This window comes from Streptomyces sp. NPDC012827, from assembly GCF_042900905.1.
GTDB lineage: Bacteria > Actinomycetota > Actinomycetes > Streptomycetales > Streptomycetaceae > Streptomyces > Streptomyces gulbargensis.
This window is the reverse complement of sequence record NZ_JBIBBY010000006.1, coordinates 354,767-410,583: the sequence shown is the minus strand read 5'-3', so window position 1 is coordinate 410,583 and position 55,817 is coordinate 354,767. Positions and strand designations below refer to the sequence as shown.

At 74.6% G+C, this 55,817-nt stretch carries 55 protein-coding genes (1 of these 55 cut by a window edge); 27 read left to right on the top strand and 28 right to left on the bottom strand.

Annotated features, from left to right (window positions below; all coding sequences use genetic code 11):
• From ACFY60_RS16505 to ACFY60_RS16475, 7 genes are all read left to right on the top strand, one after another.
• On the top strand, window positions 1–617 hold the 3' portion of the coding sequence (locus tag ACFY60_RS16505) for a HipA family kinase (protein ID WP_388614578.1). 229 nt of this gene lie to the left of the window's left edge; only the last 617 of its 846 coding nucleotides appear in the window; its start codon lies off the left edge, out of view; it ends in the stop codon at window positions 615–617.
• On the top strand, window positions 614–997 hold the full coding sequence (locus ACFY60_RS16500) for a DUF3037 domain-containing protein (protein WP_388614575.1): 384 nt from the start codon (window positions 614–616) through the stop codon (window positions 995–997). The genes ACFY60_RS16505 and ACFY60_RS16500 overlap by 4 nt, the downstream gene beginning before the upstream one ends.
• Window positions 998–1,191: 194 nt before the next feature.
• Entirely contained in the window at window positions 1,192–1,953 is a 762-nt protein-coding gene (gene fabG, locus ACFY60_RS16495; RefSeq protein WP_388614572.1) for a 3-oxoacyl-ACP reductase FabG, read from the top strand.
• 28 nt (window positions 1,954–1,981) lie between these two features.
• The gene (locus ACFY60_RS16490; protein WP_388614569.1) at window positions 1,982–2,749 is read left to right on the top strand and encodes an SDR family oxidoreductase; all 768 of its coding nucleotides are present in this window, start codon (window positions 1,982–1,984) and stop codon (window positions 2,747–2,749) included.
• Window positions 2,750–2,897: 148 nt separating this feature from the next.
• Window positions 2,898–4,478 (top strand): ABC transporter substrate-binding protein, encoded by a 1,581-nt coding sequence (locus ACFY60_RS16485; protein WP_388614566.1) that lies wholly within the window; start codon window positions 2,898–2,900, stop codon window positions 4,476–4,478.
• A 92-nt stretch (window positions 4,479–4,570) separates the two neighbouring features.
• Window positions 4,571–5,254, top strand: a complete 684-nt coding sequence (ung, locus tag ACFY60_RS16480; protein WP_388614563.1) for a uracil-DNA glycosylase — start codon at window positions 4,571–4,573, stop codon at window positions 5,252–5,254.
• A gap of 107 nt (window positions 5,255–5,361) precedes the next feature.
• Window positions 5,362–5,799, top strand: a complete 438-nt coding sequence (locus ACFY60_RS16475) for a hypothetical protein (protein ID WP_388614738.1) — start codon at window positions 5,362–5,364, stop codon at window positions 5,797–5,799.
• Between the two features lie 16 nt (window positions 5,800–5,815).
• Here ACFY60_RS16475 and ACFY60_RS16470 read toward each other — a convergent pair whose 3' ends face one another.
• From ACFY60_RS16470 to ACFY60_RS16460, 3 genes are all read right to left on the bottom strand, one after another.
• Entirely contained in the window at window positions 5,816–6,322 is a 507-nt protein-coding gene (locus ACFY60_RS16470) for a hypothetical protein (RefSeq protein ID WP_388614562.1), read from the bottom strand.
• 147 nt (window positions 6,323–6,469) lie between these two features.
• Window positions 6,470–7,006 (bottom strand): DinB family protein, encoded by a 537-nt coding sequence (locus tag ACFY60_RS16465; protein WP_388614559.1) that lies wholly within the window; start codon window positions 7,004–7,006, stop codon window positions 6,470–6,472.
• Window positions 6,994–7,638, bottom strand: a complete 645-nt coding sequence (locus ACFY60_RS16460; protein WP_388614557.1) for a TetR/AcrR family transcriptional regulator — start codon at window positions 7,636–7,638, stop codon at window positions 6,994–6,996. The genes ACFY60_RS16465 and ACFY60_RS16460 overlap by 13 nt, the downstream gene beginning before the upstream one ends.
• A gap of 89 nt (window positions 7,639–7,727) precedes the next feature.
• Between ACFY60_RS16460 and ACFY60_RS16455 the strand changes: the two genes are divergently transcribed.
• Window positions 7,728–8,936: an FAD-dependent monooxygenase gene (locus ACFY60_RS16455; protein WP_388614554.1), complete on the top strand. Its 1,209-nt coding sequence runs from the start codon at window positions 7,728–7,730 to the stop codon at window positions 8,934–8,936.
• A gap of 65 nt (window positions 8,937–9,001) precedes the next feature.
• Window positions 9,002–9,907: a Gfo/Idh/MocA family protein gene (locus tag ACFY60_RS16450; protein WP_388614551.1), complete on the top strand. Its 906-nt coding sequence runs from the start codon at window positions 9,002–9,004 to the stop codon at window positions 9,905–9,907.
• A 33-nt stretch (window positions 9,908–9,940) separates the two neighbouring features.
• On the opposite strand, the gene ACFY60_RS16445 is transcribed toward ACFY60_RS16450, so the two are convergent.
• Both ACFY60_RS16445 and ACFY60_RS16440 read right to left on the bottom strand, forming a co-directional pair.
• Window positions 9,941–10,813, bottom strand: a complete 873-nt coding sequence (locus ACFY60_RS16445; protein WP_345286450.1) for an undecaprenyl-diphosphate phosphatase — start codon at window positions 10,811–10,813, stop codon at window positions 9,941–9,943.
• Window positions 10,814–10,894: 81 nt separating this feature from the next.
• On the bottom strand, window positions 10,895–11,365 hold the full coding sequence (locus ACFY60_RS16440; protein ID WP_388614548.1) for a winged helix-turn-helix transcriptional regulator: 471 nt from the start codon (window positions 11,363–11,365) through the stop codon (window positions 10,895–10,897).
• 116 nt (window positions 11,366–11,481) lie between these two features.
• Between ACFY60_RS16440 and ACFY60_RS16435 the strand changes: the two genes are divergently transcribed.
• Window positions 11,482–12,651 (top strand): thiolase family protein, encoded by a 1,170-nt coding sequence (locus ACFY60_RS16435; RefSeq protein WP_388614545.1) that lies wholly within the window; start codon window positions 11,482–11,484, stop codon window positions 12,649–12,651.
• 223 nt (window positions 12,652–12,874) lie between these two features.
• On the opposite strand, the gene ACFY60_RS16430 is transcribed toward ACFY60_RS16435, so the two are convergent.
• Entirely contained in the window at window positions 12,875–13,687 is an 813-nt protein-coding gene (locus ACFY60_RS16430; protein ID WP_388614542.1) for a TVP38/TMEM64 family protein, read from the bottom strand.
• A gap of 100 nt (window positions 13,688–13,787) precedes the next feature.
• Here ACFY60_RS16430 and ACFY60_RS16425 point away from each other — a divergent pair, with 100 nt between their 5' ends.
• The 3 genes from ACFY60_RS16425 (at window position 13,788) to ACFY60_RS16415 (ending at window position 15,934) form a co-directional block, all read left to right on the top strand.
• Window positions 13,788–14,549 (top strand): DNA alkylation repair protein, encoded by a 762-nt coding sequence (locus tag ACFY60_RS16425; protein ID WP_388614539.1) that lies wholly within the window; start codon window positions 13,788–13,790, stop codon window positions 14,547–14,549.
• Entirely contained in the window at window positions 14,546–14,971 is a 426-nt protein-coding gene (locus ACFY60_RS16420; protein WP_388614536.1) for a hypothetical protein, read from the top strand. Before ACFY60_RS16425 ends, ACFY60_RS16420 begins: the two co-directional genes overlap by 4 nt.
• 117 nt (window positions 14,972–15,088) lie before the next feature.
• Window positions 15,089–15,934, top strand: coding sequence for a spermidine synthase (locus ACFY60_RS16415; protein WP_388614533.1), 846 nt, complete (start codon window positions 15,089–15,091; stop codon window positions 15,932–15,934).
• Here the strand turns inward: ACFY60_RS16415 and ACFY60_RS16410 are convergent.
• Window positions 15,896–17,218, bottom strand: coding sequence for an MFS transporter (locus tag ACFY60_RS16410; RefSeq protein WP_388614530.1), 1,323 nt, complete (start codon window positions 17,216–17,218; stop codon window positions 15,896–15,898). The genes ACFY60_RS16415 and ACFY60_RS16410 overlap by 39 nt on opposite strands.
• Window positions 17,219–17,315: 97 nt before the next feature.
• Window positions 17,316–18,449 (bottom strand): hypothetical protein, encoded by a 1,134-nt coding sequence (locus tag ACFY60_RS16405; protein WP_388614527.1) that lies wholly within the window; start codon window positions 18,447–18,449, stop codon window positions 17,316–17,318.
• A 118-nt stretch (window positions 18,450–18,567) separates the two neighbouring features.
• Here ACFY60_RS16405 and ACFY60_RS16400 point away from each other — a divergent pair, with 118 nt between their 5' ends.
• The 3 genes from ACFY60_RS16400 to ACFY60_RS16390 all read left to right on the top strand — a co-directional run bounded on the left by ACFY60_RS16400 (window position 18,568) and on the right by ACFY60_RS16390 (window position 20,418).
• Complete coding sequence (locus ACFY60_RS16400; RefSeq protein WP_309053023.1) at window positions 18,568–19,020, top strand: DUF4442 domain-containing protein; 453 nt, start codon at window positions 18,568–18,570, stop codon at window positions 19,018–19,020.
• Window positions 19,021–19,130: 110 nt separating this feature from the next.
• Window positions 19,131–19,550: a helix-turn-helix transcriptional regulator gene (locus ACFY60_RS16395; protein WP_388614524.1), complete on the top strand. Its 420-nt coding sequence runs from the start codon at window positions 19,131–19,133 to the stop codon at window positions 19,548–19,550.
• Window positions 19,551–19,755: 205 nt separating this feature from the next.
• Window positions 19,756–20,418 carry a DedA family protein gene (locus ACFY60_RS16390; RefSeq protein WP_309053021.1) on the top strand — a complete coding sequence of 221 codons (663 nt, stop codon included), beginning with the start codon at window positions 19,756–19,758 and terminating at the stop codon, window positions 20,416–20,418.
• 152 nt (window positions 20,419–20,570) lie between these two features.
• On the opposite strand, the gene ACFY60_RS16385 is transcribed toward ACFY60_RS16390, so the two are convergent.
• The gene (locus tag ACFY60_RS16385; protein ID WP_388614521.1) at window positions 20,571–21,098 is read right to left on the bottom strand and encodes a gamma carbonic anhydrase family protein; all 528 of its coding nucleotides are present in this window, start codon (window positions 21,096–21,098) and stop codon (window positions 20,571–20,573) included.
• A 119-nt stretch (window positions 21,099–21,217) separates the two neighbouring features.
• Between ACFY60_RS16385 and ACFY60_RS16380 the strand changes: the two genes are divergently transcribed.
• The 3 genes from ACFY60_RS16380 to ACFY60_RS16370 all read left to right on the top strand — a co-directional run bounded on the left by ACFY60_RS16380 (window position 21,218) and on the right by ACFY60_RS16370 (window position 23,316).
• Window positions 21,218–21,976, top strand: a complete 759-nt coding sequence (locus tag ACFY60_RS16380) for an acyltransferase (RefSeq protein WP_352058486.1) — start codon at window positions 21,218–21,220, stop codon at window positions 21,974–21,976.
• Between the two features lie 139 nt (window positions 21,977–22,115).
• On the top strand, window positions 22,116–22,709 hold the full coding sequence (locus ACFY60_RS16375) for a helix-turn-helix domain-containing protein (protein ID WP_388614736.1): 594 nt from the start codon (window positions 22,116–22,118) through the stop codon (window positions 22,707–22,709).
• Window positions 22,710–22,752: 43 nt separating this feature from the next.
• Window positions 22,753–23,316: a YbaK/EbsC family protein gene (locus tag ACFY60_RS16370; protein WP_388614518.1), complete on the top strand. Its 564-nt coding sequence runs from the start codon at window positions 22,753–22,755 to the stop codon at window positions 23,314–23,316.
• A gap of 63 nt (window positions 23,317–23,379) precedes the next feature.
• Here ACFY60_RS16370 and ACFY60_RS16365 read toward each other — a convergent pair whose 3' ends face one another.
• The gene (locus ACFY60_RS16365) at window positions 23,380–23,802 is read right to left on the bottom strand and encodes a CoA-binding protein (RefSeq protein ID WP_345286420.1); all 423 of its coding nucleotides are present in this window, start codon (window positions 23,800–23,802) and stop codon (window positions 23,380–23,382) included.
• 188 nt (window positions 23,803–23,990) lie between these two features.
• Between ACFY60_RS16365 and ACFY60_RS16360 the strand changes: the two genes are divergently transcribed.
• From ACFY60_RS16360 to ACFY60_RS16350, 3 genes are all read left to right on the top strand, one after another.
• Window positions 23,991–24,617, top strand: coding sequence for a YigZ family protein (locus ACFY60_RS16360; RefSeq protein WP_388614515.1), 627 nt, complete (start codon window positions 23,991–23,993; stop codon window positions 24,615–24,617).
• 127 nt (window positions 24,618–24,744) lie between these two features.
• Entirely contained in the window at window positions 24,745–25,914 is a 1,170-nt protein-coding gene (locus ACFY60_RS16355; protein WP_388614512.1) for an exonuclease SbcCD subunit D, read from the top strand.
• Window positions 25,911–28,970: an AAA family ATPase gene (locus ACFY60_RS16350; RefSeq protein WP_388614509.1), complete on the top strand. Its 3,060-nt coding sequence runs from the start codon at window positions 25,911–25,913 to the stop codon at window positions 28,968–28,970. Before ACFY60_RS16355 ends, ACFY60_RS16350 begins: the two co-directional genes overlap by 4 nt.
• A 30-nt stretch (window positions 28,971–29,000) precedes the next feature.
• On the opposite strand, the gene ACFY60_RS16345 is transcribed toward ACFY60_RS16350, so the two are convergent.
• The 3 genes from ACFY60_RS16345 to ACFY60_RS16335 form a co-directional block, all read right to left on the bottom strand.
• Window positions 29,001–29,447 (bottom strand): Lrp/AsnC family transcriptional regulator, encoded by a 447-nt coding sequence (locus tag ACFY60_RS16345; protein ID WP_388614508.1) that lies wholly within the window; start codon window positions 29,445–29,447, stop codon window positions 29,001–29,003.
• A gap of 84 nt (window positions 29,448–29,531) precedes the next feature.
• On the bottom strand, window positions 29,532–31,241 hold the full coding sequence (locus ACFY60_RS16340; RefSeq protein WP_388614506.1) for a DUF885 domain-containing protein: 1,710 nt from the start codon (window positions 31,239–31,241) through the stop codon (window positions 29,532–29,534).
• 40 nt (window positions 31,242–31,281) lie between these two features.
• Window positions 31,282–31,779 carry an Lrp/AsnC family transcriptional regulator gene (locus ACFY60_RS16335; RefSeq protein ID WP_388614503.1) on the bottom strand — a complete coding sequence of 166 codons (498 nt, stop codon included), beginning with the start codon at window positions 31,777–31,779 and terminating at the stop codon, window positions 31,282–31,284.
• A 59-nt stretch (window positions 31,780–31,838) separates the two neighbouring features.
• Between ACFY60_RS16335 and ACFY60_RS16330 the strand changes: the two genes are divergently transcribed.
• Entirely contained in the window at window positions 31,839–33,050 is a 1,212-nt protein-coding gene (locus tag ACFY60_RS16330; protein WP_388614501.1) for a trans-sulfuration enzyme family protein, read from the top strand.
• On the opposite strand, the gene ACFY60_RS16325 is transcribed toward ACFY60_RS16330, so the two are convergent.
• The 5 genes from ACFY60_RS16325 to ACFY60_RS16305 form a co-directional block, all read right to left on the bottom strand.
• On the bottom strand, window positions 32,977–34,380 hold the full coding sequence (locus tag ACFY60_RS16325) for a GNAT family N-acetyltransferase (RefSeq protein WP_388614499.1): 1,404 nt from the start codon (window positions 34,378–34,380) through the stop codon (window positions 32,977–32,979). The genes ACFY60_RS16330 and ACFY60_RS16325 overlap by 74 nt on opposite strands.
• Before the next feature lie 88 nt (window positions 34,381–34,468).
• On the bottom strand, window positions 34,469–37,123 hold the full coding sequence (locus ACFY60_RS16320) for a DUF6493 family protein (RefSeq protein ID WP_388614496.1): 2,655 nt from the start codon (window positions 37,121–37,123) through the stop codon (window positions 34,469–34,471).
• 50 nt (window positions 37,124–37,173) lie between these two features.
• Window positions 37,174–38,544, bottom strand: coding sequence for an SWIM zinc finger family protein (locus ACFY60_RS16315; RefSeq protein WP_388614493.1), 1,371 nt, complete (start codon window positions 38,542–38,544; stop codon window positions 37,174–37,176).
• 122 nt (window positions 38,545–38,666) lie between these two features.
• Window positions 38,667–40,247 carry an alkaline phosphatase D family protein gene (locus tag ACFY60_RS16310; protein ID WP_388614491.1) on the bottom strand — a complete coding sequence of 527 codons (1,581 nt, stop codon included), beginning with the start codon at window positions 40,245–40,247 and terminating at the stop codon, window positions 38,667–38,669.
• A 258-nt stretch (window positions 40,248–40,505) separates the two neighbouring features.
• A complete protein-coding gene (locus tag ACFY60_RS16305) occupies window positions 40,506–41,960 on the bottom strand; it encodes a PLP-dependent aminotransferase family protein (RefSeq protein ID WP_388614489.1) in 1,455 nt (484 codons plus the stop codon).
• A gap of 155 nt (window positions 41,961–42,115) precedes the next feature.
• Between ACFY60_RS16305 and ACFY60_RS16300 the strand changes: the two genes are divergently transcribed.
• From ACFY60_RS16300 to ACFY60_RS16290, 3 genes are all read left to right on the top strand, one after another.
• The gene (locus ACFY60_RS16300; protein ID WP_388614486.1) at window positions 42,116–43,252 is read left to right on the top strand and encodes an EamA family transporter; all 1,137 of its coding nucleotides are present in this window, start codon (window positions 42,116–42,118) and stop codon (window positions 43,250–43,252) included.
• Window positions 43,253–43,592: 340 nt separating this feature from the next.
• A complete protein-coding gene (locus ACFY60_RS16295) occupies window positions 43,593–44,498 on the top strand; it encodes an RNA polymerase sigma-70 factor (RefSeq protein WP_388614734.1) in 906 nt (301 codons plus the stop codon).
• A 255-nt stretch (window positions 44,499–44,753) separates the two neighbouring features.
• Window positions 44,754–45,491, top strand: coding sequence for a GntR family transcriptional regulator (locus tag ACFY60_RS16290; protein ID WP_388614485.1), 738 nt, complete (start codon window positions 44,754–44,756; stop codon window positions 45,489–45,491).
• Between the two features lie 71 nt (window positions 45,492–45,562).
• Here ACFY60_RS16290 and ACFY60_RS16285 read toward each other — a convergent pair whose 3' ends face one another.
• Window positions 45,563–46,720, bottom strand: a complete 1,158-nt coding sequence (locus ACFY60_RS16285; RefSeq protein ID WP_388614482.1) for an ROK family transcriptional regulator — start codon at window positions 46,718–46,720, stop codon at window positions 45,563–45,565.
• Between the two features lie 151 nt (window positions 46,721–46,871).
• Here ACFY60_RS16285 and ACFY60_RS16280 point away from each other — a divergent pair, with 151 nt between their 5' ends.
• Window positions 46,872–47,309 carry a hypothetical protein gene (locus tag ACFY60_RS16280; RefSeq protein ID WP_388614480.1) on the top strand — a complete coding sequence of 146 codons (438 nt, stop codon included), beginning with the start codon at window positions 46,872–46,874 and terminating at the stop codon, window positions 47,307–47,309.
• A gap of 38 nt (window positions 47,310–47,347) precedes the next feature.
• Here the strand turns inward: ACFY60_RS16280 and mug are convergent, their stop codons facing one another.
• The 9 genes from mug to bioD form a co-directional block, all read right to left on the bottom strand.
• Complete coding sequence (mug, locus tag ACFY60_RS16275; RefSeq protein WP_388614477.1) at window positions 47,348–47,845, bottom strand: G/U mismatch-specific DNA glycosylase; 498 nt, start codon at window positions 47,843–47,845, stop codon at window positions 47,348–47,350.
• A gap of 62 nt (window positions 47,846–47,907) precedes the next feature.
• Complete coding sequence (gene purB / locus ACFY60_RS16270) at window positions 47,908–49,350, bottom strand: adenylosuccinate lyase (RefSeq protein WP_388614474.1); 1,443 nt, start codon at window positions 49,348–49,350, stop codon at window positions 47,908–47,910.
• A 73-nt stretch (window positions 49,351–49,423) separates the two neighbouring features.
• Complete coding sequence (locus ACFY60_RS16265; protein WP_388614471.1) at window positions 49,424–50,233, bottom strand: SGNH/GDSL hydrolase family protein; 810 nt, start codon at window positions 50,231–50,233, stop codon at window positions 49,424–49,426.
• Between the two features lie 137 nt (window positions 50,234–50,370).
• Window positions 50,371–51,390 (bottom strand): hemolysin family protein, encoded by a 1,020-nt coding sequence (locus tag ACFY60_RS16260; protein WP_388614468.1) that lies wholly within the window; start codon window positions 51,388–51,390, stop codon window positions 50,371–50,373.
• Window positions 51,387–52,727: a hemolysin family protein gene (locus ACFY60_RS16255; protein WP_388614465.1), complete on the bottom strand. Its 1,341-nt coding sequence runs from the start codon at window positions 52,725–52,727 to the stop codon at window positions 51,387–51,389. The genes ACFY60_RS16260 and ACFY60_RS16255 overlap by 4 nt, the downstream gene beginning before the upstream one ends.
• A gap of 219 nt (window positions 52,728–52,946) precedes the next feature.
• Window positions 52,947–53,438 carry a GNAT family N-acetyltransferase gene (locus ACFY60_RS16250; protein WP_388614463.1) on the bottom strand — a complete coding sequence of 164 codons (492 nt, stop codon included), beginning with the start codon at window positions 53,436–53,438 and terminating at the stop codon, window positions 52,947–52,949.
• Window positions 53,439–53,516: 78 nt separating this feature from the next.
• On the bottom strand, window positions 53,517–54,386 hold the full coding sequence (locus ACFY60_RS16245) for a TIGR03621 family F420-dependent LLM class oxidoreductase (RefSeq protein WP_388614460.1): 870 nt from the start codon (window positions 54,384–54,386) through the stop codon (window positions 53,517–53,519).
• A gap of 62 nt (window positions 54,387–54,448) precedes the next feature.
• Window positions 54,449–54,793: a VOC family protein gene (locus tag ACFY60_RS16240; RefSeq protein WP_309055593.1), complete on the bottom strand. Its 345-nt coding sequence runs from the start codon at window positions 54,791–54,793 to the stop codon at window positions 54,449–54,451.
• Between the two features lie 4 nt (window positions 54,794–54,797).
• Complete coding sequence (gene bioD / locus ACFY60_RS16235; protein ID WP_388614457.1) at window positions 54,798–55,535, bottom strand: dethiobiotin synthase; 738 nt, start codon at window positions 55,533–55,535, stop codon at window positions 54,798–54,800.
• Window positions 55,536–55,817 lie beyond the last annotated feature (282 nt).

Below are 55,817 nucleotides of genomic sequence, written 5' to 3'. Positions count from 1 at the left end.
TCTCCGAGCCCGACCAGGAGGTGCAGGAGCTCCTGAAGGCGAGCGGGGGGCTCAACCTCGGCATGGACTACCTGCCGGGCTCCCTGGGCTTCGACCCGCTGGCCTATGAGGTGGACCCCCGCGAGGCCGGGAGGATCGTCTGGTTCGACGCGGTGATCAACAACGTCGACCGGTCCTGGCGCAACCCGAACATGCTCGTCTGGCACGGCGACCTGTGGCTGATCGACCACGGCGCCACCATGATCTGGCACCACAACTGGCCCGGTGCCCAGGCCTCCGCCGCCAAGCCGTACGACGCCTCCGACCACGCGCTCGCGCCCTTCGCGCCGGACATCGCCGCCGCGGCGGCCGAGCTGGCGCCGCTCGTCACCGAGGAGCTGCTCACCGAGGTCGCCGCCGACGTGCCCGACGAGTGGCTGGCCGGCGAGCCCGGCTTCGACAGCACCGACGCCCTGCGCCGCGCGTACGTCGAGGCCCTGCTGCCGCGCGCGGCCACCATCCACGAGCGGATCACGCTCGGCCCCCGGACCGAGCGGAGGCCCCAGCAGCCCCCCGGCTGGCTCGCCGAACGCCTCGTACCCCGACCGCACGCCACGGAGAAGGACAGCACCACGTGACCGACCGCGACGTCTTCGAGTACGCGCTGCTGCGCGTCGTCCCCCGCGTCGAGCGGGGGGAGTGCTTCAACGCCGGGGTGGTCGTCTACTGCCGCGCCCGGTCCTTCGTGGCGGCCCGCACCCACCTCGACGAGGCCAAGCTGACCGCGCTCGACCCGGCGGCCGACGTGACCGGCGTACGGGCGGCGCTGCACGCCGTCGAAGGGGTCTGCCTGGGCGGGAACGCCGCCGGGCAGGCGGCGGGCGACGACGCGGGGCGGCGCTTCCGCTGGCTGATCGCGCCCCGCTCGACCGTGGTCCAGCCGGGGCCCGTGCACACCGGTCTCACCGCGGACCCGGAGGCCGAGGTGGAACGGCTGCTCGACCTCCTCGTGCGCTGAGGCGCCCCGGGGATCACCCGCGTGACCGAGGAGTGACGGTGTGCACCCGGTGGGCCGTTGACACCGGGTGCCAGGGCTTCTAGCGTCTCGTCTGCGGACGATACTAAGCGGTCGCTCATGTGCGGGACGCAGGAGCGGGCCGAGAGCGTGCCGGCCGTATCCACGGATGATCCAAGGGCGAGGAGAAACCAAGCATGTCCACCACCGAGCAGCGCGTAGCCGTCGTCACCGGTGCCGCACGGGGCATCGGCGCAGCCACCGCGATCCGCCTCGCGGCCGAGGGCCGCGCCGTCGCCGTTCTCGACCTCGACGAGGCGGCCTGCAAGGACACCGTCGAGAAGATCACCGCCGCCGGCGGCACCGCCCTCGCCGTCGGCTGCGACGTCTCGGACGGCGCCCAGGTGGAGGCCGCCGTCGCGCGCGTGGCCGCCGAGCTCGGCGCGCCCACCATCCTCGTGAACAACGCGGGCGTGCTGCGCGACAACCTCCTCTTCAAGATGTCCGAGGACGACTGGGACCTCGTCATGAACGTGCACCTCAAGGGCGCGTTCCTGATGGCGAAGGCCTGTCAGAAGCACATGGTGGACGCCGGCTTCGGCCGGATCGTCTCCCTCTCCTCCTCCTCGGCGCTCGGCAACCGCGGCCAGGCCAACTACTCGGCCGTCAAGGCCGGTCTCCAGGGCTTGACCAAGACCCTCGCCAAGGAGCTCGGCAAGTTCGGCGTCACCGCCAACGCGGTCGCCCCCGGCTTCATCGTCACCGAGATGACCGCCCAGACCGCCGAGCGCGTCGGCATGGGCTTCGAGGAGTTCCAGGCCGCCGCCGCCTCCGCGATCCCGGTGCAGCGCGTCGGGCGCCCCGAGGACGTCGCCAACGCCATCGCCTTCTTCACCGGCGACGACGCCGGCTTCGTCTCCGGCCAGGTCATGTACGTGGCCGGCGGCCCGCTCAACTGACCCACCCGAACCAGAGGAGGAGGCGGGCATGACCGCACAGGACAGGCCGGAACCGTCCGGCAGGGTCGCTCTCGTCACCGGCGCCAGCCGGGGCATCGGCTACGGCATCGCCGAGGCGCTCGTCGCCCGCGGCGACCGGGTCGTCATCACCGGACGGGGTGAGGAGGCCCTCAAGGAGGCCGTGGAGCGCCTCGGGGCCGACCGGGCGATCGGAGTGCCCGGCAAGGCCCACGACGAGGCCCACCAGGCCGCCGCCGTCGACGCGGCGATGGACGCCTTCGGCCGGGTGGACTTCCTGGTGAACAACGCCGGGACGAATCCGGTCTTCGGGCCCATCGCGGACCTCGACCTCGGTGTCGCGCGGAAGGTCTTCGAGACGAATGTGATCTCCGCCCTGGGCTTCGCACAGCGGACCTGGCACGCCTGGCAGAAGGAGAACGGCGGGGCGATCGTGAACATCGCCTCCATCGCCGGTGTCTCCGCCTCGCCGTTCATCGGCGCGTACGGAATGAGCAAGGCCGCGATGGTCAATCTGACCCTCCAGCTGGCGCACGAATTCGCGCCGGTCGTCCGGGTCAACGCCATCGCCCCGGCCGTCGTGAAGACGAAGTTCGCGCAGGCGCTGTACGAGGGGCGGGAGGCCGAGGCGGCCGCCGCCTATCCGATGGGCCGGCTGGGCGTCCCCGAGGACATCGGGGGCGCCGCCGCCTTCCTGACCTCGGAACAGTCCGCGTGGATCACCGGTCAGACCCTCGTGGTCGACGGCGGCATTTTCCTGAACGCCGGTGTCGGCTGACCGATAATCGGACACTCTCCGGAATTCCTGTCCGGATTGGCCCCGATTACGGAGCGAATGCCTCGTGTGCCCCGCCAGGCTCGGCGATTGACCTGGCGGGGTGCTGCGGTATCGTCGGCCGACCCCAGGCTGAACGAGGAGCGTGCACGTGTTCAACCGGACGAGTCTGCAGGCCGCTGCAGCCCTTGCGTCCATATCCCTGCTGTCCGGATGCGGTGTGTTTTCGGACAGTGAATCCGCCGGGGAGAAGAGAATTGTCGTAGGGACGACGAGTTCGCCCTCCACGCTTGATCCCGCGGCGTCGTGGGACAACTCGTGGGAGCTTTTCCGGAATGTCTTCCAGACGCTCGTGAGTTTCCCGACCGGCAGTACGACCCCGCAGGCCGACGCCGCCGACTGCAAATTCACGGACACGTCCAGCCGGGTCTTCGAGTGCACGCTCCGCGAAGGACTGACCTTCTCCAACGGGCACAAGCTGGACGCCAAGGCGGTGCAGCACTCCATCGAGCGCATCCGCACCATCGACCACGAGGGCGGCCCCAACGGCATGCTGGGCTCCCTCCAGGCGATCGAGACGGTCGGCGAGCGCCGTGTCGTCTTCCGCCTCAACCGGCCGGACGCGACCTTCCCCTTCGTCCTCGCCACCCCCGCCATGTCGCTGGTGGACCCGGCCGAGTACCCGGCCGACAAGCTCCGCACGGACGGGAAGATCACCGGTTCCGGCCCGTACGTCCTCGACTCGTACGAGGAGCGCAAGTCGGCCGTGCTCACCAAGAACCCGGCCTACAAGGGGTTCGCCGAGCACAAGAACGGCGCGGTGACCATCCGCTACTTCGACGAGTCCGAGGCGATGGTCGCCGCCCTGAAGAAGAAGGAGATCGACGCCACCTACCGCGGTCTCACCGCCGCCGAGGTCGTCGAGCTCCAGGACGGCAACAACCCGGACAACGAGTCCCTCCAGATCATCGAGTCCACCGGCGCCGACATCCGCTACCTGGTCTTCAACGCCACGGACCCCACCGTCGCCAAGCCGGCCGTCCGCAAGGCCATCGCCCAGGTCGTCGACCGCGAGGCGCTCGTCAGCACCGTCTACCAGGGCACCGCCGAGCCGCTGTACTCGATGGTCCCCAAGGGCATCGCCGCCCACACCACCAAGTTCTACGACCGCTTCGGCTCCCCGAGCGTCCCCAAGGCCAAGGCGCTGCTGCGCGAGGCGGGCATCACCGAGCCGGTCCAGCTGACCTTCGGGTACGCCACCGACCGGTACGGCTCCGCCACGGCGGCCGAGTTCGCCGAGCTCAAGCGGCAGCTGGAGGCCTCGGGCCTGTTCAAGGTCACCCTCGTCGGCAAGCCGTGGAAGGAGTTCCAGTCCGGTTACCAGAAGGGCCAGTACCCCGTCTTCGGCCGCGGCTGGTTCCCCGACTTCCCGGACCCGGACAACTTCGTCGCCCCCTTCATGGGGAAGAAGAACGTCCTCGGCACGCCCTACGAGAGCCGTCGCATCACCGACGAACTGCTCCCGCAGTCGCGCCGCGAGAGCGACCGCGCGGCCGTCACGGACGAGTTCGTGGAGGCCCAGGAGATCATGGTCCGCGACGTCCGCCTGCTGCCCCTGTGGCAGGGCAAGCTGTACATCGCGGCCGGTGAGGACATCGGCGGCGGCGAGCGCGCCCTCGACCCGCAGACCGTCATGCAGCTGTGGGAGCTGAGCCGTCTGGCCAGCTGGTAGGAGGCCCGGGGACCGGCCCGCGGGACCGGTTGTCAGTGGCCCCCGGTAGGTTCCGTACGAGAAACAGGGACGTCCACCGGAGGTTGTTGACCGTGACCGACACCAGCATGCTGCCCGAGTCCTGGCGGGACGTGCTCGGCGAGGAGCTGCGCAAGCCGTACTTCGCGCAGCTCACCGAGTTCGTCGAGGAGGAGCGGGCCAAGGGGCCGGTCTACCCGCCGAAGGACGAGGTCTTCGCGGCGCTGGAGGCCACCCCGTACGACCGGGTGAAGGTCCTGATCCTCGGTCAGGACCCCTACCACGGCGAGGGGCAGGGGCACGGGCTCTGCTTCTCGGTGCGGCCGGGGGTGAAGACCCCGCCCTCCCTGCGGAACATCTACAAGGAGATGCAGGCCGAGCTCGGCCACCCCGTCCCGGACAACGGCTATCTGATGCCGTGGGCGCGGCAGGGCGTCCTGCTGCTCAACGCGGTGCTGACCGTCCGCTCCGGCGAGGCGAACTCGCACAAGGGCAAGGGCTGGGAGAAGTTCACGGACGCGGTGATCCGCGCGGTGGCCTCGCGGCCCGACCCGGCCGTCTTCGTCCTGTGGGGCAACTACGCGCAGAAGAAGCTGCCGCTCATCGACGAGGAGCGGCACGTCGTCGTCAAGGGTGCCCACCCCTCCCCGCTCTCGGCGAAGAAGTTCTTCGGTTCGCGCCCCTTCACGCAGATCAACGAGGCCGTCGCCGCCCAGGGCCACGAGCCGATCGACTGGCGGATCCCGGACCTCGGCTGAGCCTCGGCCCGATCGGGCCCGGCTGCGGTTAGCGTCATGTCTTCCGGGAGTGCGAGCGCGTGGAGGTCGCGGTGACCGAGCAGCGGCAGGTGGCGGACGACGGTGTCATGACCAGGATCGGGCAGGCCACGATGCTGCTCCACGGCGGTGACCGGGAGGAGGCCCGCAACCGCTTCGGGCTGCTGTGGGAGCAGATCGGTCCCGACGGGGACCCGCTGCACCGCTGCACCCTCGCCCACTACATGGCCGACGCCCAGGACGACCCCGGCGACGAGCTGGCCTGGGACCTCCGGGCGCTCAACGCGGCCGGTGAACTGGGGGAGGAGCGGCTCGCCGCCCACGACTCGGCGGTGGCGCTGCGGGCGCTGTACCCCTCCCTCCACCTCAATCTCGCCGCCGACTACCTGAAGCTCCAGCGGCCCGAGGCGGCCCGGCTCCATCTGGACCGAGCCCGCGCCGCCTCGGACGCGCTCGACGACGACGGCTACGGCAACGGGGTGCGGGCCGCCATCGACCGCCTGGAACGGCGGCTCCGGGGCGCCTGAGGACCGGCCGGACGGGTCAGGAGCCGTACGCCCCCCGGCAGATCCGCGCCTGGTCGCTGCCGGGCGCCCACCCCCCGTACCGCTCGCCCAGCGCGCAGACGTCCGCCCGCGAGAGCGGCGGCGCGGCCGGCAGCCGGGTCTCGGGCAGTTTCGGCAGATCGGGGAGGGCGGGCCGGTCGGGTACGGGCCGCGCGGGGAGGGGCCGTGCGGGGCGCTCGGGCCGCGGCGGTACGGGGGCGGGGCGCGGCGCCTCGGTGCGCGGCGGGCGCGCCGACCGGGGCACGGGCCGTACGGACGGGATGGCGCCGGGCGCGGGCGCCGGGAGCGCGGCTTCGAGGGCCTCGCGGGCCGGCCCTTCGACGATCTGCGGCGCCCCGCCCTGCGCGGGGCGGACGGAATTCGCCGAGGCGGCGGGCGTGGGCGCCGGGGCCGGCGCGGGCGGCGGTGTGTCGACCGCGACGCACCCCGCCAGGGCGGCCATCGCCGCTCCGGCCAGGATCTTCGCTGTGGTTCGGGTGTGCACCGCGCCACTCTGCTGGCAGAGGGGCGGTCTTCGCGCCCCTACCGGCCGGGAATGCCCCGCACGGGTGAGCGGCCGGTGGCCGCCCCTTGACCGGGCCACGGCCTCCGCGCCCGGGGCCGTATCGCCCGCGGGCAGGGCCCGGGGGCGTCAGTCTCCGGTGGCGCCGTCGATCCGCTCGCGAAGGAGGTCCGCGTGGCCGTTGTGGCGGGCGTACTCCTCGATCATGTGGAGGTAGATCCAGCGGAGGTTGTAGGTCCGGCCGTCGCGGCGCTTGCCCTTGCCGAAGTCGTCGAGGTCGTGCGCGGCCGCCAGCGTACGGGCGTGGTCGATCTCGGCCTGCCAGGTCGCGTACGCCTCCTCGTAGGTGTCCTCCTCGGTGGCGTGGATGTCCCGGTCGTAGTCCTCCTCCGTCGCGTAGATCCACCCGGCCTCCTCGCCGGCGAGGACATGACGGAACCAGCCGCGCTCGACCTCGGCCATGTGCCGGACGAGGCCGAGGAGGTTGAGGTCGGAGGGCGGGACGGAGGTGGTGCGCAGCTGGGCGTCGTCGAGCCCCTCGCACTTCATCGCGAGGGTCGCGCGGTGGAAGTCGAGCCACTGCTCCAGCGCCTCGCGCTCACCCGAGGTGGTGGACGGGTCGACGCGCGGGGTCGTTGCGGTGCGTTCGGTGGTCATGCGGGGCATCGTCCCCCATGATCGCGGGCCGTGCCACCGGTTTCCGGGCCGGCGAGCATGCCCCGCAGCAACTCCCCGAAGCCGGTGCGCAGTTCGTCGTGGCCGGGCACGGCGGCGTGGAAGGAGCCGGCGGCGCAGGAGAACATCAGCCCCTCGCACCAGGCGATGAGGGAGAGCGCGTGCCGTTCCGGCGCGGGCGAGCCGGCCGCCGTCATCATCGCGATCACCGGATCGCGGAAGGCCGATCCCGCCCGGTCGTAGAAGCCGCGCAGTTCGGGGCGGCGGGTGGCCTCCAGGGCGAGTTCGTACCGGGAGACCAGCAGGGGGCGGTGGTGGGTGAGATAGCGGTGGAGGGCGAGGGCGAGCGCCTCCGCGAGGGCCTCGGCGTCCGCGCCGGGCGGCGGCAGTTCGTGCGGGGCGATGATCCGCGCCTCCAGCTCCGCCTGGCGGCGGACGGCGGTCTCCAGCAGGGCCTGCCGGGTCCGGGCGTGGTTGGACGTGGAGCCCGGGGGCAGTCCGGCCCGCTCGTCCACGGCGCGGTGGGTGAGGCCGCGCATGCCGCGCTCCACGAGGAGGTCGAGGGCGGCGTCGCCGATCCGTTCGGCGCGGGAGGGGGTCTCGCCGGAGGTGCGCGTACTCATGCCGGAAACCCTACTCACCCCCACCGAACTACACCTGTAGTACGGTGGGGGTGCCCGGCTTTACTACATCTGTAGTCCGAGGAGCAGTCATGGACCAGCACCCCGCCGCCACCCTCAGGGCCCTCGTCGTCGGAGCCGGCGTCGGCGGACTCACCGCCGCCGTCGCCCTCCACCGCGCCGGCTGGCGGGTCACCGTCCTCGAACGCGCCGCGAGCCTCGCCCCCGTCGGCGCCGGCATCGGACTCGCCCCCAACGCCCAGCGCGCCCTCGACGTCCTCGGCCTCGGCGACCACGTCCGCGACCTGTCCGCCTGGCAGGGCGACGGAGGACTGCGCCGCCCCGACGGCCGCTGGCTCGCCCGCACCGACGCGCACGCCGCCGCCGCCCGCTTCGGCGGCCCCCTCGTCCTGCTCCACCGCGCCACGCTCGTCGAGATCCTCACCTCGGCGCTCCCCGACGGCACCGTCCGCACCGGGACCGCCGCGACGCTGACCGACCCCGGCGACGACCACCGGCCCGCCCGCCTCACCACCCCGGACGGTGAGCGTGAGGCCGAACTCGTCGTCGCCGCCGACGGCATCCACTCCGCCACCCGGCACACCCTCTTCCCCCACCACCCCGGCCCCCGCTACTCCGGCCGCACCACCTGGCGGCTCGTCATCCCCGCCCCCGGCCGGCCCTTCTCGCCCCACGAGACCTGGGGCGCGGGACGCCTCTGGGGCACCCAGCCCCTCAAGGACGGCCGGATCTACGCCTACGCCATGGCCACCGCCCCCGCCGGGGCCCACGCGCCCGACGACGAGAGGGCCGAACTCCTGCGTCTCTTCGGTGACTGGCACCAGCCCGTGCCCGAGATCCTCGCCGCCGTCGACCCCGGCCGGGTCCTCCGCCACGACGTCCACCACCTGCCGGACCCGCTGCCCGCGTTCCACCGAGGCCGGGTCGCGCTCCTCGGCGACGCCGCCCACGCGATGATGCCCAGCCTCGGCCAGGGCGGGAACCAGGCCGTCGAGGACGCCGTCGTGCTCGCCCACCACGCCCGCCCCACGGCCGGCTTCACCCCCGGCCGCGACCTCGCCGCCTACACCGCCGACCGGCTCCCGCGCACCACCGCCCTCGTCCGCAGGGCCGCCCGCGCGGGAGCCCTCACCACGCTCTCCGCCCGCCCCGCCGTCACCCTGCGCGACACGCTCGTCCGAGCCGTCTCCCGCTTCGGCCCCGGGCTCGTCCTGCGCGGCTTCGACGGCATCGCCGACTGGCACCCGCCCGTCACCCCCGGGCCGGCGCGCGTAAGCTGACCGGCGCGAACGGCCCGTACCGGCACGGGCCCGCGCACCACGCACACAGCGACGAGGGAGACCCCGTGAAGGTTGGCTGCATCGGACTCGGCGACATCGCGCAGAAGGCCTACCTCCCGGTGCTCGCCACCCTCCCCGGGGTCGAACTCCACCTCCAGACCCGCACCGCGGCCACCCTGGAGCGGGTGGCCGACAGCCTCCACCTGCCCGCCACCCGGCGCCACCGCGATCTCGACTCGCTGCTCTCCGCCGGGCTCGACGCCGCCTTCGTGCACGCCCCCACCGCCGTCCACGCCGAGATCGCCGGCCGCCTCCTCGAAGCCGGCGTCCCCACGTACGTGGACAAGCCCCTCGCCTACGACTACGCCGACTCCGAGCGGATCGTGGACCTCGCCGCGAAGCGGTCCGTCAGCCTCGCCGTCGGCTTCAACCGGCGCCTCGCCCCGGCCTACGCCCAGTGCCTCGACCACCCGCGCGATCTGATCCTCCTGCAGAAGAACCGGATCGGACTCCCCGAGGACCCCCGCACCCTCGTCCTGGACGACTTCATCCACGTCGTGGACACCCTGCGCTTCCTCCTCCCCGGCGAGGTCGAGCACACCGACGTCCGCGCCCGGGTCCGCGACGGCCTCATGCACCACGTCGTGCTCCAGCTCTCCGGCGACGGCTTCACCGCCATCGGCGTGATGAACCGGATGAACGGCTCCACCGAGGAGATCCTGGAGGTCTCCGGCCAGGACACCAAGCGCCAGGTCGTCAACCTCGCCGACGTCATCGACCACAAGGGCCAGCCGACCGTGCGGCGCCGCGGCGACTGGGTGCCCGTCGCCCGCCAGCGGGGCATCGAACAGGCCGTCCTCGCCTTCCTCGACGCCGTCCGCGAGGACCGGCTCCTCGACGCCCGCGACGCCCTGCTCACCCACGAACTGTGCGAGCGGGTCGTCCGCGAGTCCCTGCTTCAGGCCTCCTGAACCGGGGCCGCGCCCCGCGCGGCCGGACTCCCGTCAGCCGGCGGACTCGCCCGCGTGCGGGCTCAGGACTCCCATGCCGACCAGGACGAACAGCAGGATGCCGAGCAGGATCCGGTAGATCACGAACGGCATGAAGGACTTCGTGGTGATGAACTTCATGAACCAGGCGATCACCGCGTAGCCGACCACGAAGGCGACGACCGTGGCGAAGATCGTCGGTCCCCAGGAGACGTGCCCCTCGCCCGCGTCCTTCAGCTCGTACGCACCCGAGGCGAGCACCGCGGGGATCGCGAGGAGGAAGGAGTAACGGGCCGCGGCCTCGCGGGTGTAGCCCATCAGCAGGCCGCCGGAGATCGTGGCGCCGGACCGGGACACGCCCGGGATCAGGGCCATCGCCTGGCAGACGCCGTAGATCAGTCCGTCCCGCACCCCGAGGTCCTTGAGCGTCTTGCGCTCACGGATGGCCCGGTGCCGGCCGCCGGCCTCGTCGCGGGCGGCGAGCCGGTCCGCGACGCCGAGGACGACGCCCATGACGATGAGGGTCGTGGCGATCAGCCGCAGGTCGCGGAAGGGGCCCTCGATCTGGTCCTTGAGCGTGATGCCGAGGACGCCGATCGGGATCGAACCGACGATGACCAGCCAGCCCATCTGGGCGTCGTGGTCGGAGCGCATCGCCTTGTCGGTGAGCGAGCGGAACCAGGCCGAGACGATCCGCGCGATGTCCTTGCGGAAGTAGATCAGGACCGCGGTCTCCGTACCGATCTGGGTGATCGCCGTGAAGGCCGCGCCCGGGTCGTGCCAGCCCGCGAAGGCCGCCGTCAGGCGGAGGTGCGCGCTGGAGGAGATGGGAAGGAACTCCGTCAGCCCCTGGACGAGTCCGAGGATGAACGATTCGAACCAACTCATGGGGCTAGGGCCGTCCCGTATGTACGTGTGCGGTCAGAAGGTCGAGCGCAGCGTACCGTCCCGAGGTGAACGCCCCGGTGATCAGGACGCGTCGGGCTCCACCGGTCCCGCCGTCGTCCAGCCGGGCGCCCGGACGTGGTGGCGCAGGCTGTCGCGGTCGGCCTCCCCGCCGCAGTGCGCGCAGACGAGACGGGGACTGAGGACCTCGCCGCAGTCGTGTTCGAGGACCACCGGGCGGTCGTCGGCGTTGAGGTGGCGGTCACCCCAGGCCATGAGGGTGACCAGGACCGGCTGGAGCTCCTCGCCGGCCGCCGTTGCCCGGTACTCGAAGCGCGGCGGGCGGTCGCTGTACGGCACCTTCTCCAGGATCCCGGCCTCGACGAGCCGCTTGAGGCGGGCCGTCAGGATGTCGCGCGGGGCGCCGGTGTTGCGGGCGATCCGGTCGAAGCGGCGGACGCCGAGCGAGACCTCGCGCAGGACGAGCAGGGCGTACTTCTCGCCGACGAGCGCGAGGGTGTCGGCGATCGAGCAGGGGCGAGGGGCGGCCTTCATGGCCCCAGCGTAGGGGGTGTCCCGCTGAGGGTTTGAAAATCCAACGCGCCGGGATATGTTACCGGTGCGTCTACATCCAGTTTTCCAACTCAGTCTCTCCGAGTCAGGAGCGCCCCATGCGTGACGCCGTCGTCGTCGAAGCCGTCCGGACCCCCATCGGGAAGGGCAAGCCGGGAGGTGCCCTCTCCCACGTCCACCCCGTCGCCCTGCTCTCGCACACGCTGCGCGCCCTCATGGACCGCACCGGGCTCGATCCCGCCCTCGTCGACGACGTCATCGGCGGCACCGTCGACCAGGTCGGCGAACAGGCCATGAACACCACCCGCTACGCCTGGCTCGGAGCCGGACTCCCCGAGTCCGTGCCCGCCACCACCGTCGACCGGCAGTGCGGCTCCTCCCAGCAGGCCGTCCACTTCGCTGCGCAGGGCGTGCTCTCCGGCGCGTACGACATCGCCGTCGCCTGCGGCGTCGAGTCGATGAGCCGGGTCCCCATGTGGTCCAACGTGCCGCCGGGCGCCGACCCCTTCGGGCCCGGGGTCGCCGAGCGCTACCCCGAAGGACTCGTCCCGCAGGGCATCAGCGCCGAACTCATCGCCACCCGGTGGTCCCTCGGCCGCGAGGCCATGGACGACTTCGCCGCCGGCTCCCACGCCAAGGCGGCGCGGGCCTGGGAGGCCGGCCTCTTCGACGGCGAGGTCGTCCCGTACGAGGACGTCCGCCGCGACGAGTCCGTCCGGCCCGCCACCACCCCGGAGGTCCTCGCGAAGCTCCGCCCCGCCTTCGAGGACCCCGGTTTCGCCGCGCGTTTTCCCGCGATCGACTGGAGCGTCACCGCCGGCAACAGCAGCCCCGTCAACGACGGCGCCTCCGCCGTCCTCGTCATGGAGGCCGACACGGCCCGCGCCCTGGGCCTGCGCCCCCTCGCCCGCCTCCACAGCTTCGCCGTCACCGGCTCCGACCCGCTCCTCATGCTCACCGGCGTCGTCCCCGCCACCGAGAAGGTCCTGCGGCGCGCCGGACTCACCCTCGACGACATCGACCTCTTCGAGGTCAACGAAGCCTTCGCGAGCGTCGTCCTCGCCTGGCAGCGGGAGACCGGGGCCGACCTCGCCAAGGTGAACGTCCACGGCGGCGCCATCGCCCTCGGCCACCCTCTCGGCGCCAGCGGTACCCGTCTCACCACCACCCTCGTCCACGCCCTGCGGGCGCGGGGCGCCCGCTACGGCCTCCAGACCATGTGCGAGGCGGGCGGCCTCGCCAACGCGATGATCGTCGAGGCGCTCTGACGCGGGGAACGGGCCGGGACGGACGCGGGCCGGCGCCGCGGAACCGGGGCCCGGGGGAGCGCCCCCGGTACGACGCCGTACTCGGGCCCCCGCGGCCGGGCGCGGCAGTAGGGGCCCCGCCGCGCGCCTGGGCACGTTCAACCGTCGACCCGCTCACCGGCGCGGGCCGGTGCGCGCCCGTGAGGGGCGCGCCGATCGCGCGGCAGGGGCGCCCCCCCGCCTTCTACCCTCGCGTCCGCGCACCCGTACCCGCGAGCGGTGCCGGCGGTACGGAGACGGCCGGCAGGTCCGGGGCCGCCGGGGCGGCGCCGCGTCGGCGCAGGCCGCGGCGGAGACCGGCGCCCAGATGGTGCCGCTTGCGCCAGGCGACGACCGCCGCGGCCAGGCCCGACAGGCCGATGAACCCGGCGGAGACGAGGAAGGCGGGCGAGTCCGGCGAGCCGGCCTGCGCGCCGGCCACCACGTAGGCCGCCGTGTTCGGCACCGTGCCGAGCGCCGTCGCCAGCAGGAACGGCACGTACCCCATCCGGGAGACCGCCGCGGCGTAGTTGGCGGCGGCGAACGGCACCCCGGGGAAGAGACGGATCGCCAGCATCGACCGGAATCCGTGCCGGCTCAACTGGCCGTCCGCCGCCGTCAGCAGCCGGCCCCGCAGCAGCGGCCGCAGCGCGCCCTGTCCCAGGACCCGGCCGAGCGTGAAGGAGAGGCCCGCGCCGAGGACCGTCCCCGCCACGGCCGCCGTCAGCCCGGCGGCCGAGCCGAACAGGGCCCCGGCGGCCAGGTTCAGCACCGGACGCGGGACGAAGGCCGCCGTGCACGCCCCGTACGCGAGGGCGAAGAGGAGAACCGCGCCCGCACCGGTGGCCTGCGGCGGCGGCCCCGAGGCCAGCAGCCGCTGCGGCTCGTACAGCACCACCAGGGTCGCCGCGCCGAGCAGCATCAGCGCCAGCAGCGAGAGCCGGGACCGGGGCGAGAGGAGGACGCGGGAGCAGCGGACGGCGAGGGAGCCCGGCGGCCGGGGGGCGGGAGCGAGCATCCGGGGAGCGTAACGGACACGCCCGTATGATCGCCGTAACGTGCGTCATGTCCGACCGGGCCCGAAGCCCGGAGCACACCCGCGCCGAGAGGGGCCCACGATGACCCGCCCACCGACCGCCGCCGGTCCGGGGCAGGCGGTTCCCGGCGCCCCGGACAGCGCGCTCGCCGACACACTCCTGGACCGGCTCACCACCGTCTACCCGGCGGCCGGCGACCCCTTCCGGGCGCAGGAGATGGTCGCGTACATGAGGGGCGTCGTGCCCTTCCTCGGCATCCGGACCCCCGAGCGCCGCGCCCTGTCCCGCACCGTCCTCGACGGCACCCCGCCGCCCGGCGAGAACGACTGCGCCGCCGTCGCGCTGCGCTGCTTCGCCCTGCCGGAGCGCGAGTACCACTACTTCGCCGTCGACTACCTCCGCCGCCACGTCCGCCGCTGCTCCCCGGCCTTCCTGCCGGTCGCGCGCCGGCTCGTCACCACCGACTCCTGGTGGGACACGGTCGACCACCTGGCCGCCCACGTCGTCGGCGCCCTCGTCGCTGCCGATCCCGCGTCGGCGGGCGAGATGGACCGGTGGATCGAGGACGACGACCTGTGGGTCGCCCGTACCGCCCTCCTCCACCAGCTCCGCTTCAAGGACGCCACCGACGCCGACCGCCTCTTCGCCCACTGCCTGCGCCGGGCCGCCGACACCGACTTCTTCCTCCGCAAGGCGATCGGCTGGAGCCTGCGCGAGTACGCGAAGACGGCCCCGGCCGAAGTCCGTGCCTTCCTCGACGCCCACGGCTCCCGCCTCTCCCCGCTCTCGGTCCGCGAGGCGCGGAGGAACCTGCCGCCGCTGCCGGGGGAGGGCCGGGAGTGATCAGGCAGGGGACGCGTCTCACCGGCGTGTGCGCCGCCTGCGGCGGCACGCTCGTCCGTGACATCGGCCAGTTCTTCGACCGTGGTCCGCTCCGCTGGGGTGTCGAGGCGGGCTGCGCGGACTGCGGGGACGGGTGGTGCGAGCAGGGGGCCGGGTCCAAGTCCCCGGAGGACATCCGGCAGGCGCTGCTGCGTGCGCACGGTGCCGAGCGCCTCCGCCTCGTCCCCGACGGCGCGCCGCGGCGCGTGCGCGTGCTCCTGGCCCTGCGTGAGGGGAGCGAGCTCACCCTCGCCGGCGCCCGGCTGACGGCCGAGCGCCTCATGGGCGGCGGACTCGTCGGGACGTACGTGGAGATGGAGGTACTGGCGGCCCGCCTGCGCCGGCGGGGCCTGGAGGCCGTCGTCCGGCCGGACGTCCCGTGAGGCCACCCCGCCCGCCCACGGCCCCGACGCGCCGCCCGGGCCGGGGCCACGCCGGGCGGATCGCCGCCCTCTGGGCCGGCTGACGGCCCGTGCGGTGCCCGGCGGCACAATGGGACGGTGAACGAGCAGATCCCCGTCATCCGCGAGGTCGACCAGGGCACCGCGCGCCTCATGCCCGACGTGGACCGGGAGCGGGCCTGGCTCCTGACGGTCGACGGCGCGCCCCAGTCGTACGTCGACCTCGACGCCCCCGGGCACCTGGAGTTCGAGTACGCCCGCCGGCTCGGCCACGTCGTGGACACCCTGGCCGGTGAGGGCGCGCCGCTCGACGTCCTGCATCTGGGCGGCGGCGGGCTGACCCTGCCCCGGTACGTGGCGGTGACCCGGCCCGGCTCCCGTCAGGACGTCGTGGAGGCCGACCGGGGCCTGCTCGACCTGGTCGCCGAGCACCTGCCGCTGCCTGCCGGCTCCGGGATCACCGTGCACGCGGCGGACGCCCGCGCCTGGCTGGAGTCGGCGCCCGCCGCCTCCGCCGATCTCGTCGTGGGCGATGTCTTCGGCGGCTCGCGCGTCCCCGCGCACCTCACCTCCGTCGAGTACGCGCACCACGTCCGGCGCGTCCTGCGGCCCGGCGGCGTCTACGCCGCCAACCTGGCCGACGGGTCGCCCTTCGCCTTCCTGCGCTCGCAGCTCGCCACCTTCGCCCGGGTCTTCCCCGAGCTGGCCCTGATCGCCGAACCGGGGGTGCTCCGTGGCCGCCGCTTCGGCAACGCCGTGCTCGTCGCCTCCGACCGGGCGGTCGACACCGCCCGGCTCACCCGGCGCACGGCGGCCGACGCCTTCCCCGCCCGGGTGGAGCACGGCCCCGCCCTGGAGCGGTTCACCGGCGACGCGGCGCCGGTCACGGACGCGGGGGCCGTCCCGTCACCCGTTCCCCCGGACGGGGCCTTCGGCATCGGCTGACACCGGTACGGCGCCGCCGCCCGCGACCTCCTTGGTGTGCGAACGGCGCGTCAGGTTCCGTACGTCGGGCACGAGCAGCACCAGCGCGGTGACCAGCGTCATCAGCGCCACCGCGCCCCACAGGGCCTCCCGCCGGCCGAAGGCCTCCTCCGCCGGTCCGGCCAGCGCCGTGGACAGCGGCAGCAGGGCGGTCGAGCCGAACCAGTCGTAGGCGGAGACCCGGGAGAGCTTCTCCTCCGGGATCTCCTGGTGCATCGCCGTCATCCACGAGACGCCGAACACCTCGATCGCCACCCCGCTGACGAACATGGCGAGGGTGAGGCCCGCCGCGTCCAGCGGCACGGCGAGCGCCGCCGAGGGCAGCGCGATCGGGAAGACGCACAGGGTGCCGACGAACAGCAGCCGGCGCGGTTTCCAGCGGGTCATCAGGACCGCGCCCGCCAGGGTTCCCACACCGTAAGCGGCGAGCGCGATGCCCCAGGGGCGCGCGCCGCCGAGTTCGTCGCGCGCCACCATCGGCCCGTACACCGCCTCGACGGCGCCGATCAGCGCCACCACGACCGAGAACTGGGCGACGATCGACCAGAGCCAGGGCCGGCCGACGAACTCGTGCCAGCCCTCGCGGAGGTCGGAGAGCAGTCCGCCGCCGGGCGCCCGCTCGGGGATGCCGCTCACGTCGAGGAAGGCGCGCAGGGCGCCGGCGACGGCGAAGGCGAGGGCGTCGACGGCGAGGACCCAGCCGGGCCCGACGAAGGCGACGAGCGCGCCGCCGAGCGCCGCGCCGCCGATGCCGGCGCCGTGCATGGCCATTCGGTAGACGGCGAAGGCCCGCCCGGCCTGCTCCCCGCTCACGCTCGCCATGAGCATGCCCTCGGCCGCCGGGTTGAAGAAGGCCTGCCCGGCCCCGCAGAGGGCGGTGAGCACCATCATCTGCCAGATGCGGGCCTCGCCGGTGATCACGAGGACGGCGAAGAGGGCCTGCGAGACGCAGTTGAGGGCGTTGGCGGCGACCATCACCCGGTGCCGGGGGAACCGGTCGGCCACCGCCCCGCCGATGAGCAGGAAGAGGACGAGCGGCAGGAAGCGCGCCATGGCCACCATGCCGACCTCGCCCGTGCTGCCCCCGGAGTCGAAGACGGCCCAGGTGGTGGCGATCAGGGCGCCGTGGGCGCCGAGGTTCGTCGCGATGGTCGCGGCGGTCAGCAGCACGTAGTTGCGGCCTGCCCACGCGGGGCGCCGGGAGCGCGCCGGGGGGTGGCCGGGGGAGGCGGCGGGAGTGGTCACCCGGGGACTATCCCTGGCGGCCGCCCCTCCTGCCAAACCGATATCCGGACGGGGGGCCGCCGCCGTCCGGGCGGGGCCCCGCCGCCGGAGGACGGGGTCAGGACTCCGGCGCGAGCCGGACCGTGGACAGGATCTTCTTGATCGTCTCGTCCGGCACCTCGTCCTTCACGCCGTCGGCCCCGTAGAGGACCCACGTCGAGAAGTCGCCCTTCGCGTTCTTGAAGGTGAAGGCGATCGACTTGCCGTCCGTCTCGCACTTGTTGCGCTTCTTCACACCCGGCGCGAGCGCCGTGGACATGCTGCCCTTGAGCCCGGAGGCCGTCGTGTACGGCACGGCCTTCGTGATCTTGATGGTCTTCTGCGGCATGTGCTGCGCGTAACCGCCCCACACCCACGTGCCGGCCTCGCTGAACGCCGCCTCGGAGGTGCTCTTGGCGCCCTGCCCGCCCTTCGTGCCGGCGGTGGCCAGACCCCAGGTCTCCTCGGTGCCGTTCTTGTCGACGTCGTAGGCGCACCACTTGGTCTTCAGGTGGGTCGGCCCCGACATCGTGACCAGCGGGCTGCCGTCGTTCTTCTTCTCGTCCTCGAAGTAGGTGATCGAACCCGGCTTGCTGACCTCCCACTCCGGCGGAACGTCGAAGAGGGTGCCGTACTTGGGGTTGTGCACGACCTTCCAGCCCGGGACCGTCGGCTGGTGCCCGGCCCCGTCACGCGGGTTGTCGACGGTCGGCGGGGTGGAGCTGGGCGTCTCCTCGCCGGGCCCCATGGTGGCGCTGGCGGGCGGCTTGGAGTCCTGCGCGGCCGGCTGCTTCTCGTCCTCGCCGCCGAGCACCAGATAGCCCGTCACACCGGCGGCCACGACGACGGCGGTGGCGGCGGCGATCGCGACCAGGGTGGTCTGCTTCCTCTTCCCGTCACCGGGCCCGGCGGGCTGCGCCGGCCCGGGCATCGCGTACTGCGGCACGGTCGGCTGCTGGTACGGGTTCGGCTGGGCGTACCCCGGCTGCTGGGGGTATCCCTGCGGAGGGCCGGGCTGCGCGGGCGGTCCCGGCGGGGCCGGCGGCTGCGCGTAACCGGGCGGGCCCGGCTGCTGGGGCTGCTGCGGGTAGCCGGGCTGGGCCGGCGGCTGCTGATACGGGTTCGGCTGCTGGTATCCCGGCTGCTGGTACGGATTCTGACTCTGGTCCTGCGGGTTCTGCTCGCCCCCGGGCGGCTGCTGTCCTGGCCACATGGCCAGTAACCATAGAGGTGCGGAGGCGGCCCGGCCACGCCCGCCCCCGTACGCCCCGCGCGGGGGGACCGCGCGAAGGGATGGCCAAGGCTCCTACTGGTGGGTAACATCGCGGTCCATGAGCGCAGACCAGATGTCCGTCGGCGAGATGCTCGCCGCCACGGTCCCCATGGCAGGAACCCTCAACCTGGAGTTCCTGGAGACCACCGCCGAACGCGCCGTCGTGCGCCTCCCGGACCAGCCCGCCTACCACAACCACGTCGGCGGCCCGCACGCCGGAGCCATGTTCACGCTGGCCGAGTCCGCGAGCGGCGCCATCGTGCTCGCCGCCTTCGGCGACCAGCTCCAGCGTGCCGTGCCCCTCGCCGTCAAGGCCGAGATCGGCTACAAGAAGCTCGCCATGGGCGTCGTCACCGCCACCGCCACCCTGGGCCGCCCGGCGGCCGAGGTCGTCGCCGAGCTCGACGCGGGCGAGCGTCCCGAGTTCCCGGTCCACATCGCGATCACGCGCGCGGACGGCGCCGTGACCGGCGAGATGACGGTCGTCTGGACGCTCCGGCCGAACAGCTGATCCCGACGGACGTCGCCGCGCGTCCGGTCCGTACGCGGGGACCCGGGTGAGGAGGCGGTCGGGGCACGGAAGCCGTGCCCCGACCGCCTCCGCCGTGCCAAGGTGGACCCGTGAACCTGGAAGACCTCGTCCGGCTGCGCCGGGCCCGCGACCGGATGGACCGTGCGTACGCGGAGCCGCTCGACGTCACCGCCCTCGCGCGGGGCGCGCACATGTCGCCCGGGCACTTCTCCCGCAGCTTCCGCGCCGCCTTCGGCGAGACGCCGTACAGCTACCTGATGACGCGCCGCGTCGAGCGGGCCAAGGCGCTGCTGCGCCGGGGCGACCTGTCCGTGACGGAGGTCTGCTTCGCGGTCGGCTGCACCTCGCTCGGTTCGTTCAGCACGCGCTTCACCGAGCTGGTCGGCGAGAGCCCCAGCGCGTACCGTGCCCGCGACCACGGGGACGCCGCCGCGCTCCCGGCCTGCGTCTCGAAGATCCACAGCCGCCCCGTGAAGAACGGCGGGACGCGGACGCCGCCGCTGACCTGACGGACGAGGGCGCCGCCGCGCGACCGTGCCCGCCGCCCTTCCCCCGACCGGGTAGGCTGCCCCGGCGCGCCCCGGGCGGCGCGCGCCGGCGCCCGCCCGTGACCACGGCCGGCGCCGGATCGGTGCCGCGGCGCCCCGGAGAACACCGGGGGCGGGTCACCGGGCGCCGATAGGCGGCAGGCAGTCGAAACGGGAGGAAAGCGCGTTGCACGTCCAGGAATGGCTGGAGACGATCCCCCCGATCGCCGTCTACGTCCTCGTCGGTGTGGTGATCGGCCTGGAGAGCCTGGGCATCCCGCTCCCGGGCGAGATCGTGCTCGTCAGCTCGGCGCTGCTCGCCTCGCAGCACGGCGACATCAACCCGTACGTGCTCGGCGGCTGCGCCACCGCGGGCGCCATCATCGGCGACTCGATCGGCTACGCCATCGGCCGCAGGGGCGGCCGGCCGCTCCTCGCCTGGCTCGGGAAGAAGTTCCCCAAGCACTTCAGCGAGGCGAACATCGGCCTCGCGGAGCGGTCCTTCCAGAAGTGGGGCATGTGGGCGGTCTTCTTCGGCCGCTTCGTCGCCCTCCTGCGCATCTTCGCCGGACCGCTCGCGGGCGTCCTGCACATGCCGTACTGGAAGTTCCTCGTCGCCAACGTCTTCGGCGGCATCCTCTGGGCCGGCGGCACCACCGCCGTCATCTACTCGGTCGGCATCGTCGCCGAGGCCTGGCTCAAGCGCTTCTCCTGGCTCGGCCTCGTCCTCGCCGTGCTCGTCGGCCTGACCTCGATGCTCATCATCAGGAACCGGGCGAGGAAGGCGGCGGCGGAGCAGTCGGCCACCGCCCCCGAACAGCGGCCCGAGCCGGTGGCGGTCGGCGACTGACTGGCGTCCGTACGGCACGCGGAGGGCGGCACCCGGCACCGGGTGCCGCCCTCCGCGGCGTACGGACACGAAGTCGTACGGGTACGCGTACGGCTACGGCGCGGGCGGCGCCTCGCGCGTCCGGCGCGGCCCCTTGGAGAGCCCCCTGCCGCTCAGCCCCCGAACGCCTCGGCGTGGCCCTTGGCCAGGTCCAGGTACATCTCGGCGTTGAGCCGGATGCCCGCCCGCTCCTCCTCCGTCAACGGGCGGCGGACCTTCGCAGGAACGCCCGCGACCAGCGAACCGGGCGGTACCTCCATCCCCTGGGGAACGAGCGCCTGCGCCGCCACCAGCGACCCGGCGCCGATCCGCGCCCCGTTGAGCACCGTCGCGCCCATGCCGACGAGCACGTCGTCCTCGATGACGCAGCCGTGGACGGTGGCGTTGTGGCCGACGGTCACGCGGTCGCCGATGGTGACGGGGAAGCCGGGGTCGACGTGGACGGTGCAGTTGTCCTGGATGTTGGAGTCCTCGCCGACCACGATCGGGCCGCAGTCCGCGCGCAGCACCGCGTGGTACCAGACGCTGGCCCGGGCGCCGAGCGTGACCTCGCCCAGGACCACGGAGGTGGGGGCGGTGAACGCGCTCGGGTCGACGCGCGGTTCCCTGCCGCCCACTGCCTTGATCAACGCCTCTGCCATGGTTCGCTCCTGATCGTCCGTGAGGGTGTCGCGCCAGGCGGCAGCCTATGCCGTGCCCATGACGGACATCACAGCGCACCGCACTGATCAGGCACGACGGTGAGGACTACCGTGGCCGGGTGCCCAGGAACAGAAACACGTTCTCCTCCCTCGCCGCCTGGCGGCGCCGGGTCGTCGCCCACGCGCTCCAGGGCGGCTGGCGCTGGGCGCAGCAGGCCGGGGCCGTCACGGCGGAGCACCCGGGACGGCTGCGGTTCCGGCGCCTCGGCGCGGGCACCCGGCTCGCCTTCCCGCAGGGCACGGTCTTCGGGGAGCGGTGGATCGAGATCGGCGAGTGCTGCATCATCGCCGAGCAGGTCACGCTGACGGCGGGCATGATGCCCGGCCTCGACCTGGGCACGGAGACGGTACTGACCCTCGGGAACGGCGTCGTGCTCGGCCGGGGCAGCCACGTCATCGCGGACACCACCGTGACCATCGGTTCGGACACCTACTGCGGGCCGTACGTCTACATCACCTCCACCAACCACAGCTACGACGATCCCGACGAGCCCATCGGCCGCCAGTGGCCCCGTTCCGAGCCCGTCTCCATCGGCCCCGGCTGCTGGCTCGGCACCGGCGCGGTGATCCTGCCGGGCGCCCGGATCGGGCGGAACGTCGTCGTCGCGGCGGGCGCGGTGGTACGCGGCGAGGTCCCCGACCATGCCGTGGTCGCGGGCGCCCCGGCGAAGGTGGTGCGCCGCTGGGACGCCGAGAACGGCTGGCAGCCGCCGCTGCGGACTCCCGCCCCGGTGCCGCTGCCGGCGGACGTCACACCCGAACAGCTCGCCGCCCTGGCGGCCTGGGAGGTCGAGCAGGCGGCCGGCGCCTCCTCGTAGCCGCCGGACGGGTCCGGGGGCCGGCGCGGGCGCGTGGAGGTACGGCCCGGAGCAGGGCAGTACAGTGCAGTGAACGATCGGATGCACCCCACCGCAGTTCATCCTGTTGAACTCTGTCATCCAAAATATGGGACGGAACGTGTCGGACCTCGACCAGCTCACGCAGTCGCTCGCCCGGAACCTGAAGCGCTGGCGCAACGAGCGGGGCTTCACGCTCGACGCCCTCGCCGCCCGGGCCGGCGTCAGCCGGGGCATGATCATCCAGATCGAGCAGGCCCGGACGAACCCCAGCGTCGGTACCACCGTGAAGCTCGCCGACGCCCTCGGCGTCTCGATCACGACCCTCCTCGACCACGAGCAGGGCCCCCAGGTCCGGATCGTCCCGCCGGACCAGGCCGTCCGCATGTGGTCGACCCCGGCCGGCAGCAGCACCACCCTCCTCGTCGGCGCCGAGGCCCGCGGCCCCCTGGAGCTGTGGTCCTGGACCCTCATGCCCGGCGACGCCAGCGCCTCCGACCCGCACCCCGAGGGCACGACCGAGCTGCTGCACGTCACGGCCGGGACGCTCACCCTCGTCGTGGACGGCCAGGAACACCGCATCCCCGCCGGCAGCTCCGCCGTCTTCGAGGCCGGCGCGCCCCACGCGTACCGCAACGACGGTGCCGAGCCGGCCACCCTGACCATGGCCGTCTCCATCCCGCCGGTGCGCCGGGCCGCCCCGCCCACCCGCTGAGACACCCGGGCGCGCGGCCCGCGGGCCTTGTTAGCGTGCCCGCATGCGCGCACCCATCGGAGACTTCGACCGGGCCCGGCCCGCCCCCGAGTGCCTGGAGCTCCTCACCGAGCCCGTCGCGGCCGCCGTCCGCGCCTGGACGGGCACCGTCCCCGCCGACCAGCTGCTGTACGTGGACACCGACCCGGACATCGCGGACACCGCCGTCTTCGTCGAGCACCACGGGGCCGGACTGCTCGACGCCTCGGCCAACTGCGTGGTCCTCGCGGGGAAGCGCGGCGAGACCACGACCCTGGCCGCCTGTGTGGTGAAGTCGGCAACCCGCGTCGACGTGAACGGCGTCGCCCGCAAGCACCTCGGCGCCCGCAAGGCCAGCTTCGCGCCGATGGACACCGCGACCGGCGAGTCAGGGATGGAGTACGGCGGGATCACCCCGATCGGCCTGCCGGCGGCCTGGCCGGTCCTCGTGGACGCGACCGTCGTGGACACCCCGTGGGTGCTCATCGGCAGCGGCCGGCGCCGCGGCAAGCTCATCGTGCCGGGCAAGGCCCTCGCGGACCTGCCCGGCGCCGTCGTCCTCGAAGGCCTCGGCGTCCCCGCCGCCTGACCGCCGGGCCCGGCCCGCGCGGACAGCCGCCCGACCGCCCGCCCCGCCCGGTACGGTACGGCCTCAGCCCAGCCGGGGGATCTCGATGGCGGGGCAGCGGTCCATCACCATGTCCAGCCCGGCCGCCCGGGTCCGGGCGTACGCCTCCTCGTCGACGACGTCCAGCTGGAACCAGACGGCCTTCGCGCCCACCGCCACGGCCTCGTCCGCGATGCCGCCGGCCAGCTCGCTGTTGACGAACACGTCGACCACGTCCACCGGGAACGGGACGTCCGCGAGGGACGCGTACCCCTGCTCGCCGTGGACCGTCTCCGCCTTCGGGTGCACCGGCACGATCCGCTTCCCGAACCGCTGGAGCACGGCCGCCACCTGGTAGGCGGCCCGGGAGCGGTTCGAGGAGAGGCCCACGATCGCCCAGGTGTCCCCGGACTCGGTGAGGATCCTGCGTACGGTGTCCGACTCGGTGGTCGTGGTCTCGACGCTCATCGCCGTGCCTACTCTCGCTCGCTCGGAAGTGCTGTCATCCGCGTCAACGAGCCGCCACGGCGCGTGATTCCCGCCGGCCGCACCCGCCACCGCGGCCCCCCACGGTGCCATCCGCCCCGTCACCGCCGGGTCACCCTCCGCTCCGGCCGCCGGGACCGGCCGGAGCGGAGGGAACGTAGGCTGGCCGGATGCAGGAGCAGTACCGCACCCTCGCCCGTGAAGGCGTCCACGAGACCGAGATCAACCGCTCGCGCTTCCTCTGCGCGCTCGCGCCCGTCGCCGACGAGCGGGAGGCGCAGGAGTTCGTGGCGCGGATCCGCAGGGAGCACCCGACCGCCACCCACAACTGCTTCGCCTACGTCCTCGGCGCCGACGCCTCCGTCCAGAAGGCCAGCGACGACGGCGAACCGGGCGGCACCGCCGGCGTCCCCATGCTCCAGATGCTGCTGCGCCGCGAGATGCGGTACGTCGCCGCCGTCGTCACCCGCTACTACGGCGGCGTGAAGCTCGGCGCCGGCGGGCTCATCCGCGCGTACGGCGGCGTCGTCGGCGAGGCCCTCGACGCGCTCGGCACGATCACCCGGCAGCGCTTCCGGCTCGCCACCGTCACCGTCGACCACCAGCGCGCCGGGAAACTGGAGAACGACCTGCGGGCCACCGGCCGCGCCGTCCGCGACGTCCGGTACGCCGACGCCGTCACCCTGGAGATCGGCCTCCCCGACGCCGACGTCCCCGCCTTCCGCGCCTGGCTCGCCGACGCCACCGCCGGCACGGCCGGCTTCGCGCTCGGCGGCGAGGCGTACGGGGACGCCTGAGCGGAGGCCGGGGCCGGGGGAACACCGGACCCGGCACGGCCACGCCTCCCGCCGGGTTAGCGTGGAGGCCGCACACGACGGGAATCAGGGGCGAGGAGCACGGGCACATGCGGGGTGGGACGGCATCGTGAGGTTCCTGCACACCTCGGACTGGCACCTCGGCCGGTCCTTCCACCGCGTCGGCCTGCTCGACGCCCAGGCCGCCTTCCTCGACCACCTCGTGGACACGGTCCACGCGCGCGAGGTCGACGCCGTCCTCGTCGCCGGGGACGTCTACGACCGGGCCGTCCCCCCGCTGCCCGCCGTCGCCCTCTTCGACAGCGCCCTGCACCGCCTCGCCGAGGCCGGGGTGCCCACCGTCATGATCTCCGGCAACCACGACTCGGCCCGCCGCCTCGGCGTCGGCGCCCGGCTCATCGAACGCGCCGGCATCCACCTCCGTACCGACCCCGCCGGCATCGGCAGCCCCGTCGTCCTCCGCGACGGCCACGGCGACGTGGCCCTCTACGGCCTGCCCTACCTCGAACCGGCGCTCGTCCGGGCCGAGCTGGGCGCCGAGCGGACCGGCCACGAGGCCGTGCTCACCGCCGCCATGGACCGGGTCCGCGCCGACCTCGCCGGCCGGCCCCCCGGCACCCGCTCGATCGTCCTCGCCCACGCCTTCGTCGCCGGCGGCGCCGCCAGCGACAGCGAACGCGACATCACCGTCGGCGGCGTCTGTGCCGTGCCCGCCACCGTCTTCGACGGGGTCGACTACGTCGCCCTCGGCCACCTCCACGGCAGCCAGACCCTCACCCCCCGGGTGCGCTACTCCGGCTCCCCGCTCGCCTACTCCTTCTCCGAGGCCGACCACCGCAAGACCATGTGGCTGATCGACCTCGGCGCCGACGGCGCCGTCGAGGCGGCCGAACGCGTCGACTGCCCCGTCCCCCGCCCCCTCGCCCGCCTCCGGGGCCGCCTGGAGGACCTCCTCGCCGACCCCGCCCACGCCCGCCACGAGGACTCCTGGGTCGAGGCCACCCTCACCGACCCCGTACGGCCCGCCGAACCCATGGCCCGCCTCACCGCACGCTTCCCGCACACCCTGAACCTGGTCTTCGACCCCGAGCGGACCGCGGGCGACCCGCACGCCTCCTACGCCCGCCGACTGCGCGACCGCACCGACCAGCAGATCGCGGAGGACTTCGTGGCCCACGTGCGCGGCGGAGCCGGACTCGACGGGGCGGAACGCGCGATCCTCCACGGGGCCTTCGACGACGTACGCGTCGACACCGCCGAACGCGAGGTGGGACGGTGAGACTGCACCGCCTGGAGATCACCGCGTTCGGCCCCTTCGCCACCACCCAGACAGTCGACTTCGACGCCCTGTCCTCGGCCGGCCTCTTCCTCCTCCACGGACCCACCGGCGCCGGCAAGACCTCCGTCCTCGACGCGGTCTGCTTCGCCCTGTACGGCAGCGTCCCCGGCGCCCGCCAGACGCCCGGCGGCTCCCTGCGCAGCGACCACGCGCCCGTCGGCACGTCCACCGAGGTCCTCCTCGAACTGACCGTGGGGGAGCGGCGCCTGGAGATCACCCGCCGCCCCGCCCAGCAGCGGCCCAAGAAGCGCGGCGGCGGCCTCACCACCGAGAAGGCGCAGACCTGGCTGCGCGAACGCGACCCCGCCACCGGCGTGTGGACCGGACTCAGCAGGTCCCACCAGGAGATCGGCGAGGAGATCACCCAGCTCCTCGGCATGAGCCGCGACCAGTTCTGCCAGGTCGTCCTCCTCCCGCAGGGGGACTTCGCCCGCTTCCTGCGCGCCGACGCCGAGGCCCGCGGCAAGCTCCTCGGACGCCTCTTCGACACCCGCCGCTTCGCCGCCGTCGAGGACCGCCTCGCCGAACTGCGCCTCGCCGCCCAGCGGCAGGTGGAGGAGGGCGACCGGCGGCTCCTCGCCCTCGCCGAGCGCATGGCGCAGGCCGCCGGGGGCCTCGGAGCCGCCCGCAGCCCCGTGGAGGGCAGGCCCGGCGACCCCGGCCTCACCGACGCCGTCCTCACCTGGGCGGCCGTCGCCCGCACCGAGGCCCGGGAGGCCGTCGACCGCGCCTCCGTACGCCTCGCCGCTGCCGAGGACCGGCAGGCCGCCGCCCGTGCCGCCCTCGACGCCGAACGGGACCTCGCCGAGCGCCAGGCCCGGCACGCCGAGGCGCTCCTGCGGCGCGAGCGGCTCACCGCCCGGGCCCCCGAACGGGACCGCGACCAGGAAACCCTCGACCGGTCCCTCAAGGCCGACCGGGTGGCGCCCGCGCTGGGCCTGCGGCGCGACGCCGAACGCGCCCACACCGCCGCCGTCCGGGCCCGTGAGGGCGCTCTCGCCGTCCTGCCCGAGCGGCTCGCCGACGCGAGCGCCGAACAGCTCTCCGCGCTCGAACACCGGCTGCGGGGAGAGCTCGGGGCGCTCGACTCCGCCCGGCGCGCGGAGCGGCGCGCCGCCCTGCTCGCCGAGGAACGGTCCGTACTGGACCGGGAGGCGCGCGCCGACGAGGACGCCCTGGAGGACGCGGCCGGCTGGCTCGCGGACTGGGAGCCGCGCCGGGCCGCGCTCGCCGCCCGGGTGGAGGCGGCGCAGGAGGCCGCGGCCCGCGCCGAGCACCTCGCGGGCCGCCTGGAACCCGCCCGCCGGCGGCTCGCCGCGGCCCGCCGCCGGGACGCGCTCGCCGGGGACGTCCGGGCGGCCGAGGAGCGGCTCGCCGCGGCCCGCGAGCGTCGCAACACCGCCCACGAGGAGTGGCTCGACGTCAAGTCCCGCCGGCTGCGGGGCATCGCCGCCGAACTCGCGGCCTCCCTCGCCCCGGGCGCCCCCTGCCAGGTCTGCGGCTCCGCCGACCATCCGGCCCCCGCCCGCGCGACCGCCGACCACGTCGACCGGGCCACCGAGGAGGCCGCCTACGCGGCCTACACCCGCGCCGAGGAGACCCGGACCGCCGCCGAACGCGACCTCGCCGTCACCCGCGAGTCCTGGTCCGCGGCCCGCACCGAGGTCCTGTCCCCGGCACCGGCCACCGCGGCCACCGAGGAGGACCCGGCCGCCGAACCGGCCGTCACCGTGCTCGCCGACGCCGTGGCCGGACTGGAGCGGGAGCACGCCGGGGCGCACGCGCTCGCCGCGCAGGCGCACCCCGCCCGCGAGGCGCTCGCGCGCGCCGGGCGGGAGTACGAGGAACGGGTCGCCGCGCAGCGGGAGGCGGAGCGTCGGGTGGCCGCCCGGACCTCACGGCGCGAGGCCCTGGACCGCGAGCGGGCCGCGCTCGACGAGGAACTCGCCCGGGGTCGCGGCGAGTTCGCCACCGTGGCCGAACACGCCACCCGTCTGGAGCGGCGCATCGCCACCCTCGTCGGCGCCGCCGGAGCCGTACGGGAGGCCGAACTCGCCGCCCAGCGGCTCAAGGAGGCCGACGACCGGCTCGCCGACGCCGCCTACCGCGCCGGCTTCGCCACCCCCGACGAGGCCGCCGCCGCGCTCCTCGACGACACCGAACGGCGCGCGCTCCAGCACCGCGTCGACGCCTGGCAGGCCGAGGCCGCCGCCGTCGCCGACCGGCTCGCCGAGCCCGCCACCCGGGCCGCCGCCGCGTGCCCGCCCGCCGACCCGGAGACCGCGGCCGCCGCCCACAGCACGGCCGAACGCGCCCTGCGCGACGCGGCGTCGGCGCTGGCCGCCGCCCGCGAGCGGGCCCGGGACCTCGCCACGCTCTCCCGGCAGGCCGAGACCGAGGTCCGCCGCCTCGGGCCGCTCCGCGCGGAACACGACCGGGTGGCCCGGCTCGCCGCCCTCACCGCCGGCACCTCCGCCGAGAACGAGCGCCGGATGCGCCTGGAGTCGTACGTGCTCGCCGCCCGGCTCGAGCAGGTCGCCGCCGCCGCGACCGCCCGGCTCCTGCGCATGTCCTCCGGGCGCTACACCCTGGTCCACTCCGACGCCCGCTCCGGCGGCAGACGGGCCGGCCTCGGCCTGCACGTCGTGGACGCCTGGACCGGCAACGAACGTGACACCGCCACCCTCTCCGGCGGGGAGACCTTCTTCGCCTCCCTCGCGCTCGCCCTCGGCCTCGCGGACGTGGTGACCGAGGAGGCCGGCGGCGTCCGGCTCGACACGCTCTTCATCGACGAGGGCTTCGGCAGCCTCGACGACCAGACGCTCGACGAGGTGCTCGACGTCCTGGACTCCCTGCGCGAGCGGGACCGCAGCGTCGGCATCGTCAGCCACGTCGCCGACCTGAGGCGGCGCGTCCCCGCCCAGCTGGAGGTCGTCAAGGGCCGCCGCGGCTCCTCGGTGCGCCTGCGCACGGACGGCGAGGCCCTCGGGGGCTGAGGACGTCCCCGCCCCGCCCGGGGCAGCCCGTCAGCGGCCGATCGGGCGCCGGGGGAGGGGCGAGGAGTACACCACGCTCGTGGTCACCGAACCGAGCCCGGCGATCTTTCCGGTGATCTCCTCCAGGTGCCGCATGGAGCGGGCGGCGACCTTCAGGACGAAGCAGTCGTCGCCGGTCACGTGGTGTGCCTCCAGGACCTCGGGCGTGGCCTCGATCAGGTCGTGGAAGGGCTTGTAGTTGCCGTGCGGATAGCGCAGCCGGGCGAAGGCGAGGATCGGCAGGCCGAGCCGTTCCTGGTCCACCACCGCCGTGTAGCCGGCGATCACGCCGGCCTCCTCCAGGCGCCGCACCCGCTCGGTCACGGCGGACGGCGACATGGAGACGGCGCGGGCGAGCTCGGCGAAGCTGGCCCGGCCCTGGGACTGGAGGGCCTCGAGGATGCGCCAGTCGGTGGCGTCGGGAACGTACTGGGTCACGGACGAAGACAACAGGGCGATCCCCGGCGGATCAAGGGACCGGCCGGGGATTCTCACCTGGGGAGACGGGGACGACGCCGGGGGTCAGAGCCGGGAGATCTCCTCGACCAGGTCGTCCAGGCCGAGGGGCCCCTGCGAGAGGGCCGCCATGTGCCAGGCCTTGGCGTCGAAGGCGTCGCCGTGCGCCGCCCGCGCGTTCTCGCGGCCGAGGAGCCAGGCCCGCTCGCCCAGCTTGTAGCCGATCGCCTGCCCCGGAACCGACAGATAGCGGGTCATCTCGCTCTCCACGAAGGCCGGCGGCCGGCTGCTGTGCCGCTGGAAGAACTCCTGCGCCAGCTCCGGCGTCCACCGCTCGCCGGGGTGGAACGGGGAGTCCGCCGGGATCTCCAGCTCCAGGTGCATGCCGATGTCCACGATGACCCGGCAGGCCCGCATCATCTGCGCGTCGAGATAACCGAGGCGCCGCTCGGCGTCCGGCAGGAAACCGAGCTCGTCCATCAGCCGCTCGGCGTACAGCGCCCAGCCCTCCGCGTTGGCGCTGACCCCGCCGACCGTCGCCTGGTAGCGCGAGAGCCGGTCGGCGACGTGCGCCCACTGCGCGATCTGGAGGTGATGACCGGGCACGCCCTCGTGGTACCAGGTCGACACCAGGTCGTAGACCGGGAAGCGGGTCTGGCCGTCCACCGGCAGCCAGGTGCGGCCGGGGCGAGAGAAGTCCTCGGACGGACCGGTGTAGTACGGGGCGGCGGCGCCGCCCGGCGGGGCGATGCGCGACTCCACCTTCCGTACGCGCTCGGCCAGTTCGAAGTGCGTGCCGTCGAGCGCCTCGATCGCCTCGTCCATGAGCCGCTGGAGCCAGACACGGACCTCCTCGACGCCCTCGATGTGGGTGCCGTGCTCGTCGAGGTGCGCGAGCGCCTCCCACGGGTCGGAGCCGGGCAGGATCCGGTCGGCCTCGGTCCGCATCTCGCCGAGCAGCCGGTGGTACTCGGACCAGCCGTACGCGTACGCCTGGTCGAGGTCCAGGTCGGTGCCGTTGAAGTAGCGCGTCCAGCGCTGGTAGCGCTCGCGGCCCACGGTGTCCGGGGCATGGGCGACGGCCGGCGCGTACACGTCCCGCATCCAGTCCCGCAGGGCGGCCACCGCCGCGTTCGCCCCCCGGCCCGCCTCGGCGAGCTCGGCGCGGAGCGCCTCGGGCAGCGTCACCGGCCCGGCGGCGGCGAACTCCTCGAACCAGCCGCGCCCGCCGTCCCCGCCGGCCCACTCCGTCAGCTGGCCGACGAAGGTGGCGGTGGGACGCGGGCCGGCGAACAACTTCCGCTCCAGGCCCAGCGCCAGGGAGACGCGATAGCCCTCCAGGGCGTCGGGGACGGCGCGCAGCCGCGTGGCGACCGCCCGCCAGTCGTCCTCGGTCTCCGTCGGCATGACCGTGAAGACGAGCCGCACGCTGTGTGCGGGCGAACGCATGTTGCTGACCGCGCGGAGTCCCTCTCCGGCCTCGTGGACGGCGAGCCCCGCCGTCAGCCGCTCCCGCAGCAGGCGGGCACAGCGCCGCTCGGCGTCGCTCTCCGCGCCCGGCCGGAGCTCGGCCTCTTCGAGGAGGGCGAGGGTGCGGCGGGCGAGTCCGGCGACCGCTTCCTGGCCTGCGGGCGAGAAGTCCGGGAGGCGCCCGGCGCACTCCTTCACTCCCAGGTGGGTACCGGTGATCGGGTCGAGGGCGATGAGGGCGTCGACGTACTCGTCGGCGACCTGGCGGGGCAGCGGGCTGCGGGAACTCTCTGGCATGGGGGCCATCCTGGGGCCTGCACCGCTTCCCCGTCATCCCCGTTCGGCGTCAGTCGGCTGACATGGGCGGGCGGGCGGAGGGCGGCAGCAGGGGGCCGCACTCCCACTGCTGGAAGATCAGCCGGGTCTCGACCCGGGCCACCTCGCGCCGTGAGGTGAACTCGTCCAGGACGAGTCGCTGCAGGTCGGCGGGGTCCGCGACGGCCACGTGGACCAGATAGTCGTCGGGTCCGGTGAGGTGGAAAAGGGCCAGGGACTCGGGCAGGGCCCGGATCCGGTCGACGAACGGCCCGATCAGTTCCCGCCGGTGGGGTCGGACCTGTACCAGGAGAAGCGCTTCGAGCCCCCGGCCGAGTTTGGCCGGATCCAGTCGTAGGCGGTGTCCGAGGACCACCCCTGTGCGGCGGAGCCGGGCCACCCGGTCCAGGCAGGTCGACGGTGCGACGCCCACCTCGGCGGCGAGCTCGCGGTAAGTGGTCCGGGCGTCGTTCTGCAAGAGGCGAAGAATGTGCAGATCGACCGCGTCCAGTACGACAGAATCGGCCATCTGTCGAACGTAGCACGGCCTTTTCGCGCTACTTCCCGGTATCCGTTCACAGTGCCGCCATGGACGCCATGGACCGCGAGCCCTCGGTCACCCCCAGGGCCCTCGCCACCGAAGCCGTGCACGCCGGCCGCGACGACCTCGTCGGACTCGGACTGCACGCTCCGCCGATCGACCTGTCGACCACCTATCCCTCGTACGACGTCCGGGCCGAGGCCGCCCGCATCGACGAGTTCGCCACCACCGGCGCACGGCCCGACGGCCCGCCCGTCTACGCCCGGCTCGACAACCCCACCGTCTCCCGCTTCGAGGACGCCCTCGCCCGCCTGGAGGGTGCCGAGGCGGCCGTGGCCTTCGCCAGCGGCATGGCGGCCCTCAGCGCCGTGCTCCTCGCCCGGGCGAGCCAGGGCCTGCGGCACGTGGTTGCGGTCCGCCCGCTGTACGGGTGCAGCGACCACCTGCTCGACACGGGTCTCCTCGGCACCGAGGTGACCTGGACCGACCCGGCCGGCGTGGCCGACGCGATCCGGCCGGACACCGGCCTCGTGATGGTCGAGACCCCGGCCAACCCCACCCTGGCCGAGGTCGACGTCCGGGCCCTCGCGCACGCCTGCGGCTCGGTGCCGCTGCTCGTCGACAACACCTTCGCCACCCCGGTGCTCCAGCGGCCCGTCGAGCAGGGCGCGCGGCTCGTGCTGCACAGCGCGACCAAGTACCTGGGCGGCCACGGCGACGTCATGGGCGGTGTCGTCGCCTGCGACGAGGAGTTCGCCCGTACGCTCCGGCAGATCCGTTTCGCCACCGGTGGCGTGCTGCACCCGCTCGCCGGATACCTGCTCCACCGGGGTCTCGCGACCCTTCCCGTACGCGTCAGGGCGGCGTCCGCGACGGCGGCCGAGCTCGTCCGGCGGCTCGTCACCGACCCCCGGGTGGCCCGTGTCCACTACCCGCGGATCGGCGGGGCGATGATCGCCTTCGAGGTGTACGGGGAGCCGCAGGACGTCATCGCCGGCGTGCGGCTGATCACCCCGGCGGTCAGTCTCGGCAGCGTCGACACCCTCATCCAGCACCCGGCCTCCATCAGCCACCGGATCGTGGCCGAGGGAGACCGGCGCTCGGCGGGGGTCAGCGACCGTCTGCTGCGGATGTCGGTGGGCCTGGAGGACGTCGAGGACCTCTGGCGGGACCTGACGCAGGCGCTCAGTGCTCCGACTGCTGCGCCTGTTCGTGCGGACGTTCCGTCCGCCGCGGTGCCCCGGCCAGTCGGGCGGTGATCACCAGGGTGCCCTCCTCGATCTGGTAGTCGAGGGGCAGGTTCAGGGCCCGCATCGCGGCCACCATGCCGGTGTTGGACGCCTGCGTGACGGCGTACACACTGGCGCATCCGGTCTCCTCGGCCATCGCCACCAGCCGGCCGAGGAGTTCGGAGCCGATGCCGCGCCGCTGCCAGTCGTCCTCGACGAGGAGGGCGACCTCCGTCTCGTCGCCGTCCCACAGCAGGTGGCCGAGGGCGACGAGGCGGCCGGAGGCCGTCTGCACGGCGAGGGTCCGGCCGAAGCGGGGGCTCAGCAGGTGGTCGAGGTACCGGTCGGCGTCGCCGACCGGGCCGTGGTAGCGCAGCGCGAGGGTACGGGCGGAGCAGCGGTCGTGCAGGGCGCGGGCGGCCCGCAGGTCGCGCTGGTCGGCGCGGCGGACCGTGATCTCGTTGCCCGCGGGCAGCGTCAGCACGTCTCGGCTGCGCGGGACGCGGGGCCCGAGGCGGGCGTCGAGCTCGACCAGGGCGCGGGCCCGGGCGAACTCGGTCGGCGTGAACGGCAGGTGCGGGCGCTCGATGAGCAGCGTGCCCCCGCTGGGGTCCCGCAGTTTCATCACGGTCTCCTCGAGCACCCCTTCGACCGGGGCCTGTTCGCCGGTCGGGCGGCCGGTCAGTGAGACGGCGGGCACCGAGTGCAGGGTGCAGCGGCCGAGGAGCCGGCGCAGCGCGAGCGGCAGTTCGGCCGCGTCGAGGGCGGTACGGGTGGCGAGGCCGAGGACGCGGGTGGGCGTGTCCACCAGATCGTGGGCGTCGGCGCGTTCGGTCCAGGTGTCGCGGCCGCCGGCCGCCGCGATCTCCCGGGCGAGTTCCCCGGCCGGAAGACCGGCGGGGGCGCGGAGCAGGAACTCGTCGACCGTCCCGTCGGTGAGGGGGTGGGTCTGGAGGGTCAGGATGTCCACGCCGAGCCCGGCGAGGGCGCCGCAGAGGGCGGCGAGGCTGCCCGGGGTGTCGTCGACGGTGGTCCGCATCCGCCACAGGACGGTCTCCCCGGCGGGCCGGGCGCCGGCGACGGGTGCGGGCGGCGTCGGTACGGGCGTGCTCCGCCCGCCGGTATGGCCGGCGGGCGGAGCATGACTGTGCCTCCGCGCCCACCAGGTGTGGAAGGTCGCGGTGGCGAGCAGCGCGATCGCGGAGAAGATCAGCAGGTAGGGACCGTCCGGCCCCTTGGCGATGGTCTTGGCGATCGTGTCGGCCACCACCACGGCCGTGAACAGCGCGGCCAGCTCGATCAGATCGTGCCGCCAGTGGTGCGGACGGCGGGCGCTCTTGGAAGACGTGACGTCGGTCATGACCTCACTGTGGCCCAGCGGTGTTGCGTGATCACGAACGTTCTGTGACTGACGGGTTAAGTGCCGATCTGGTGGCTTAGCGGCCGATTCAGACTGTTTGTGTCTGGTTCTGATCGGTCGTTCGGCGCAGTGTGGTCAGCAGCCGCCGGGCCTGCGTCACCAACTGCGAGGAACCCTTCGCCCGGGCCGCGTCCGCGAGCCCCGGCACCTCTCCCGTGACCCCGATCCGCTCCGCGCAGTCGGCCGCCACCGCCAGGACCTCACCGAGCCCGCGCACCGGCTTCTCCGCGCCGAGGAGCCCCGGCAGCGCCGCCGCGAGAACCGCCCACACCGTCCCGTACGCCCCGGTGGCCGCCGCCGTCCGCACCGCGTCCGCCAGCCGGTTCGGCTTCATCGAGCCCTCCGCGACCAGCCACGCCACCTCCTCGCCGAGCCCCGGGGCGTCCAGCTCCCCCCGGGCCGCGAGCACCAGGAGCGCGTCCACGGCCCGCAGCCGGTCGTCGGCGTCCACACACCCCAGCCCGAACGCCAGGACGAGACGGACCGCCCGGCCGCCCCGGCCCTCCGCCTCGGAGAGCAGCGTCAGCGGCTCCGTCACACCACGGGCCGAGTCGCCGTCCACCGCGTTCGCCACCGACGACAGCAGGGCGGCGGCGAGCACCTCACGGTCGGCGGGCAGCTGCGTGGCCCAGTACGCCGGGGCCCACCCGGAGTGGTGGCAGCGGCGGGCGTTCGGCAGCAGCCCGCCCCCCAGCCACCGGAACGCCGACGGGAACTCCCGCAGCACGGGCCGCTCCTCGAACGCGACGAGGATCCGGTCCACCAGCCACCACCGCCCCTCGGACCGCGCCGAACCCCGCTCGTGGAGCCGCACCGACGCCGCCACCGGAGCCTCGGCCCGCAACCACCCGGCCAGCCGCTCCCCGGCCGTACCGCCCAGCGCCGCCGCCTCCTCGGCCGCGCGGGCGGCCGACGGATCGTCCCGCCGGACCCGCAGCAGCGCCTGCGCCAGATCCGCCGGCGCCGGCTCGACCCCCGCCTCCGTGTAGGCCCGCAGCCGCTCCACGAGCACCAGCGGATCGATCCCGCCCGTGTGCCGGGTCGGCGTCGCCAGGAGGAACGGCAGCGCCCCCGTACCGATCAGGTCCGCCGCCTCCCACAGCCGCGCGTCCCGCACCGCGTCCATCGCCGCGTGGACGCACGAGGTGGACGGCAGCGGCTGCCGCCGGCCCTCCGCGATCCGGGACTTCCGCACCTGGCCCACCAGGGCGGCGAGCACCACGTGGATCCCGTGCGGGGTGTGCGCGAAGTAGTCGAAGCCCTCACGCGCGACGAACTGCGACTCCTGCCAGAAGGCCGTCGCGAACGCCTCCGCCACCGCCCCGGCCACCGCCGCCCGGTCCCGGTGCGCGTGCCGCACCAGACCGTCGAGGGCCCGCTCCAGCTCCATCGGCCCCTCGGACCTGCGCAGCGCGAGCAGGTCCTCCATCAGCTCCTCCACCGTCGCCGCCGGGGCGGCGAGGGGCTGCGGCTCCGGCACCGGCGGCAGGATCTCCTCGTACGGGAACTCCGCACCGTCCGGAACGTCACCGAACACCGCGGTCGCCGCTTCCCGGTGCACCGGGCTCAGCAGCGACGCCGCCCCGGCCAGCTCACGCCGCGCCGCCTCGTCCACCGCCTTCAGATGGCGCCCCACCAGCTTCAGGGCACGCTCCTGCAACGCCGTGTCCTCGTGCCCGAAGGCACCCTCGGCCACCACCGGCAGCAGCTCACCCGCCGCCTCCGCGTCGTGCGCCAGCACCTTCCCGACCAGCACCAGCTGGGCCTTCACCAGCTTCTTCTCGGGACGGAACAGCACCCCGGCCGTCATCTCGGCCAGTGCGGCGGTCGACAGCGCCCCCTGGGCCGCGAGGCCGGCCAGCACCTCCTGTGCGTAACCGGCCACCGGCGAGGGCGCGTCGGCCGTCATCCCGATCCAGTCCGCGACCCGCTCCCGGTGCTCCGCCGCGTCCGGCGCCAGCAGCCGCAGCAGCTCCAGCGGGAACCGCAGGTCACGCGGGCGCCCGCCGCGCAGCAGGCGGGACACGGCCAGGTCCACGACGGTCGCCCGGTCGAGCGTGCCGTCGGCGACGAGCGCCGCGACCGCGGCCGGCCACGTGACCGCCGTCGGGACCAGGGGCCAGGTGAAGGCGTCGGGCGCGTCGGCCATCGAGATGGCGTGCGCCACGAGGACAGGGGTCTGCGGGTCCTCCCGCAACCGCTCCAGCAGACGGTCACCGGTGATCTTCCGCGTCCAGCCGACGACGTACCCGTCGGTGGCGGGCGCCGGACGGCCCGAGCGCACGACGAGCCCGTGGACGAGGTCGTGACAGCTCTCGGCCACCGTCCTGCGGGCGGCCAGCCGGCCCGCCACATCGGCCAGCCAGGCCGGGTCACGGTCCCGGAGCACCGAGAGCACCAGGCCGGCGTCGTCCGCGCGCCAGCCGAGCAGGTCCCGGCCGCCCAGCCAGGAGGCGGCCGCCGCCGCGCCCGTGTGGCAGCCCGCCCCCGCCACGTGCAGCGCCCGCCGTATCCGGGACGCCTCGTTCCACCGCTTCCAGTCCCAGGCGCGCACCTCGGACCGCAGCGCCCTCAGCCGCGCGAGCGCCGCCTTGCGCGCGGCCGCGTCCATCGGCTCCAGCAGCGCGGGCACCTCGTCGGCCCGCCCCGCGCGCACCGCCTCGACCAGCTTCTCGACCGCCATGTCCCCGTCCGTCCCCCGTCGTTCCCTTGTCGTCCCCACCCCGGCGCCCGTCATCGGCCCGCCTCCACGAGCACCGCGCCCCGCCGGGCCATCCGTACCGCGAGCGCGTGCTTGCACGGCCCGCGCCGGCCGCGGTGGTCCGCCCACCACCGGCAGGTGCAGCTCAGCACCCCGTCCGCCTGCCGCACCCGGTAGCGCCGTTCCCCCGAGAGCACCGTCGCGAGAGCGCCGTCGAGCGTCACCGCGCCCTCGGCGACCAACCCGCGGGCGGCCACCAGGCGCGGATTGTGCCGCTCGGCCCGGTCCGCGTCGTACGGCAGCTCACGGTGGAAGTAGGCCGCGTCCGCCACGTCGTAACCGACCCGGCCGGCGGTGCCGAGCCGCGTCAGCGCCGCCCGCACCCGCTCGACGGTGAGCCCGGCCTGCGCGGCCAGATCGGCCGGATCGATCCTCGGCTCCCAGGCCAGCAGCACCGCGACGAGCTCCGCGTCCTGTGCCGCCTCCTCGGTCGCGAGCGCCTCCAGGACCCCACCCTCACCGGAGAAGCCCCGGGCCGGATCCGGCGACAGCGTCAGCGTCAACCGCATCCCCCGAAGCGTGACCTCCCAGGCGCTCGACGCCGCGAGGCCGTCCGGCACCGGCCCGTACACCCGCAGCCCCGTCGCGTGCCGCAGCACCCGCTCCAGGGCCGCGAGCCGGTCGGGACCCGGCAGACAGACCGCGCCCGGCCCCGGCCGGGTCGTCGGCCGCAGCGTCCGGCCCGACTGGATCACCCACAGCGGGGCACGGCCCCGGCTCCGCGCACGCGGCAGCGACCGCAGGAAGCGGACCGCCTCGGCCCCCGTCAGCTCCGCCCGCAGATCGAACCGCGCCGACGCCACCTGCGCCTCGGCGAAGCCCCGCAGCCAGCGGTCCGGCAGCGGCACCTTCTTCTCCACGACCGCCCCGCCGAGCGTCGTCACCGCCATCTCCTCGGGCCCGACCCGCAGATGCAGCGGGTCGTCCCCCGCCATCCGCGACAGCGCCTCCCGCAGCGGATCGTTGACGTCCACATTGGTGGTGCCGTGTCCGGTCTCCGCACCGCCGAGGCCCTCGTCGAGCACGTCCAGGCGCGCGTACACCCCGCCGCAGCCGGAAAAGGACTCGAACCGCAGGCGGTCCCCGTTCCCCGTCACCACCGGATCCAGCGAACCGGGCCGTGTCCGTTGGTGGTAGCGGGCCGCCGCCACGTCGGCGACGGCGAGCAGGCCGCGCGCGGCGACCTGCGGGGAGGCCAGGAAGCCGGAGAAGAACCGGGGATGGGCCTCGGCCCCGCGAGGGGTGAGGCCCCCGGCCGTCTCCAGACCGAGCAGCCGCCCGGAGCCCGTGGACTCCAGCGCGGAAGGGCGTGCGTAGGCGAGCGCCTGTACGGATCGCGTCATGGGAAGAACGTAGGCCCCACCACTGACAACGCCCCCGTGCGCGGGGCGGGGGACCCCTGCCCCCGCGCAGGGAGGCGTCCGGAGCCGCCGCCCGGCGTCCCCGGACCGCTCGGGGGTACGGCCTACTGCCCGACGCGCCCCGGCTGCAGCACCGTGGTGAACAGCACCGTCCCGCCCTCCGCCCGCAGACGCACCGTCAGCTCCCCGCTGTCACCGTCGATGTCGACCTCACCGAAGTACTGCGGGCTCTCCATGGGCGAGACGTTCGCCCGCTCCGGCGCCCGCACGAACACCCGCTCCGGACCGAAGGTGCCGTCCAGCCGGCTCGCGGGGAAGCCGCCCGCCGCCAGCGGCCCCGACACGAACTCCCAGAAGGGCGCGAAGTCCTGGAACGCCGCCCGCTCCGGCGCGTAGTGCTGGGCCGAGGTGTGGTGCACGTCCGCCGTCAGCCACAGCGTGCCGGTGATCCGCCGGTGCTTGACGAACCGCAGCAGCTCCGCGATCTGCAACTCCCGGCCCAGCGGCGCCCCCGGATCGCCCTGGGCCACCGCCTCGAAGTTCGCCGCGCCGTCCGGCACGACCAGCCCCAGCGGCAGGTCCGCCGCGAGCACCTTCCACACCGCGCGGGACCGGGACAGCTCCCGCTTCAGCCACGCCAGCTGCTCCGCGCCGAGGATGCCGGTGGTGTCGTCCGCCTGCCGGCCGGGGGAGTTGGCGTTCCGGTACGAGCGCATGTCCAGCACGAACACGTCGAGCAGCGGCCCGTACCGCACCACCCGGTACATCCGGCGCTCACCGCCGCGCGCCCGCAGCGTGCCGGGGAAGTACTCCCCGAAGGCGCGCGCTGCGCGGGCGGCGAGCACGTCCACGTCCTTCTCCCCGTACCGCGCGTCGTCCAGGATCTGCCCCGGGTACCAGTTGTTGCGCACCTCGTGGTCGTCCCACTGCACCACCGACGGCACCTGCGCGTTGAAGGCCCGGACGTGGTGGTCGAGGAGGTTGTAGCGGAAGTTGCCCCGGTACTCGTCGAGGGTCTCGGCGACCTTCGCCTTCTCCGCCGTCATGACGTTGCGCCAGATCCGCCCGTCCGGCAGCGTCACCCGCTCCTGGAGCGGCCCGTCGGCGTAGATCGAGTCCCCGCTGCACAGGAAGAAGTCGGGGTCGAGCCGGCGCATCTCCTCGTACGCGCGATAGCCGCCCGTCTCCGGGTTGATGCCCCAGCCCTGCCCCGCGATGTCCCCCGACCACAGGAACCGGACCCCGTCCCGGCGCCGCTCCGGAGCCGTACGGAAGGTTCCGGTCACCGGTTCGCCGGTGCGCCGCGGGTCGTCCGGGTCCGCCAGGACGACCCGGTAGTGGATCTGCTCCCCGGCGGGCAGCCCGTGCAGGGCCGTCGTCCCGGTGAAGTCGGTGCCGGCGCCCAGCAGCGGCCCGTGGTGCCGTCGTACGCGGCGGAACGAGTCGGTCGCGGAGGTCTCCACGACCATCCGGGCGGGCCGGTCCGCGCGCACCCACACCAGTCCGGAGTGGGCGGTGACGTCACCCGTCTGCACGCCCCAGCCGGCCCGGGGCCGCCCCGACAGCGCGAAGGCCGGGGCCGCCGCGAGGCCCGTCCCGCCCAGGGCGAGACCGGCGGAGGCGGCCAGCGAGCCGCGCAGCACCTGGCGCCGCGCGGGGGAGGGGACGGGAACGGACTCGGACATGGGACCTCCAAGGGGTGACGGCGGTGGCGCGGATGATCGCGCCGCCCCATGCCTAACGGCCGGGAGCGGCGCCCGCGCGAACCGCGCGTGAACAGATCACCCGCCCGGGCGGCGCACCGCCGGGCACCCGGACAACCGCAACGGCCTGCCCGGACCTCCTCGACGGGCGCCCCCCCCGCGTCCGGGCGCCCCTTCACCGGAGTGCGCCGCACCGCCCCGCCCACGCGCGTGTGCCCGGGTCCCGGCCCTCACCGCCCTTCACGCGCGCGTGCCGCCGCCGCGCACCGCCTCCGCCACCCGCCGGATTCCCTCCGCGAGGACCGGCGGAGCCAGGTGCGCGTAGCCGATCACCAGCCGTACGTCCCCGTCCGCGGGACGCTCCGTGCCGTACTCCTCCAGGGCGCGCAGCGCCACCCCCGCCTCCGCCGCCCGCTCCAGGAACACGTCCGGCGGGCCGAAACGCGCCGGTACGCGCGCGATGACGTGCAGTCCGGCGGCGATCCCGGACACCGCGGTCCCCGGCAGGAACTCCGCGAGCGCGGCGAGCAGCGCGTCGCGCCGTTCCCGGTAGGCGCGCTGGCAGCGGCGCAGGTGCCGGTCGTAGGCGCCGCTCCGTACGAACTCCGCCAGCACCGCCTGGTCGAGCACCGGATTGCCGAGGTCCATCGTCCGCTTGCGCTCCGCGACCTCGTCCACGAGGGCCTCCGGCACCAGCATCCAGCCGAGCCGCAGCCCCGGAGCGAGGGACTTGCTGACCGAGCCCGTGTACGCCACCCGCTCGGGATCGAGCCCCTGGAGGGCCCCCACCGGAGCCCGGTCGTAGCGGAAGTCACCGTCGTAGTCGTCCTCCAGCACGTAGCCGTCGGCCTTCCGCGCCCAGTCGAGAAGCGCGGCCCGGCGGCCCGCGGACCAGGCGATGCCGGACGGGAACTGGTGCGAGGGCGTCACGACCACCGCCCCCACCCCGGAGGCGGCGAGCGGGCCGGGCCGCAGTCCCTCCCCGTCCAGCGGCAGCCACACCGTCCCGAGGCCGGTCGACGCGAACAGCCGCCCGTGCTCCGGGCTGCCCGGGTCCTCGATCCCCACCGTCCGCACCCCCCGCCCCCGCAGCACGAACCCCATGAGCGTCGAGGCCTGGGCGACCCCCGAACAGACCATCAGCCGCTCGGGATCGGCCACCACCCCCCGCCGCCGTGTCAGCAACGCCGCCAGCGCCTCCCGCAGTTCGGGCAGCCCGCGCGGGTCCGGGTAGCCGAGCGTGCTGTGCGGGGTCCGCGCGAGAACGGTCCGCTGCGCCGCCGCCCACGCGGACCTCGGGAAGAGCGAGAGATCCGGAGTCCCGGGCCGGAAGTCCACCCGTACGCCGGGGGCGCGCGGAGCCAGGTCACGGGCGCCCCTGACGGCCGCCCGGGCGGCGCCGCCCACCCACGTCCCCGACCCGCGGTCACTGCGGAGATAACCCTCGGCGGTCAGCTGCTCGTACGCCTCGGTGACCAGGCCCCGCGACACCCCGAGGTCGGCCGCGAGCTCACGGGACGACGGCAGCCGGGTCCCGGCGGCGAGCCGGCCCGAGCGCACCGCCTCGCGCAGCGCCTCCTGGAGCGCCCGCCCCCGCCGCCGCGCCGGCGCCCCCGCGGCGGGCAGCAGCAGCTCCCAGGCCGGCTGCCCACCCGCCCCCGACCCCGGCCCCGCCAACGGCCCGGCGCCCGTCACCCCTCCGGTCTCCGGCCCCTCAACAGGGCCCCCCTCACCTCCCCCCGGCCCCGCCTCCGCCTCGTCCCGCCCCGCCCGTCCACTCCATGTGGTCCCCGATGACGTCATGGAAGTGGACCTTAAACCGGGCCACGCGCGTCCCTACGGTCGGGACCATGAACGCCAACTCCCTGCGCGGGGTACTGCTCGTCACCCTCGCCTACGCCCTCGTCGGCGCCTCCTTCACCGCCAACAGCCTGCTCGGCGACTACCCGTACGCGGGCGGACAGGCGCTGCGCTACGCGGCCGCCTGCCTCCTCCTGCTGCCCCTGCTCGGCGGCCGCCCGGGCCTCGCCCCGCTACGGCTCCTGACCGCACGTCACTGGGTGCGGCTCGCCGCGCTCGCGGCCGTGGGCATGGTCGGCTTCAACCTCGCGGTCCTGGCCGCCGAGCGGACCGCCGAACCGGCCGTCCCCGGCGTCCTCGTCGGCTGCGCCCCCGTCGTCGTCGCGGTCCTCGTGCCCCTCGCCGAGGGCCGCAGGCCCGCGCGCGCCGTCCTGTACGGGGCCCTGCTCGTCGCCGCCGGGGCGCTCGCCGTGCAGGGCTGGGGGCGTACGGACCTGGCGGGCATCGGTTACTCGGTGGCGGCCCTCGCCGGCGAGGTCGGCTTCACCGTGCTCGCCGTACCCGTGCTCCGGGTCCTCGGGCCCAAGCTCCTGACGGCCGTGGTCTGCGGGATCGGGGCGGCCGAGTCGGCGCTCCTGGGGCTCGCCGTGGACGGGACGGACGTCCTGCGGATGCCGACGGCCGTGGAGGCGGGCGCGCTGGTCTGGCAGGCGGCCCTGGCCACGGTCGTCGGGTTCGTCCTCTTCTACATGGGCGTGCAGCGGATCGGGGTGGAGCGGGCCACGCTCTACACCGGGGCGATCCCGGTGGCCGCCGCGCTGAGCGCCGCCCTCGTCGGTACGGCCGCCTTCGGCCTGCCGCAGGCGGCCGGCGCCCTCCTCGTGGGGGCCGGGGCGGCCCTCGGCACGGGTCTGTTCACCCGCCGGCGCGCCTCCGGCCCCACGCCCGCCGCCCAGGACGTCGCGGGCGACGGGAGCGGGGCCCTCGTTCCCCCGCACGACCCCGCGGCCGAGCAGCCGGCCGAGCCGGGGGCGGGGGAGCGCCGGCGGGGCGCCCACACCCTGACGGCACCGCAGGCGCCGGTCCCGGGTGCGCCGGACGCGCACGGTCCGGCCCGCGACCAGCGTCTGGTGAAGGCCGGTGGCGCCACACGGGGCGGGCGTCCCGGCCACGACCACCTCGGCTGAACGGCGGCCGCGGCCGGGCGCACCGCGCTCCGCCGGCACGGGCAGGGGGGAGGGCGGTGGAGGCGTACCACCGCCCTCCCCTGTCGAGGACCGGCGGGGGAGAGGCGCCCGACACGCCCGTCTCCTCCCCGCCCCAGCACCGGGCCCCGGTGGCGGGGCCGTTCGAGCCCCGCCCGAACTGGACAGCGGGACTCCCGTCGGCTGGGATGGCCGGGTGCCCACCGACATCCCCACCGATACCGAGACCGCCACCGAGACGGCGCCCGCCGCGGCCACGGAGGCGGAGCCCGGGACCGCCCCGGAGACCGCCACCGGTGCCACGCCCCGCACCGCTCCCCGGATCCGGCCGGGCGCGGACGGTGACGGCACCGACGCGCTGACCGCCCTGTTCGAGGAGCACCGCGCCATGCTGCTCGGCGTCGCCTACCGGATGCTCGGCCGCGCCGCCGACGCCGAGGACGTCGTGCAGGAGGCGTGGCTGCGCTGGACCTCCGGCGACCGCTCCGACGTCCGCGAGCCCCGCGCCTTCCTCGTACGCGTCACCACCCGGCTCGCCCTCGACCGCCTCCGCCAGGCGCAGGCCCGCCGCGAGTCCTACGTCGGCCCCTGGCTCCCGGAGCCGGTCCTCACCGACTTCGGCCCGGCCGCGCCCGACACCGCCGAGCGCGCCCTCCTCGTGGACTCCGTCTCGCTCGCCGTCCTCGTCGTCCTGGAGTCCCTCTCGCCGCTGGAGCGCGCCGTCTTCGTGCTGCGCGAGGCCTTCGGCTTCCCGTACGCGGAGATCGCCGCCGTCCTGGACCGCGGCGAGCCGGCCGTCCGGCAGCTCGCCGGCCGCGCCCGGCGCCACGTCGACGAGGGCAGACCGCGGTACGACGTCGACCCGGCCGAGCGCAGGGAACTCACCGAACGGTTCCTCGCGGCCGCGTCCGGTGGCGACCTGGGCGAGCTGCTCGCACTGCTCGCCCCGGACGCCCGGCTGGTCGGCGACAGCGGCGGCAAGGCCAAGGCGCCGCTGCGGATCATCGAGAGCGCCGACAAGGTCGGCCGCTTCCTCGCCGCCGTGGCCCCGCCGGTGCGGACCACGCACGTCCACCGCTTCGCCGAGATCAACGGCGCCCCGGCCGTCGTCACCCTGGTGGACGGACGGCCCGACTCCGTGATGCAGCTGGAGGTGCTCGACGGACGCGTCCACCGCGTCTACCTGCTCCGCAACCCCGACAAGCTGGGCGGCCTCGCCGGCCTCTGACCCCTCCGGCCGGCCGCTCCGCCCCGCCCCGTCTCCGCGCACGGAGACGGGGCGGAGCGCTGCGCGCGGCCTGCCGGGGCGCGAACGTCCTGTGAACGATCCAGGTCAGAGGGTCACATTTGGGCCCCCTGGGCCGAGGATTGGTCTTGACCAAGGGTGTGACGCGTCCTATGGTCGCAGAGTTAGTGCAGGAACCTTTAATAAACAAGGGCGCGGAAAAGACGCCGCGGGACACGGCGATTGCGGAGGATCAGGGTGGGGACCACTCAGCTGGAACCGGTGCCGGAGCCCAAGTACCAGCACCTGAAGACGGTGATCGGGGAAGCGCTCGACTCCGAGTTCGCGGTCGGGGAGATCCTGCCCAACGAACGGGAGCTGGCGGCGCGCTTCGGCGTCGCGCGGGCCACGCTCCGCCAGGCCCTCGAACAGCTGGAGCTGGAGGGCCGGCTCCAGCGCCGCCGGGGCGTCGGCACCACGGTCGCCCCGCCGCGCGTCGGCGTGGACGTCTCCACCACGCAGCACTCGTGGCCCGGCGCCGGTGACGACGGCTGGCAGGCGCTCGACTCCTCCGTCGACGTGCCGCCGCCCGCCGTCGCGCGGACGCTGGAGACCGAGGCGGAGGAGCGGGTGCACGTCGTCCGCCGCCTGCGCGTCTCCCACGGCCAGCCGGTCGCGGCCGAGCTGCTGTACGTCCCCGAGGGCTCCGTCCCCCGGCTCACCGCCATCGACGCCACGGGCCCGGCCCGCGCCCGTTCGGTGCTGCGGGAGCTCCACCATCTGTCCCTGGACGGGCAGGACCGCTCCGTGGAGCTCGGCTCGGCCCGCGCGGACGACGCGAAGGAACTCGACCGGCTGCCGGGTGCGCCCGTGCTCGTCGTGACGACCCGCTACCTCTCCGGGGGACGTACGGCCGCGATCTCCGTGGCCACCTACCGCGCCGACACCTGCCGCCTCACCTTCGGCGACTCCGTCGACCTGGTCATGGCCTCCTGAGACCGGGACGCCCGAGCCACCGGCCCTTAGGGACCCGGTCCGGCCCGCCACCGGCCGCCCCTTCCGGGCGGTCAGCGGCGGGCCGTCACCGTTCCCTCGACGGCGAACAGCTGCTCCTCGACATGATCCAGGGCCAGCCGCAGGGCGCCCGTGGCCACCGCCGCCTCCCCGAGCAGGGACAGCGCCACCCGGGGCGGACGCAGACAGAACCGCTCCAGCTGCTCCCGCAGCGGCTGGAGCACCCCGTCCAGACCGGCGGCCCAGCCGCCCACCACCACCAGCTCGGGATCGAGCGCCAGGACGAGCGCCGCCACGTCGTGCACGAGCCGCTGGATGAACCGTTCCACCGCCGCCCGCGCCCGTACGTCACCCTGCCGGGCCAGCGCGAACACCTCGGCGACCGCCTGCTCGTCCAGCGGGTGCAGCGGCTCGTCCGTGGTCGACAGCAGGTGTTCCGGCGTGACCTCGCGTCCCAGCAGGTGCAGCGCGCCGATCTCGCCCGCCGCGCCGCCGTACCCCCGGTGCAGCCGGCCGCCGATCAGCGAGCCCGCCCCCGGGCTGAGCCCGGCCAGGACGAAGACGATGTCGTCGGAGTCGGTCGCGGCGCCCTTCCAGTGCTCGGCGACCGCCGCGGCGTTGGCGTCGTTCTCCACGATGACCGGGCAGCGGAAGGAGCGCCGCAGCCGCTCGCCGAGCGCGAGACCCGTCCAGCCGGGCAGCGCCGTGCCCAGCCGTACCGTGCCGTCCGCCTCCACGATCCCCGGGGTGCCGACGCCCACGGCCCGCAGGTTCGACCGGGCGACGCCGGCCCGGCGCAGCACATCGGCCACGACCGTCCGGACCCTCTCCAGCCGCTCGTCCTCGGGCGCCGACTCCGACACCTCGCGCGATCCGGCGCCGATGATGCGGCCGTCCAGGCCCGAGAGGAGGGCGGCGACGCGGTGGGGGCCGATCTCGACACCGAGGAGGTGACCCGCCTCCGCCCGGAAGCGGAACCTCCGGGCCGGGCGCCCCTGGCGCCGGGCCTCGCCCTCCTCGGGCGCCGCCTCGACGACGAGCCCGCTCCCGATCAGGCCCTCGACGACCCCTTCGACCGTCGGCCGGGACAGACCCGTGATCCGGGTCAGATCCGTCAGGGTCGGAGCGTCGGCACCCCGCAGGGCATGGAGCACCACCGCGGAGTTGATCCGCCGCAGAAGAGACGGATCCCCGCCGGTCAGCCGCCCCACCGTGTGTCCTCCCAGCTCGTGCGCGTCTGAGCCGGATGGTACTCAATGGGTGGGGACGCGGCGACCGGCGGCCCCGGGCCCCGCGTGCCGGGCACCCTCCCCGGCTCCTGACGGGACGCCAACTGTCGGTGGCGGGCGGTTTACTGGCCCCATGACCACGGCACGGCACCTGGCGACCCTCGACCTGCTCCGCGCCCGCGCCTTCCCGGCCCGCCCGGAGCGATCCGGCCCCCTCGACAGCGGGCCCGGCTTCCACCTCGGTGAGCTCGCCACGAGCGAGGAGTTCTGGGACGACGACGGCACGCGCCGCGCGCTCGCCGAGGACCAGTACGAAGCGGAACGGGACGGGCTCTCCGTCCTGCTCACCGCGCGCTGGGGCCCGCCGTCCGAGCTGAGCCTCCACTCCGTCCTGGAGCGGAGCATGGACGGCGAGGAGATACCGGAGCCGTGGGCGACCCTGAGCTGTCACGTCCCGGACCTGCGGCTGTGGCGGGCGGACGGGCGCTGGGTCGGCCTCGGCGTCTCCCAGTGGGACAAGGAGCTGCCCTTCCAGCTCCTCGCCCTCGTGACCACGGTCGACCCGCCCTGACGGAGGCCGGCCCGCCCCGGGACCGCCGCGGGGTGTGGTCAGACCTCCGGCGTGCGTGCCGCCTCGCGGAGCCGGGCGAACTCCTCGGCCATCGTCGCCGTCGTCCAGTGGGCGTTCAGCCCGCTCGGGTTCGGCAGCACCCAGATCCGGGTGGCACCGAACGTCCGCTCCTGTGGCCCGATCACCGCCTTCGGCTCGTCGAACGCCGTCCGGTACGCCGTGACCCCGACCACCGCCAGCCGGCGCGGCGCCAGCCGCTCCACCTTCTCCGCCAGGATCCGGCCGCCCTCGCGGTACTCCTCGCGGCTCAGCTCGTCGGCGCGCGCGGTCGGCCGCGCGACCACGTTGGTGATCCCCAGGCCGTACGACAGGAGTTCCTCCTGCTCGTCGGGCCGCAGCAGGCGCGGGGTGAACCCGGACAGGTGGAGCACCGGCCAGAAGCGGTTGCCCGGGCGGGCGAAGTGATGGCCCGTCGCCGCCGACATCAGACCCGGATTGATCCCGCAGAACAGCACGGAGAGGCCGCTCGCGACCACGTCGGGGACGACGCGGTCGCGAGCGGCCTCCAGCTGCTGCTGGGTGAACCGGGGGGCCCGGGTCAGAGGATCGCTCCGGGCGTGTAGGCGGCGGCCTCGGGGTGCTGCTTGAGGATCTCCTCGACGCGGGCGACGACGGAGGCGACCTGGTCGGCCGCGGCGCCCGTGAAGGAGAGCTTGTCCGCCATCAGCTCGTCGAGCTGCGCCCGGTCCAGCGGGATGCGCTCGTCGGCCGCCAGCTTGTCGAGCAGCTCGTTGCGCTCGGCACCCTGCTCGCGCATCGCGAGCGCGGAGGCCACGGCGTGCTCCTTGATCGCCTCGTGGGCGACCTCGCGGCCGACACCGGCGCGGACCGCGCCCATGAGGACCTTGGTGGTGGCCAGGAAGGGCAGGTAGCGGTCGAGCTCACGGGCGATCACGGCGGGGAAGGCGCCGAACTCGTCGAGCACGGTGAGGAAGGTCTCCAGGAGGCCGTCCAGGGCGAAGAACGCGTCCGGCAGCGCCACGCGGCGGACCACCGAGCAGGACACGTCGCCCTCGTTCCACTGGTCACCGGCCAGCTCGCCGGTCATCGACGCGTACCCGCGCAGGATGACCATCAGCCCGTTCACGCGCTCGCAGGAGCGGGTGTTCATCTTGTGCGGCATCGCCGAGGAGCCGACCTGGCCGGGCTTGAAGCCCTCCGTGACCAGCTCGTGGCCCGCCATCAGGCGGATCGTCTTGGCGAGCGAGGAGGGTGCGGCGGCCAGCTGCACCAGCGCCGTGACCACGTCGTAGTCGAGCGAGCGCGGGTAGACCTGGCCGACCGAGGTGAAGGCGTGGGCGAAACCGAGGTGACCGGCGATCCGGCTCTCCAGCTCGGCCAGCTTCGAGGCGTCCCCGCCGAGCAGGTCGAGCATGTCCTGCGCGGTGCCGACCGGGCCCTTGATGCCGCGCAGCGGGTACCGGCCGAGGAGCTCCTCGAGGCGGCCGTGGGCGACGAGCAGCTCGTCCGTGGCGGTCGCGAACCGCTTGCCCAGGGTGGTGGCCTGCGCGGCGACGTTGTGCGAGCGGCCGGCCATGACGAGCTCCGCGTACTCGGCGGAGAGCTTGCCCAGGCGGGCGAGGACGGCGACCGTACGGTCCCGCACCAGCTCCAGGGAGAGCCGGATCTGCAGCTGCTCGACGTTCTCGGTGAGGTCGCGCGAGGTCATGCCCTTGTGGACGTGCTCGTGACCGGCGAGGGCGTTGAACTCCTCGATGCGCGCCTTCACGTCGTGCCGGGTGACCTTCTCGCGCTCCGCGATGGAGGCCAGGTCGACCTGGTCCAGCACGCGCTCGTAGTCGGCGAGAGCCGCGTCCGGAACCTCGATCCCGAGGTCCTTCTGCGCACGCAGCACGGCGAGCCACAGCCGGCGCTCCAGCTTCACCTTCTGCTCGGGGGACCAGAGGACGGCGAGCTCCGCGGATGCGTAGCGGCCGGCCAGGACGTTAGGGATACGGGGCTTCACCGTGGCAGCAGTCACGTGTCCTGATTCTACTGGCGGTTTGTGCAGGCCAGCGCCACGGTCCGGGCTGGAGCTTGCTACGAGACGCAGCTCACGGGGCGGCCCGCCGCCCCGCCTCGGAGGTCACGCCCCCGGGCTCGTACGGCAGCAGCTCGGGGCGCTTGGGGGCGCGTCCGTCACCCGACGAGCGGCCGGTCAGCCGCCGGCCGATCCAGGGCCCCAGGTGCTCCCGGGCGAAGCGGGCGTCCGCGATCCGGCGGGTCGCCCACCGCGGCCGGCCGATGGGCGGCAGCGGCTCCCGCCAGTCCTCCTCGGGCGGCATGCCGAGAGCCTGCCACACGGCCTCGGCCACGCGCCGGTGGCCCTCCGCCGTCAGGTGCAGCCGGTCCACGTCCCACAGCCGGGGGTCGCCGAGCACCGGCTCCCCGTAGAGGTCGACCACCAGGGCGCCGTGCCGGGCGGCGAGGGTGTCGATGTGGGTGAAGAGCTCCTCCATCCGGGGCCGGAAGCGCTCCATCACCGGGCCGTTGCGGCCGGGGCTGCGCATGAGGACGAGCCGGCCGCAGGTGGGCGCCAGGCGTTCCACCGCCTCGGTGAGCAGGTCCCGCACCCGTGCCATGTCGACCTTGGGCCGCAGGGTGTCGTTGAGCCCCCCGACGAGGGTCACCACGTCGGCCTCCATCGCGGCGGCCGTGTCCACCTGCTCCGCCACGATCTGTCCGATGAGCTTGCCGCGCACCGCGAGGTTGGCGTACCGGAAGTCAGGGTTCCGGGCGGCCAGGCGGCTCGCGAGGACATCGGCCCAGCCCCGGTAGGAGCCGTCGGGCAGCAGGTCGGACATGCCCTCGGTGAAGCTGTCGCCCAGGGCGACAAAACTGTTGTATGCGGCATTCATCTCCATGGCGGAGCGATCATACCGCGCGGTATGCGCGGGATGTCGCGGGGAACCGCCCGGCGGCACGCGGGAGGGTCCCGGGCGATGCGCCCGGGACCCTCCCGCCTCACCTTCGCCGGCTCACCCGCCGGCCGGCGTACCCGTCAGGGAGCCGCGGGCCGCCCCACCAGTTCGCGCAGCACGTCCTCCATGGTCACGAGGCCGGCCAGCTTGCCGTCCTCGTCCAGCACCGCCGCCAGATGGGTCCGGCTGCGCCGCATCGCCGTCAGGACGTCGTCCAGCGGTGTCGCCGCCCGCACCCGGGCGATCGGGCGCAGCGCCGAGACCGGGAACGGCAGGTCGCGCGGCGTGATGTCCAGGGCGTCCTTGACGTGCAGGTAGCCGAGGATCCGGCGGCCCGAGTCCACGACCGGGAAGCGGGAGAAACCCGACTGCGCGGAGAGTGCCTCCAGCTGCTCCGGAGTCGTTCCGACCTGCGCGTACATGACCCGCGTCACCGGCATGACCACGTCCCGCACGGGGCGGCGCCCCAGTTCGAGGGCGTCGCGCAGGCGCTCGGCGGCCCGGTCGTCGAGCAGTCCCGCGTCCCCGGCGTCGGTGACCATCCGGGCCAGCTCGTCGTCCGAGAAGGTGGCCGTCACCTCGTTCTTCGCCTCCACCCGCAGCAGCTTCAGGAGCGCGTTCGCGAAGGCGTTGATCGTGAAGATCACCGGCCGCAGCGCCCGGGCCAGGGCGACGAGCGGCGGGCCGAGTGCCAGCGCCGTCCGCGTCGGCTCGGCCAGGGCGATGTTCTTCGGCACCATCTCGCCCAGCAGCATGTGCAGGTAGGTGGCCACCGCGAGGGCGATCACGAACGAGATCGGGTGCACCAGGCCGTGCGGCACCCCCACCGCGTCGAAGAGGGGTTCGAGCAGGTGGGCGATGGCCGGCTCGGCCACGATGCCCAGGACCAGGGTGCACAGGGTGATGCCGAGCTGGGCCGCGGCGAGCAGCGCCGAGACGTGCTCCAGACCCCACATGACGCTGCGCGCCCGCCGGTCGCCGGACTCGGCCAGCGGCTCGATCTGGCTGCGGCGCACCGAGATCAGGGCGAACTCGGCGCCGACGAAGAAGGCGTTGACGACCAGCGTCAGCAGGCCGATCAGCAACTGGATCGCGGTCATCGGCCCGCCTCCGCGGTCTCGTCCCCGTCGGTCGCGACCGGCGCGTGCAGCAGCACGCGGGCGGCCCGCCGGCCCGAGGCGTCCACCACGTCGAGCTGCCAGCCGGCCAGCTCCACGCTGTCGCCGACGGCCGGGATCCGGCCCAGCTCGGTGGCGAGCACGCCCGCGAGCGTCTCGTACGGCCCGTCCGGCACCCGCAGTCCGATCGTGCGGAGCTGGTCCGTACGGGCGGCCCCGTCGGCGGACCACAGCTCGCGGCCGTCCGCGTCCTCGCCCGCCCGCGCCAGGTCGGGCGTCTCGTGCGGGTCGTGCTCGTCGCGCACCTCGCCGACGACCTCCTCGACGATGTCCTCCAGGGTCACGACCCCGGCCGTACCGCCGTACTCGTCGATGACGACGGCCATGGTCTGCTTGCCCGACAGCCGGTCGAGGAGCCGGTCCACGGTCAGCGTCTCCGGGACGAGCAGCGGCTCGCGCAGGATCTCGCCGATCCGGCGGCGCGGACGCTCCGCGGCCGGTATGGCCAGGACGTCCTTGACGTGGGCGATGCCGACCACCGTGTCGAGGTTGCCCCGGTAGACGGGGAAGCGGGACAGGCCGGTCGCCCGGGTCGCGTTGGCGACGTCCTCGACGGTGGCCTGCACCTCCAGCGCGGTGACCTGCACGCGGGGCGTCATCACGTTCTCGGTGGTCAGCTCGGAGAGGTTGAGGGTACGGACGAACAGCTCGGCCGTGTCCTGCTCCAGGGCCCCTTCCCTGGCGGAGTGCCGGGCGAGGGCCACCAGCTCCTGAGGGGAACGGGCCGAGGCCAGCTCCTCCGCCGGCTCCATGCCCAGACGGCGCAGAATCCGGTTGGCGGTGTTGTTCAGATGGCTGATCAGCGGCTTGAAGGCGGCCGTGAAGACCCGCTGCGGGGTGGCGACCACCTTGGCCACGGCCAGGGGCGAGGAGATCGCCCAGTTCTTGGGAACCAGCTCACCGACCACCATCAGGACCACGGTGGACAGGGCCGTACCGAGCACGAGCGCGACGGAGGAGGCCAGCGAGGGCGACAGGCCCACCGCCTCGGCGGGTCCCCGGATCAGCGCGGCGACCGACGGCTCGGCCAGCATGCCGACGATCAGGTTGGTCACGGTGATGCCGAGCTGAGCCCCGGAGAGCTGGAAGGTGAGCGACCGGACGGCCTTGAGGGCACCGGCCGCGCCGCGCTCGCCGCGGCCCGCGGCGGCCTCCAGCTCGCCGCGCTCGACCGTGGTCAGCGAGAACTCGGCGGCGACGAAGGCACCACAGGCGACGGAGAGCAGCAGCGCCACGAGCAGCAGCAGGACCTCGATCATCGTTTCACCTCCGTCCCTCGACGAGTCCCATGATCAGTCAGGGAGGGGTGGACCGCGCGATCTCGGCCGCGGATGGGGCTACTGGGAGGCTCGCCCATGGGCGGACGCTCACACCTTTCGGTCGTACCGGAAATCGACCGGGATGGTCGGGGCGATCGGGATGATCGGTTGATCGATTCTGCCCGTCCAGGGTAAAGGACGGGCAAAGCGAAGAACCGGTCAGGGCGCGTCCGGCTTCCGCGCCGCGCCGGCCGCCGGGGCCAGCGGCTTCACCCAGCGGGTCCACTCCTCGTCGGCGCCGTACTCCGCAGCCCGCCACGCCGCCCGGCCGAGCCGGTTCCGGTCGAGCACCATCGCGTCGACGCGCCGCCCGCCGAGGCGTACGAAACGCTCCTCGGCCGCCGCGATCAGGGCGCCGCCGATGCCCCGGCGGCGGTGGCCCGGGTGGACGGCGAGCCGGTAGAGGTGGCACCGCCAGCCGTCGAAGCCGGCGATCACCGTCCCGACGAGTGCCCCACTCCCGTCACCGGCCCCGCCGGCCGGTTCGCCCACCCGCTCCGCGAGCAGCAGAGCCTCGGGGTCCCGCTCGACGAGCCGCGCCACCCCGGCGTGGTCGTCGCTGATGCTCGTCCCCTCCGCGGCCACCTTCCAGAAGGCGAGCACGGCGTCGATGTCGGCCGCCACCGCGGCCCGTATCCGAAGATCGTCCATGGGGAGATCCCACCACCGCCGGGCGGCCGGCGTCGACCGCGTTCCACGGAGCAGGACGGGCCGCCGGCCGCGGCGGCGTCACCGCCCGCGCAGCCGCCCGATCACCGGGGCGAACGTCTCCATCGCGTCGTCGAGCACGGTGAAGTACGAGAAGCCGAACCGCTCCCGGAGCGTCAGGAGCCGCTCCGCGATCCCGTCCACCGTACCCACGGCGAGGATCGGCAGGCGGAGGATCTGCTCCACCGTGAGGTAGGGGGCGTCGGCGTGGAAGTCCGCCGCCCAGGCGGCCGGGTCCTCCGTCACGGCCACGCGCTGGATCAGCAGGTTCAGCTCCGCCGGGGCGGTGCGTCCGGCCGCCTCCTCGAAGCCGCGGTACGCCGCGACCCGGTCACCGAGCTCCTCCGCCGTCAGCACCGTCACCGACTCACCGGTGAACCGGCCCCCGGAGAAGGCCGTCACGTCGGCGTGCCGCGCGGCGAGCCGCAGCACCCGGTCCCCGTTGCCGCCGATCAGCAGCGGAACGGGCGGCGCTCCCGCGCCGCCCTTCAGCGCCCCGGACAGCTCCCCGGCGACCCGCGCCAGATGGTCCACCCGGCCGCCCGGGGGCAGGAAGGGGATGCCGGCCCGCTCGTGCTCCGCCCGTACGTAGCCGGTGCCCAGGCCCAGTTCGAGGCGGCCCCCGGTCAGGGCGGCGGTCGTCGTCACCTCGCGGGCGAGCAACGCCGGGTTCCAGAAACCCGCGTTGAGGACGAAGGTGCCCACCCGGGGCCGCGTGGTGGCCTCGGCCGCCGCCACCAGGGCGGGGAACGGCGCCGGCATCCCCAGGTGGTCGGGCACCAGGATCACGTCGTAGCCCAGCTCCTCGGCCCGGCGGCAGCGGCTCCGCCACTCGCCACCGGAGTCCGGTTCCCTGAGCATGTTGACGGCGAATCGGAACGGCAACACCACGACGGGTTCCCCTCGTTGACGGTCTCCTGCCTTCCGAACCTACCTCCTGGCCCGGATCAAGATCATCCCGTCACGAAGCAGAACTCGTTGCCCTCGGGGTCGGACATCACCTGGAACGAGCCCTGTTCGTCCGTCACCAGGCCGCCGGACCGCCGCGCGCCGAGCGCCAGCACCTCCTCGGCCGCCGCCACCGGATCGGCCACCTCCACGTCCAGGTGGACGCGGTTCTTGACCGACTTGCCCTCCGGCACCCGCTGGAACGCCAGACGCGTGAACCCGGGCGGATCCACGTACGACCAGTCGGCACTCCGGTCGACCGGCTCCCCGCCCAGCAGCCCCGCCCAGAAACGCACGAGGCGGGCCGGGTCACCGCAGTCGACGACGATCTCCTGTACGTGTGCGCGCATGCGGTCAGCGTACGGAGCCCACAGCCGCCGGAGCATGAGCCGCGGCGAACGCGTCCGCGTCCCACGTCCCGCCCAGCGCCGGGGCCAGCCAGCCGCCCGCCGCCGCGCGGAACGCCGCCGGGTCGAGCGTCCCCGCGCCCTCCGGCACGGCCCCGAGCAGCGGGGCGGCGGCCGACCGCGGGAGATCCACCAGATTGCAGCGGGCCGCCAGGTCGGGCTCGGCCGGCCAGCTGCCGACCACCACGCCGAGCTGGTCGATCCCGCGCGCCCGCAGCGCCTCGGCCGTCAGGGCCGTGGAGTTGAGCGTCCCGAGACCCGCCGGTGTCACCACGAGGACCGGCGCGCCGAGCAGACCTGCCGCGTCGGCGAGCGTGCCGCCCTCCTCGTCGAAACGGACCAGGAGCCCGCCCGCGCCCTCCACCAGCACCAGATCGTGCTCGGCCGCCAGGGCGCGCGCCGCCTCGGCGACCTGACGCGGCCCGACCGGGGCGAGCCCGGCCCGCAGCGCCGCCGTGCCCGGCGCCAGCGGCTCCGGGAACCGGCCCAGCTCGGCCGAGGCGGCCGCCCCCGAGAGCCGTACGACCTCGTCGGCGTCGCCCCGCTCGTCCGGGCCGACCCCGGTCTGCGCGGGCTTCAGGACCGCGACCGACCGTCCGGCGGCGGTCGCGACGGCGGCGACGGCCGCCGTGACGACCGTCTTGCCGATCTCGGTGCCGGTGCCGCTGACGACGATGATGCTCATGCTGTTCCTTCCTGCGGAGGGGCCCGGCGGGGCCGGGCCGTGTGAGACCCGTGCGCGGGGCCGTCGTACGGCTGCGGGCACGGGCCGGAGAGCGGTGCGGCCCGCCGGGGCCGTACGGGCGGACGCCGCCGGCGGACAGCGAGCCGCCGGGCGGGCGGACGTCCCGCGCGGCGGGGGCGCGCCCCCCCCGGGCCCGCCCCCCCCCGCCGGGGGGCCGGCCGCCCGGGGCCCCGGCCGCCCCGGCCCCCCCGCCCGACCCGGCCCCGGGCACGGCGGCCCGCC

Excerpts from the sequence above, each read along its gene's own strand:
- fabG (WP_388614572.1), top strand. The coding sequence starts at position 1,192 with ATGTCCACCACCGAGCAGCGCGTAGCCGTCGTCACCGGTGCCGCACGG.
- ACFY60_RS16490 (WP_388614569.1), top strand. The coding sequence starts at position 1,982 with ATGACCGCACAGGACAGGCCGGAACCGTCCGGCAGGGTCGCTCTCGTC.
- ACFY60_RS16475 (WP_388614738.1), top strand. The coding sequence starts at position 5,362 with ATGACCAGGATCGGGCAGGCCACGATGCTGCTCCACGGCGGTGACCGG.
- ACFY60_RS16465 (WP_388614559.1), bottom strand. The coding sequence starts at position 7,006 with ATGCCCCGCATGACCACCGAACGCACCGCAACGACCCCGCGCGTCGAC.
- ACFY60_RS16460 (WP_388614557.1), bottom strand. The coding sequence starts at position 7,638 with ATGAGTACGCGCACCTCCGGCGAGACCCCCTCCCGCGCCGAACGGATC.
- ACFY60_RS16455 (WP_388614554.1), top strand. The coding sequence starts at position 7,728 with ATGGACCAGCACCCCGCCGCCACCCTCAGGGCCCTCGTCGTCGGAGCC.
- ACFY60_RS16445 (WP_345286450.1), bottom strand. The coding sequence starts at position 10,813 with ATGAGTTGGTTCGAATCGTTCATCCTCGGACTCGTCCAGGGGCTGACG.
- ACFY60_RS16440 (WP_388614548.1), bottom strand. The coding sequence starts at position 11,365 with ATGAAGGCCGCCCCTCGCCCCTGCTCGATCGCCGACACCCTCGCGCTC.
- ACFY60_RS16435 (WP_388614545.1), top strand. The coding sequence starts at position 11,482 with ATGCGTGACGCCGTCGTCGTCGAAGCCGTCCGGACCCCCATCGGGAAG.
- ACFY60_RS16430 (WP_388614542.1), bottom strand. The coding sequence starts at position 13,687 with ATGCTCGCTCCCGCCCCCCGGCCGCCGGGCTCCCTCGCCGTCCGCTGC.
- ACFY60_RS16425 (WP_388614539.1), top strand. The coding sequence starts at position 13,788 with ATGACCCGCCCACCGACCGCCGCCGGTCCGGGGCAGGCGGTTCCCGGC.
- ACFY60_RS16405 (WP_388614527.1), bottom strand. The coding sequence starts at position 18,449 with ATGTGGCCAGGACAGCAGCCGCCCGGGGGCGAGCAGAACCCGCAGGAC.
- ACFY60_RS16400 (WP_309053023.1), top strand. The coding sequence starts at position 18,568 with ATGAGCGCAGACCAGATGTCCGTCGGCGAGATGCTCGCCGCCACGGTC.
- ACFY60_RS16385 (WP_388614521.1), bottom strand. The coding sequence starts at position 21,098 with ATGGCAGAGGCGTTGATCAAGGCAGTGGGCGGCAGGGAACCGCGCGTC.
- ACFY60_RS16370 (WP_388614518.1), top strand. The coding sequence starts at position 22,753 with ATGCGCGCACCCATCGGAGACTTCGACCGGGCCCGGCCCGCCCCCGAG.
- ACFY60_RS16365 (WP_345286420.1), bottom strand. The coding sequence starts at position 23,802 with ATGAGCGTCGAGACCACGACCACCGAGTCGGACACCGTACGCAGGATC.
- ACFY60_RS16360 (WP_388614515.1), top strand. The coding sequence starts at position 23,991 with ATGCAGGAGCAGTACCGCACCCTCGCCCGTGAAGGCGTCCACGAGACC.
- ACFY60_RS16340 (WP_388614506.1), bottom strand. The coding sequence starts at position 31,241 with ATGGCCCCCATGCCAGAGAGTTCCCGCAGCCCGCTGCCCCGCCAGGTC.
- ACFY60_RS16335 (WP_388614503.1), bottom strand. The coding sequence starts at position 31,779 with ATGGCCGATTCTGTCGTACTGGACGCGGTCGATCTGCACATTCTTCGC.
- ACFY60_RS16330 (WP_388614501.1), top strand. The coding sequence starts at position 31,839 with ATGGACGCCATGGACCGCGAGCCCTCGGTCACCCCCAGGGCCCTCGCC.
- ACFY60_RS16325 (WP_388614499.1), bottom strand. The coding sequence starts at position 34,380 with ATGACCGACGTCACGTCTTCCAAGAGCGCCCGCCGTCCGCACCACTGG.
- ACFY60_RS16320 (WP_388614496.1), bottom strand. The coding sequence starts at position 37,123 with ATGGCGGTCGAGAAGCTGGTCGAGGCGGTGCGCGCGGGGCGGGCCGAC.
- ACFY60_RS16315 (WP_388614493.1), bottom strand. The coding sequence starts at position 38,544 with ATGACGCGATCCGTACAGGCGCTCGCCTACGCACGCCCTTCCGCGCTG.
- ACFY60_RS16310 (WP_388614491.1), bottom strand. The coding sequence starts at position 40,247 with ATGTCCGAGTCCGTTCCCGTCCCCTCCCCCGCGCGGCGCCAGGTGCTG.
- ACFY60_RS16300 (WP_388614486.1), top strand. The coding sequence starts at position 42,116 with ATGAACGCCAACTCCCTGCGCGGGGTACTGCTCGTCACCCTCGCCTAC.
- ACFY60_RS16280 (WP_388614480.1), top strand. The coding sequence starts at position 46,872 with ATGACCACGGCACGGCACCTGGCGACCCTCGACCTGCTCCGCGCCCGC.
- ACFY60_RS16265 (WP_388614471.1), bottom strand. The coding sequence starts at position 50,233 with ATGGAGATGAATGCCGCATACAACAGTTTTGTCGCCCTGGGCGACAGC.
- ACFY60_RS16260 (WP_388614468.1), bottom strand. The coding sequence starts at position 51,390 with ATGACCGCGATCCAGTTGCTGATCGGCCTGCTGACGCTGGTCGTCAAC.
- ACFY60_RS16255 (WP_388614465.1), bottom strand. The coding sequence starts at position 52,727 with ATGATCGAGGTCCTGCTGCTGCTCGTGGCGCTGCTGCTCTCCGTCGCC.
- ACFY60_RS16250 (WP_388614463.1), bottom strand. The coding sequence starts at position 53,438 with ATGGACGATCTTCGGATACGGGCCGCGGTGGCGGCCGACATCGACGCC.
- ACFY60_RS16240 (WP_309055593.1), bottom strand. The coding sequence starts at position 54,793 with ATGCGCGCACACGTACAGGAGATCGTCGTCGACTGCGGTGACCCGGCC.
- bioD (WP_388614457.1), bottom strand. The coding sequence starts at position 55,535 with ATGAGCATCATCGTCGTCAGCGGCACCGGCACCGAGATCGGCAAGACG.